52 protein-coding genes and 3 tRNA genes (2 of these 55 cut by a window edge) are annotated in these 57,671 nt (G+C 34.4%); 25 read left to right on the top strand and 30 right to left on the bottom strand.

The genetic code is table 11. The features are described 5' to 3' along the window. Both IC610_RS11610 and IC610_RS11605 read left to right on the top strand, forming a co-directional pair. Positions 1–59 carry the final stretch of a hypothetical protein gene (locus tag IC610_RS11610; RefSeq protein ID WP_191737006.1) on the top strand. 124 nt of this gene lie to the left of the window's left edge, so the window shows 59 of its 183 coding nt (coding positions 125–183); its start codon lies off the left edge, out of view; the stop codon is at positions 57–59. 17 nt (positions 60–76) lie between these two features. Further along, entirely contained in the window at positions 77–901 is an 825-nt protein-coding gene (locus IC610_RS11605; RefSeq protein ID WP_191737005.1) for a glycine zipper family protein, read from the top strand. A gap of 38 nt (positions 902–939) precedes the next feature. On the opposite strand, the gene IC610_RS11600 is transcribed toward IC610_RS11605, so the two are convergent. After that, complete coding sequence (locus IC610_RS11600) at positions 940–3,228, bottom strand: GH92 family glycosyl hydrolase (protein ID WP_191737004.1); 2,289 nt, start codon at positions 3,226–3,228, stop codon at positions 940–942. Between the two features lie 472 nt (positions 3,229–3,700). Here IC610_RS11600 and lepA point away from each other — a divergent pair, with 472 nt between their 5' ends. After that, positions 3,701–5,497 carry a translation elongation factor 4 gene (gene lepA / locus IC610_RS11595; RefSeq protein ID WP_056083030.1) on the top strand — a complete coding sequence of 599 codons (1,797 nt, stop codon included), beginning with the start codon at positions 3,701–3,703 and terminating at the stop codon, positions 5,495–5,497. An 87-nt stretch (positions 5,498–5,584) separates the two neighbouring features. On the opposite strand, the gene IC610_RS11590 is transcribed toward lepA, so the two are convergent. Together IC610_RS11590 and IC610_RS11585 are read right to left on the bottom strand one after the other, a co-directional pair. After that, a complete protein-coding gene (locus IC610_RS11590; RefSeq protein ID WP_191737003.1) occupies positions 5,585–6,370 on the bottom strand; it encodes a hypothetical protein in 786 nt (261 codons plus the stop codon). A gap of 62 nt (positions 6,371–6,432) precedes the next feature. Continuing rightward, complete coding sequence (locus IC610_RS11585) at positions 6,433–7,071, bottom strand: DUF1579 domain-containing protein (RefSeq protein ID WP_191737002.1); 639 nt, start codon at positions 7,069–7,071, stop codon at positions 6,433–6,435. A 122-nt stretch (positions 7,072–7,193) separates the two neighbouring features. Between IC610_RS11585 and IC610_RS11580 the strand changes: the two genes are divergently transcribed. The 10 genes from IC610_RS11580 to IC610_RS11535 all read left to right on the top strand — a co-directional run bounded on the left by IC610_RS11580 (position 7,194) and on the right by IC610_RS11535 (position 14,564). Next, entirely contained in the window at positions 7,194–7,889 is a 696-nt protein-coding gene (locus IC610_RS11580) for an NUDIX hydrolase (RefSeq protein ID WP_191737001.1), read from the top strand. Between the two features lie 384 nt (positions 7,890–8,273). Further along, positions 8,274–8,609 (top strand): hypothetical protein, encoded by a 336-nt coding sequence (locus IC610_RS11575; RefSeq protein ID WP_191737000.1) that lies wholly within the window; start codon positions 8,274–8,276, stop codon positions 8,607–8,609. 2 nt (positions 8,610–8,611) lie between these two features. Next, the gene (locus IC610_RS11570; protein WP_191736999.1) at positions 8,612–9,466 is read left to right on the top strand and encodes a hypothetical protein; all 855 of its coding nucleotides are present in this window, start codon (positions 8,612–8,614) and stop codon (positions 9,464–9,466) included. Positions 9,467–9,469: 3 nt separating this feature from the next. Then, positions 9,470–10,540: an adenylosuccinate synthetase gene (locus IC610_RS11565; RefSeq protein WP_191736998.1), complete on the top strand. Its 1,071-nt coding sequence runs from the start codon at positions 9,470–9,472 to the stop codon at positions 10,538–10,540. Further along, positions 10,533–10,724, top strand: a complete 192-nt coding sequence (locus IC610_RS11560) for a hypothetical protein (RefSeq protein WP_191736997.1) — start codon at positions 10,533–10,535, stop codon at positions 10,722–10,724. The genes IC610_RS11565 and IC610_RS11560 overlap by 8 nt, the downstream gene beginning before the upstream one ends. After that, the gene (locus IC610_RS11555; RefSeq protein WP_191736996.1) at positions 10,714–11,349 is read left to right on the top strand and encodes a DUF4291 domain-containing protein; all 636 of its coding nucleotides are present in this window, start codon (positions 10,714–10,716) and stop codon (positions 11,347–11,349) included. The genes IC610_RS11560 and IC610_RS11555 overlap by 11 nt, the downstream gene beginning before the upstream one ends. Before the next feature lie 10 nt (positions 11,350–11,359). Further along, positions 11,360–11,866: an O-acetyl-ADP-ribose deacetylase gene (locus tag IC610_RS11550; protein WP_191736995.1), complete on the top strand. Its 507-nt coding sequence runs from the start codon at positions 11,360–11,362 to the stop codon at positions 11,864–11,866. After that, complete coding sequence (locus IC610_RS11545; protein WP_191736994.1) at positions 11,866–12,450, top strand: hypothetical protein; 585 nt, start codon at positions 11,866–11,868, stop codon at positions 12,448–12,450. The genes IC610_RS11550 and IC610_RS11545 overlap by 1 nt, the downstream gene beginning before the upstream one ends. 165 nt (positions 12,451–12,615) lie before the next feature. Continuing rightward, positions 12,616–13,617 carry an AAA family ATPase gene (locus tag IC610_RS11540; protein WP_191736993.1) on the top strand — a complete coding sequence of 334 codons (1,002 nt, stop codon included), beginning with the start codon at positions 12,616–12,618 and terminating at the stop codon, positions 13,615–13,617. Further along, positions 13,614–14,564 (top strand): ADP-ribosylglycohydrolase family protein, encoded by a 951-nt coding sequence (locus IC610_RS11535; RefSeq protein WP_191736992.1) that lies wholly within the window; start codon positions 13,614–13,616, stop codon positions 14,562–14,564. The genes IC610_RS11540 and IC610_RS11535 overlap by 4 nt, the downstream gene beginning before the upstream one ends. Here the strand turns inward: IC610_RS11535 and IC610_RS11530 are convergent. From IC610_RS11530 to IC610_RS11495, 8 genes are all read right to left on the bottom strand, one after another. Continuing rightward, on the bottom strand, positions 14,555–16,543 hold the full coding sequence (locus IC610_RS11530; RefSeq protein WP_191736991.1) for a PAS domain-containing sensor histidine kinase: 1,989 nt from the start codon (positions 16,541–16,543) through the stop codon (positions 14,555–14,557). The genes IC610_RS11535 and IC610_RS11530 overlap by 10 nt on opposite strands. A gap of 116 nt (positions 16,544–16,659) precedes the next feature. Next, positions 16,660–18,039: a tetratricopeptide repeat protein gene (locus IC610_RS11525; protein ID WP_191736990.1), complete on the bottom strand. Its 1,380-nt coding sequence runs from the start codon at positions 18,037–18,039 to the stop codon at positions 16,660–16,662. A gap of 356 nt (positions 18,040–18,395) precedes the next feature. Next, the gene (locus IC610_RS11520; protein WP_191736989.1) at positions 18,396–18,614 is read right to left on the bottom strand and encodes a hypothetical protein; all 219 of its coding nucleotides are present in this window, start codon (positions 18,612–18,614) and stop codon (positions 18,396–18,398) included. A gap of 40 nt (positions 18,615–18,654) precedes the next feature. After that, positions 18,655–20,037 (bottom strand): phosphoglucosamine mutase, encoded by a 1,383-nt coding sequence (gene glmM / locus IC610_RS11515; RefSeq protein WP_191736988.1) that lies wholly within the window; start codon positions 20,035–20,037, stop codon positions 18,655–18,657. 131 nt (positions 20,038–20,168) lie between these two features. Continuing rightward, positions 20,169–21,194, bottom strand: a complete 1,026-nt coding sequence (locus IC610_RS11510; RefSeq protein WP_191736987.1) for a DUF4421 family protein — start codon at positions 21,192–21,194, stop codon at positions 20,169–20,171. A 318-nt stretch (positions 21,195–21,512) separates the two neighbouring features. Next, positions 21,513–23,528 (bottom strand): ferrous iron transport protein B, encoded by a 2,016-nt coding sequence (feoB, locus tag IC610_RS11505; RefSeq protein ID WP_191736986.1) that lies wholly within the window; start codon positions 23,526–23,528, stop codon positions 21,513–21,515. Beyond that, on the bottom strand, positions 23,529–23,783 hold the full coding sequence (locus IC610_RS11500; RefSeq protein WP_191737243.1) for a FeoA family protein: 255 nt from the start codon (positions 23,781–23,783) through the stop codon (positions 23,529–23,531). Between the two features lie 130 nt (positions 23,784–23,913). Further along, on the bottom strand, positions 23,914–24,849 hold the full coding sequence (locus IC610_RS11495) for a GLPGLI family protein (protein ID WP_191736985.1): 936 nt from the start codon (positions 24,847–24,849) through the stop codon (positions 23,914–23,916). A 170-nt stretch (positions 24,850–25,019) separates the two neighbouring features. Here IC610_RS11495 and IC610_RS11490 point away from each other — a divergent pair, with 170 nt between their 5' ends. Beyond that, positions 25,020–25,517 carry a DinB family protein gene (locus tag IC610_RS11490; RefSeq protein WP_191736984.1) on the top strand — a complete coding sequence of 166 codons (498 nt, stop codon included), beginning with the start codon at positions 25,020–25,022 and terminating at the stop codon, positions 25,515–25,517. Positions 25,518–25,571: 54 nt separating this feature from the next. Here IC610_RS11490 and IC610_RS11485 read toward each other — a convergent pair whose 3' ends face one another. Beyond that, positions 25,572–28,280: a peptidase associated domain and porin domain-containing protein gene (locus IC610_RS11485; RefSeq protein WP_191736983.1), complete on the bottom strand. Its 2,709-nt coding sequence runs from the start codon at positions 28,278–28,280 to the stop codon at positions 25,572–25,574. Positions 28,281–28,737: 457 nt separating this feature from the next. Here IC610_RS11485 and IC610_RS11480 point away from each other — a divergent pair, with 457 nt between their 5' ends. After that, positions 28,738–29,622, top strand: a complete 885-nt coding sequence (locus IC610_RS11480) for a cupin-like domain-containing protein (RefSeq protein WP_191736982.1) — start codon at positions 28,738–28,740, stop codon at positions 29,620–29,622. A gap of 34 nt (positions 29,623–29,656) precedes the next feature. Here the strand turns inward: IC610_RS11480 and IC610_RS11475 are convergent, their stop codons facing one another. The 7 genes from IC610_RS11475 to IC610_RS11445 all read right to left on the bottom strand — a co-directional run bounded on the left by IC610_RS11475 (position 29,657) and on the right by IC610_RS11445 (position 35,733). After that, positions 29,657–31,381, bottom strand: a complete 1,725-nt coding sequence (locus tag IC610_RS11475; RefSeq protein ID WP_191736981.1) for a M14 family metallopeptidase — start codon at positions 31,379–31,381, stop codon at positions 29,657–29,659. Between the two features lie 62 nt (positions 31,382–31,443). Then, positions 31,444–32,196: a metallophosphoesterase gene (locus IC610_RS11470; RefSeq protein WP_191736980.1), complete on the bottom strand. Its 753-nt coding sequence runs from the start codon at positions 32,194–32,196 to the stop codon at positions 31,444–31,446. Positions 32,197–32,229: 33 nt separating this feature from the next. Beyond that, entirely contained in the window at positions 32,230–32,778 is a 549-nt protein-coding gene (locus tag IC610_RS11465; protein WP_191736979.1) for an RNA 2'-phosphotransferase, read from the bottom strand. Continuing rightward, positions 32,771–33,919 (bottom strand): hypothetical protein, encoded by a 1,149-nt coding sequence (locus IC610_RS11460; protein ID WP_191736978.1) that lies wholly within the window; start codon positions 33,917–33,919, stop codon positions 32,771–32,773. The genes IC610_RS11465 and IC610_RS11460 overlap by 8 nt, the downstream gene beginning before the upstream one ends. Before the next feature lie 33 nt (positions 33,920–33,952). Beyond that, positions 33,953–34,636, bottom strand: coding sequence for an SIR2 family NAD-dependent protein deacylase (locus IC610_RS11455; RefSeq protein ID WP_191736977.1), 684 nt, complete (start codon positions 34,634–34,636; stop codon positions 33,953–33,955). Between the two features lie 5 nt (positions 34,637–34,641). After that, on the bottom strand, positions 34,642–35,292 hold the full coding sequence (gene aat / locus IC610_RS11450; protein ID WP_191736976.1) for a leucyl/phenylalanyl-tRNA--protein transferase: 651 nt from the start codon (positions 35,290–35,292) through the stop codon (positions 34,642–34,644). A 60-nt stretch (positions 35,293–35,352) separates the two neighbouring features. Continuing rightward, positions 35,353–35,733, bottom strand: a complete 381-nt coding sequence (locus tag IC610_RS11445) for a DUF3127 domain-containing protein (RefSeq protein ID WP_191736975.1) — start codon at positions 35,731–35,733, stop codon at positions 35,353–35,355. Between the two features lie 33 nt (positions 35,734–35,766). On the opposite strand from IC610_RS11445, the gene IC610_RS11440 reads away from it, so the two are divergent. The 9 genes from IC610_RS11440 to IC610_RS11400 all read left to right on the top strand — a co-directional run bounded on the left by IC610_RS11440 (position 35,767) and on the right by IC610_RS11400 (position 42,875). Then, a complete protein-coding gene (locus IC610_RS11440) occupies positions 35,767–35,922 on the top strand; it encodes a hypothetical protein (RefSeq protein WP_157844535.1) in 156 nt (51 codons plus the stop codon). Continuing rightward, a tRNA-Leu gene (locus tag IC610_RS11435) sits at positions 35,908–35,989 on the top strand. The genes IC610_RS11440 and IC610_RS11435 overlap by 15 nt, the downstream gene beginning before the upstream one ends. 6 nt (positions 35,990–35,995) lie before the next feature. After that, positions 35,996–36,068: transfer RNA gene (locus tag IC610_RS11430), tRNA-Gly, on the top strand. Between the two features lie 8 nt (positions 36,069–36,076). Continuing rightward, a tRNA-Leu gene (locus IC610_RS11425) sits at positions 36,077–36,160 on the top strand. 498 nt (positions 36,161–36,658) lie between these two features. Beyond that, a complete protein-coding gene (locus IC610_RS11420) occupies positions 36,659–37,516 on the top strand; it encodes a DUF4007 family protein (protein WP_191736974.1) in 858 nt (285 codons plus the stop codon). After that, positions 37,506–40,721 carry a hypothetical protein gene (locus tag IC610_RS11415; protein WP_191736973.1) on the top strand — a complete coding sequence of 1,072 codons (3,216 nt, stop codon included), beginning with the start codon at positions 37,506–37,508 and terminating at the stop codon, positions 40,719–40,721. The genes IC610_RS11420 and IC610_RS11415 overlap by 11 nt, the downstream gene beginning before the upstream one ends. Before the next feature lie 4 nt (positions 40,722–40,725). Then, positions 40,726–41,844, top strand: coding sequence for a phosphoadenosine phosphosulfate reductase family protein (locus IC610_RS11410; protein WP_191736972.1), 1,119 nt, complete (start codon positions 40,726–40,728; stop codon positions 41,842–41,844). Between the two features lie 9 nt (positions 41,845–41,853). After that, positions 41,854–42,492, top strand: a complete 639-nt coding sequence (locus IC610_RS11405; protein WP_191736971.1) for a hypothetical protein — start codon at positions 41,854–41,856, stop codon at positions 42,490–42,492. After that, positions 42,489–42,875, top strand: a complete 387-nt coding sequence (locus IC610_RS11400; RefSeq protein WP_191736970.1) for a nucleoside 2-deoxyribosyltransferase domain-containing protein — start codon at positions 42,489–42,491, stop codon at positions 42,873–42,875. Before IC610_RS11405 ends, IC610_RS11400 begins: the two co-directional genes overlap by 4 nt. Before the next feature lie 32 nt (positions 42,876–42,907). Here IC610_RS11400 and IC610_RS11395 read toward each other — a convergent pair whose 3' ends face one another. The 10 genes from IC610_RS11395 to IC610_RS11350 all read right to left on the bottom strand — a co-directional run bounded on the left by IC610_RS11395 (position 42,908) and on the right by IC610_RS11350 (position 56,653). After that, a complete protein-coding gene (locus tag IC610_RS11395; protein ID WP_191736969.1) occupies positions 42,908–43,780 on the bottom strand; it encodes a hypothetical protein in 873 nt (290 codons plus the stop codon). A gap of 17 nt (positions 43,781–43,797) precedes the next feature. Next, positions 43,798–44,484 carry a hypothetical protein gene (locus IC610_RS11390; protein WP_191736968.1) on the bottom strand — a complete coding sequence of 229 codons (687 nt, stop codon included), beginning with the start codon at positions 44,482–44,484 and terminating at the stop codon, positions 43,798–43,800. Then, on the bottom strand, positions 44,481–47,495 hold the full coding sequence (locus IC610_RS11385; RefSeq protein ID WP_191736967.1) for a hypothetical protein: 3,015 nt from the start codon (positions 47,493–47,495) through the stop codon (positions 44,481–44,483). Before IC610_RS11385 ends, IC610_RS11390 begins: the two co-directional genes overlap by 4 nt. Before the next feature lie 1,208 nt (positions 47,496–48,703). Then, on the bottom strand, positions 48,704–49,960 hold the full coding sequence (locus tag IC610_RS11380) for a DNA sulfur modification protein DndB (RefSeq protein ID WP_191736966.1): 1,257 nt from the start codon (positions 49,958–49,960) through the stop codon (positions 48,704–48,706). Positions 49,961–49,962: 2 nt separating this feature from the next. Beyond that, the gene (locus IC610_RS11375; protein ID WP_191736965.1) at positions 49,963–50,487 is read right to left on the bottom strand and encodes a GIY-YIG nuclease family protein; all 525 of its coding nucleotides are present in this window, start codon (positions 50,485–50,487) and stop codon (positions 49,963–49,965) included. A gap of 2 nt (positions 50,488–50,489) precedes the next feature. Beyond that, positions 50,490–50,948, bottom strand: coding sequence for a hypothetical protein (locus IC610_RS11370; protein WP_191736964.1), 459 nt, complete (start codon positions 50,946–50,948; stop codon positions 50,490–50,492). After that, positions 50,948–53,074: a hypothetical protein gene (locus IC610_RS11365; RefSeq protein WP_191736963.1), complete on the bottom strand. Its 2,127-nt coding sequence runs from the start codon at positions 53,072–53,074 to the stop codon at positions 50,948–50,950. The genes IC610_RS11370 and IC610_RS11365 overlap by 1 nt, the downstream gene beginning before the upstream one ends. 3 nt (positions 53,075–53,077) lie before the next feature. Next, positions 53,078–53,293 (bottom strand): hypothetical protein, encoded by a 216-nt coding sequence (locus IC610_RS11360; protein ID WP_191736962.1) that lies wholly within the window; start codon positions 53,291–53,293, stop codon positions 53,078–53,080. A gap of 1 nt (position 53,294) precedes the next feature. Next, positions 53,295–55,550, bottom strand: a complete 2,256-nt coding sequence (locus IC610_RS11355; protein ID WP_191736961.1) for a DEAD/DEAH box helicase family protein — start codon at positions 55,548–55,550, stop codon at positions 53,295–53,297. Continuing rightward, complete coding sequence (locus IC610_RS11350) at positions 55,544–56,653, bottom strand: cysteine desulfurase family protein (RefSeq protein WP_191736960.1); 1,110 nt, start codon at positions 56,651–56,653, stop codon at positions 55,544–55,546. The genes IC610_RS11355 and IC610_RS11350 overlap by 7 nt, the downstream gene beginning before the upstream one ends. A 451-nt stretch (positions 56,654–57,104) precedes the next feature. Here IC610_RS11350 and IC610_RS11345 point away from each other — a divergent pair, with 451 nt between their 5' ends. Next, positions 57,105–57,317: a superinfection immunity protein gene (locus IC610_RS11345; RefSeq protein WP_191736959.1), complete on the top strand. Its 213-nt coding sequence runs from the start codon at positions 57,105–57,107 to the stop codon at positions 57,315–57,317. Positions 57,318–57,346: 29 nt separating this feature from the next. Here IC610_RS11345 and IC610_RS11340 read toward each other — a convergent pair whose 3' ends face one another. Continuing rightward, on the bottom strand, positions 57,347–57,671 hold the end of the coding sequence (locus tag IC610_RS11340) for a MobA/MobL family protein (RefSeq protein WP_191736958.1). The gene runs 611 nt beyond the window's last position; 325 of the gene's 936 nt are visible here — the last part of the coding sequence; its start codon lies off the right edge, out of view — the gene reads right to left on this strand; its stop codon occupies positions 57,347–57,349.

Raw genomic sequence — 57,671 nt, 5'->3', positions numbered from 1 at the left:
ATAGAAGAAAAGATAAAAATACAGGAAGTATTACCAACAGAAAGGAAACTTTGATATAAAACTTGCTGATGAAAACATGAGTTCTGCTTTTGAAAAATGGTTCAATGAAGATAATAAAACGAAAGGTAATAACGATATTGTTCTATTGCTTGAAGATCTAAAATTTTATAACGAAAAAGCTCCGAACGATGTAACAGATTATGCAAAAGCAAGAATTAAAATATCTAGTTTTTTGAAAAGAAATGATAAATATTATTTCATTGACAGGTTTGATAATGTGATTGTTGATATAAACTCAAATGCTAAATCAGCCAACAACTTAGCAACTGTTGTTTCCGATGCTGTAACACAATTTATAAAATATTCTTACAGCGGCGTAGTTACTGCAGGCTATATTCCTGAAAACGAACTGGAAAATTACAACGCCTATCTGTCTAAAAATAATAAGTCTTTGAATGAGCCTTTGAAAGATGGAGTTTACTTACATTTTAAAAGTTTTTTTGATCAGACACCGAGCGGTCAACACAATCTTGTTAAAAACAAAGAGGGAGAAGTTAAAAGAATTACGAATGAGCAGGATTTAAAAATTCCAATGTCTGAAGTGTTTTGCTATGTAAATAATGGCGTTGCTTACAGATTCACGATTGGTGGCTTTAAAGAAATTAAAAAAAATGAAAATGGACAATACATCGAATCTTCAAGAGCCCAAATTTATGAAGATAAAGGGAATTCCGGAATGATGATTGGTGCCATGACAGGCGGAATGGTTGGTGCTTTGGTCGGCGCTGCAATTGATTCCGGATCAAACAAGGGAGCTGCTAAAGGATCAGGAATCAGAACTACAACGGTTACAAATGTCTACATAGATCCCATCACAGGAGCTTATAGGTTTACAGAATAAAAAAATGTGTCTCATTTTTGAGGCACATTTCATTTCTATTATTTATTCTCATTAGAATACGAATAAGGAAAATCCTTTTCATCAATTCCACGCTGTTTATTTGGCTGTGAACTCATCTCAAATTTCAGAGTGGCACCCTTCATCAGTTCTTCATGGCTGAGCCAGTTTTTTGAATATTTCTTTCCGTTATATTTCAGCGCATTGACGTAGCGGTTTTCTTCGCTGTTCTTGTCTGCTTTAATTTCAATGATGTTTCCGTTGTTCAGATGAATTTTTGCATTTTTAAAAAGTGGCGCTCCCAAAACATACTGATCCGTCGCCGGTGTAACGGGATAAAAACCCAATGCCGAGAAAATATACCATGCTGAAGTCTGTCCGTTATCCTCATCGCCGCAATATCCGTCCGGAGTTGGCTGGTAAAGACGGTTCATCGTTTCCCGAACCCAGTATTGCGTTTTCCAGGTTTCACCTGAATAGTTATAGAGGTAAATAATGTGCTGTGCAGGCTGATTTCCGTGGGCATACTGTCCCATATTCGCATTCACCATTTCCTGAATTTCATGAATGGTTGAGCCATAATAAGAATCATCAAAAACCGGAGGCAGTTCAAATATTTTATCTAAATTTTTCGAGAATTCTTTTCTTCCGCCCATCAGTTTTGCCAGTCCGTCAATATCCTGAAAGACCGACCATGTGTAATGCCACGAATTTCCTTCTGTAAACGCATCGCCCCATTTGAAGGGATTAAAAGGTGTCTGAAAACTTCCATCCTGATTTCTTCCGCGCGCTAATTTTGTTTCAGGATCGATCACTTTCTGAAAATTCTTTGAGCGTCTGTAATATTCTTTCCATTCAGATTCTGGTTTTCCCAATGCTTTTCCGAGCTGGGCAATGGCAAAATCATCGTAGGCGTATTCTAAAGTCCGTGCAGCATTTTCATTAATCTTTACATCATAGGGAACGTAGCCTAATTTCTTATAATATTCAATTCCAAGTCTTCCTGTTGCCTGCGGACCTTCATTATTGGCACCGTGAAGCAAAGCCTGATATAGTGTTTCAATATCATAACCTCTCAGACCTTTGAGATAAGCATCTGCCACCACAGAAGCGGAATTGTTTCCAATCATAATATCAGAATAGGAGGGACTCGACCATTCGGGTAGCCAGCCGCCTTCTCTGTAATCACTTATCAATCCTTTCTGCATTTCAATATTGATGTCGGGATAAACAAGATTCAAAAAAGGGTAGAGCGCTCTGAATGTGTCCCAGAAACCGGTTCCTGCGAAGCGATATCCGGCTTCTGTCTTTCCTGAATACGGACTGTAATGGACAATTTTTCCGTCTTTATCGACTTCATACATTTTGTGCGGAAAACAAAGCATCCGGTAGAGTGAAGAGTAGAAAGTCCGCATCTGATCAACCGTTCCACCGGCGACTTCCACTCTTTTTAATTTTTGATTCCACGCTGTTTTGGCTTTATTTAAAGTTTGGTCGAATGAATCTTTGCTGAGTTCTCTCTGTAAATTTAATTCAGCCTGTTCTAAACTGATAAACGAAGAAGCAATTCTCAGGTTCACTTTTTCACCCTTTTTTGTGGCAAAACCGACTACTGCGCCGCAGTGATCTCCGGTAATTTCAAGTGCATCTTTTACAAAATCTTTTTCTTTCCATGTTGAATATTTAGTGAAAGGTTTATTGGCGTAAATGACAAAATAATTTTTAAAGCCTACCAGTTTTCCACGGGAATACCGTGTGGAGTAGCCGACAATTTTATTTTGAGACGGAATAATGGTAATGCTGGATCCTTTATCAAAAGCATCTACAACAAACCACGAATCACCGGATTCGGGATAGGTAAGGCGCATCTGGGCGGCTCTTTCGGTCGGTGTCAGTTCGGCAGTCACGTTATGATCAGCGAGATAGACACTGTAATAATAAGGTTTTGAAACTTCAGATTTATGTGAATACCAGCTCGCTCTTTCTTCTTCATTAAAACGCATTTTCCCCGTCACTGGCATAATCGAAAACATTCCATAATCATTCATCCATGGGGAAGGTTGGTGCGTCTGTTTGATTCCTCTGATCTTGTCGGCGTCGTAGGTATATTGCCAACCGTTTCCGTTTTTTCCGGTTTGAGGTGTCCAGAGATTCATTCCGTGGGGAACGGCGACAGCGGGATAGGTATTTCCGTTGGAAAGGGAAGGTTTTGAAAGCGTTCCGATCAAAGGATTGACAAATTCTTCAGGATTTTCCGGAGCTTTCTCGATCCACTGAGATTTTATTTGAGTAAAAGGTATAATTAAAAGAAGTAGAAGCGCTTTTTTCATTTTAAAAATAAGTTTAAACTTAATGTGAAATTTTGGAATGAAAAGGTAAAGATTTTATGTTAAATGATTCTAAGAATATTTTGAAACTTTGTTCGGTTAAAACTAGTTTTTTTGTTGACCAATCTTTTTCTATACCATTTGTTGATTTACATTCTGCACTCCCTTTGTCATCCCGTAGGGATCTAAACGTAGTATAGTGATGTTATGTGGAGAGTTTCGGATTGATATCTTTTTTCTTCTAAAAATAATAGTGACAACAAAAAACAATACCCTAGCCCCGATGGAAACGGCATCCTTTTTTGTGGCGGACGGAACGAAGTGGAGACCGGTGCAAAAAAGATACAGTGGACAGCGGGAAACAGCTCCTGAAAAAATTCGTGTTTTATTGGCCCAATTTATTTTTCGCGGTACTTCATTAAGACTGAGGAATTATCCTGCATTTTGTTATCTTTGCAAATTACATAGTTCTTAAATGAAAAACATACGAAATTTTTGCATAATCGCCCATATTGACCACGGTAAATCTACTTTGGCAGACCGTCTTTTGGAGTACACCAACACGGTAACTCAGAGAGAACTACAATCTCAGACGCTTGATGATATGGATCTGGAAAAAGAACGTGGGATCACGATAAAATCTCACGCCATCCAGATGGATTATGAGCTTAATGGCGAAAAATATATTTTAAATCTTATTGATACTCCGGGACACGTGGATTTTTCTTACGAAGTTTCCCGTTCGATTGCGGCTTGTGAAGGTGCACTTCTAATCGTTGATGCTGCGCAAAGTATTCAAGCACAAACGATTAGTAATTTATATTTAGCTTTGGAAAATGATCTGGAAATTATTCCGATTCTGAATAAAATTGACCTTCCGTCTGCAAACCCTGAAGAAGTTACCGACGAAATTATGGGACTGATCGGCTGTAAATATGAAGATGTTCTTCGTGTTTCGGGAAAAACCGGTGAAGGAGTGCACGAATTGCTGGAACAGATCGTTGCAAGAATTCCTGCTCCTGTGGGAGATCCGAAAGCGCCGCTTCAGGCACTGATTTTTGATTCGGTTTACAATCCGTTCAGAGGAATTGAAGCGTATTTCAAAGTGGTGAACGGAAGTATTTCTAAAAACGAGAAGATCAAATTTTTCGCTACAGGAAAAGAATACGGTGCTGATGAGGTAGGAACCTTGAAACTGAAACAGGTTCCGAAGAAAACGATTGAATGTGGCGATGTAGGATATATTATTTCCGGAATTAAAGATGCCCGTGAGGTAAAAGTGGGAGATACGATCACTTCTTTTGTGAATCCTGCGGAAGCGCCGATTGACGGTTTCGAGGAAGTAAAACCAATGGTTTTTGCCGGAATTTACCCTATAGAATCTGAAGATTTTGAGGAATTGAGATTTTCACTGGAAAAATTAAGACTGAATGATGCTTCCCTGGTTTTCGAACCTGAAAGTTCTGCAGCACTTGGTTTTGGTTTCCGTTGCGGATTCTTAGGAATGCTTCACATGGAAATCGTTCAGGAAAGGCTTGAGAGAGAATTTGATATGAACGTGATCACGACGGTTCCCAACGTGTCTTACCACGGATATTCCAAGAAAGATCCTGAGACAACCATTTTAATTAATAACCCGTCTGAAATGATTGATCCCAATCTTTTAGACAGAGTGGAAGAGCCATACATTAAAGCTTCAATCATTACAAAATCTGATTTCGTTGGTCCTGTCATGACGCTTTGTATCGAAAAAAGAGGAGAGATCGTTAACCAAAGTTATCTGACGGCAGACCGAGTGGAACTGACCTTCAATATGCCTTTGGCTGAGGTGGTTTTCGACTTTTATGACCGTCTGAAATCTATTTCTAAAGGATATGCATCATTCGATTATTCTCCGATCGGAATGCGTTCTTCGAAGTTGGTAAAAATGGATATTCTGATCAACGGAGATATGGTAGATGCTTTATCTTCATTGATTCACGATTCCAATGCGTATTACATCGGTAAAAAAATGTGTGAGAAACTGCGCGAACTGATCCCTAGACAGCAGTTTGATATCGCTGTTCAGGCCGCTTTGGGAGCGAAAGTTATCGCAAGAGAAACCATTAAAGCTTTGAGAAAAGACGTTACCGCAAAATGTTACGGTGGTGATATTTCAAGAAAGAGAAAGCTACTTGAAAAGCAGAAAGAAGGGAAGAAGAAAATGAAGCAGATTGGTAGAGTAGAGGTGCCGCAATCAGCGTTTATGGCTGTTTTGAAGCTGAATGATTAGGAAGCAAAGAGTCAGGTAAAAAGTTAAAAGAGCCAAGTGGAATGGCTTGATATAAAGTAAATCCGCAGATTTTTTCTGCGGATTTTTTTATTCTTGATAGTGAATAGATCTTTGATTTTTGATTATTTGTTCGTCAATAGAAATATCAAATTCTTTAGATGAGGCTTTGAAAAATACAATTTTGGACTTTCTTTTAGTTCCTTTTTTGAGATGTGGAAAAGAATAAATCAAAATTTCATTAGGTTTTAATTTAAAATAGGGATTCTCTGGTAGTTCTAAACAATTCATTATTGTGTAATTGCTATTTCTGATAAATTGAAACTGAGAATTATTAGAAACATACAAAGCTACAGCAGGACCATCAATCGGAATTCTTAGAGTTTTAGTCGAAATATTTTTAATGAAAACAGGAAAGGCCTTATGTTTTTTTATTTCGTTTGTTGCGTAATCTCTTTTATAAAGCGGGATTGTATCTTTTTCTTTGACAATAATCTGAGCAGTTTCATTGTTTATAGAATCATATAAATCTTCTTTAGTTTCTAAAATTTCAATTTCTTCATTTCTGAAATATGGGCTTTGCACATTTTTTAAAGAATCCCTAAAAGTATTTATTCTATCAGATAATTTTTTTTCATTGATACCTGGCGGAGGCGGAGGTTCGGGCATAATATTTTTAAAATATTTGATCTCAACTTTCCCAGAATCGTAGCCTTTGTAAAACAGATTTGTACCCGCTTCGTTTCCATCTTCATTAAATTCCTGAATTGTCAACTTCTCATCCTTAGTAAAACTCAAAACAATATCATCTGCAAAAGTTTTTTCTTTTTTGCAGCCAATGAATAAGATGGTTAAAATCAAAAAAAATCTTTTCATTTAATATTATCTAAGAATTCTGAATGTACAAAAAAACCGCTTCAAGTGAAACGGTTTGCTGTTTATTTTTTAGTATATTTTATCTCCATGGTCTTATATTCTCTGCCGGTTTTAGAATCAGGGCCGTACATTTCTAAAGTCTGATGGTTGTCATCCACAAAAGTGTAGACTTCCCTCACGTCGCAGTCTTTGCCGGGTCTTGACGGATCGGTCATTTTGCCTTTAAATTCAATGGATTTTTTGGCAGCATTCCATTCGCCTTCCATGTTCATAAATCCTGTTCCCATGTTGTCGATCCAGGTGCTGATGAATTTCTTTTTAGAATTGTCATAGCCTGTGATGCTCATTCCTTCGAAGGGCATTCCCATAAAATCTCCCTTGTGTTCGCTGGTTTGGTAACGTCCGTCAAAGATCATTTTGTTAGTCGTTGTTGAGGTGCTGGTGGTGGGTTTTCTGCCGTCTTCCATCCACATGGTGTTTTCTCCGGACCATACGCCGTCAGATTTTGCGAGCATTTTATGCATTTCTCCCGGTGTTGCAAATTCCATCCAGGCTTTCGTAGCGGTTGCAGAATCTACAGGTTTCCATTCTTCTTTTTCTCTCGATGCAGTTGCGTCTGAATCTGTTTTGACATCCATCTTTACTTTATCGCAAGCGATAACTAGCAATGCAGCGCTGGCTGCGAATATTAATTTTCTCATAATTACTTAGTTTTAAAATGATTATAAATTTAGTTATTTATTAAATTCAAAAAAATATTTTTTAATCTTGAAATTCAGATTTCTAATTCATAATTTTGTGTATTCATAACGCAAATTAAATTATGGATTCTCCAAAAAAACTACAGGATATCAAAGTTGCCGTCGATGCCGTTATTTTCGGGTATTTTGATAAGAAAGATTTACAGATCCTTTTGATTAAACGAAATGTTGACCCGTTCAAAGGCGGCTGGGCTCTGCCTGGAGGTTTGGTTTTGGATGATGAAAACCTTGACGATGCCGTAAAAAGAGAACTGCAGGAAGAAGCGGGCATAAAGCCTGATTTTCTGGAACAACTCTATACTTTTGGGAACACAGGTCGTGATCCGAGAAATCGGGTAGTTTCAGTAGCTTATTTAGGTTTGGTTAATCCGTCTTACCACGAACTGTTTGCCGATTCGGATGCAGATGATGCACAGTGGTTCAGTATTAATCAGCTTCCGAAATTGGCATTTGAGCATCAGAAAATTATTGACATCGCGTTAAAGAGGCTTCGCACCAAAATCCAGTATCAGCCGGTCGGTTTTAATCTTCTGAATGACGAGTTTGTTTTTTCCGAACTTGAAAATCTTTACACCACCATCATCGGAAAAGAAATCGACAGAAGAAATTTCAGAAAAAAAATCATGAGTTATGGACTTCTCAACGAAACTTCCCAGTTTAAAAAAGAGGGCAGCGGAAGGCCTGGGAAACTGTTTACCTTCAATCAGGAAAAATATAAAGAGCTTGAGGAGGAAGGCTTTTATTTTGAGATTAAATGATGTTTTTAGACACAAATAACACAGATGCTTTCACAAATAACACAAAATTGAAACAGAATTTTCACATCAATAGGAACGGGCATTAGCCCGTTTTTTTAATAAACAAACAGTCCATTGGCTTTAGTCTATACTTAAGTGAGCAATAAATCAATTGTGGAATTTGTGAAAGATACTTGTTTGATCTATTTAATGTGAATTTTTTTTACTGAAAATCAATTACTTAAATTAATTAGCGTAAAATAAACACAAATAAATTTGTAAGAAAAGTTAAAGCTTCTTACATTTGTGTAACAATAACGCAATTTAAAGTGATTTTAATACTAGATATTGAGCTTGTTATGCATATTTAAATTAGCGTAAAAACAACACAAATAAAATTTAATTATGGAAAAAGACTTAAAACCCAGATTTATCGAGTCATTAAAAAGAAACAATGACCAGATCAGAGAAGACCGCGCCCAAACCATTGGAGAAGATTCGGAATTGATATACAGGCGTAGGGTGGAAGATATTAAACTGAAAATAAAAAGACTGGAACGCGAACAGGAAGGTTTGATCGACATCAGTCCGCTAGACAAAAACAGTCTGACATTTGTAGATTTTCAGCCGGAGGCATTCGTTCAGAAAGACATAGAATTATCATTATTAATCAGAAATTTAAATATTCAGCTTGAAGTTTCCAGAAAAAGATTTGAGTATTTATTTGGCAAAAAATTTTAGTTATGGGAAGTACACGATACGACATGGACGCTCGTTACGACAGAGCAAGAAGAGAAGGGTATGCATCAAAATCTGCCGGTGAAATTTTCACTCAGAATGCAAAGAGAATGGCTCACGAATCAATGAATCCAAAAGGCATTTCTTTCAGGGAATCCAGAGATTCTTCGGTTCACCCGAATTCGGTTCCTATTATTTTAGGTCTGGATGTGACCGGAAGCATGGGACATATTCCTCATGAATTAATTAAAGAGGGTCTTCCAAAATTAATGGGTGGCATTATCCAGGGTGGAGTTCCTGATCCAGCGCTTTTGTTTCTGGGAATCGGAGATCACGAATGTGACAGCTATCCGCTGCAGGTCGGTCAGTTTGAATCCGGTGATGAAGAACTGGATATGTGGCTGACAAGAACCTATATTGAATCCGGTGGTGGCGGAAATGCCGGCGAAAGTTATTTACTGGCTTGGTATTTTGCTGCTTTTCATACCAGAACCGATGCGTTTGAAAAGAGAGGTCAGAAAGGATTACTTTTCACGGTAGGCGACGAACCATGCCTAAAAACACTTCCTGCTTCAGCCATCAGAGAAATTATGGGAAGCGGCCAACAGAGTTTTAAACATACAGAATTGTTGGAAGAAGCTAAAAAGAGATATGAAGTTTTCCACATCAGTGTTCTGCATTCCGGACAGGCGGTGAATGCGGATCAGGGCTGGAGAGATTTACTTGGACAAAACTGTTTATCCATAGAGGATTATAGAGATGTTCCAAAGGTAATTAAAGAGATTGTCTGCAGCAGATTTGGTGAAAATCAGTTTAAAACTAAAGATTTAGGTGATATTAATAATATTCAAATGTTCTAAAAAATGAAAACAGCGCAAATAATTATAGGCTTAGGTTTTGGTGATGAAGGAAAAGGAATCACTACCGATTTTCTGGCTCAGCAGAATCCTGAGTCTGTGGTTATTCGTTTTTCTGGTGGACAGCAGGCGGCGCACACCGTGATGATGGATAATAAAAAGCATATTCACTCAAGTTTTGCAAGCGGTGCTTTAAGAGGATTACCATCCTATTTTACGGAACACTGCACGATTCATCCAACTTTTCTGTTCAACGAAATGGAAGAGTTAAAGAAGAAAAACGGAAATACCGAACTTCATATTCATCCGCTGGCAAAAGTGACCACGCCATTTGACGTTTTCAGCAACAGAAAGAATGTCAGAAACTTAGAACACGGAACCTGTGGGAAAGGTGTCGGAGCAACGATGAAGCGAAATGAAAGTCCGTTTAAATTATTTGCAGTTGATTTGATTGCTCCAAGATCAATGTTGATTGAAAAATTAAAAGGCATTGCCAATTATTATGGTTTTGAAGAAAGTCAGGAGATTCAAAATGCGTTACAGGATTTTTTGGAAGCCATTGATGCTATTGACTGGAAGATTGAAGGGTATTCTTATCTGAATTCTTTTAACCATCTTATTTTTGAAGGCAGTCAGGGAATTTTACTGGATATGGATCATGGTGTTTTTCCGAACGTCACTTTTGCCAACACGACATCAAAAAACGCATCTGAAATCTGTAAATTGTTGAAGATTGAAAATATCGAAATGTTTTACGTCACAAGATTGTATTCAACCCGCCACGGAAGCGGATGGATGAGCAATGAAAGGGAGTTGAAATTAAAAAACAATGAAGAGGAAACCTGTATTTTTAATCAATATCAAAAGGATCTCCGTTTTGGAGATTTGGATTATGATTTATTAAATTATGCTCTGAAATTGGATGAAGCTTATGTTACTGCGACCAAGAAAAATCTGTTAGTGACTTGTCTGGATCAATTGGATGAGGAATTTAAAATAGATAATCTTGATGTGAAATTTGATGAGGTTTATGGATCATATTCTCCATATTCAAACGATTTTAAAAGAATTGATTGATGAGAAATATTGGTTAATTTTAAAAGAGACTAAATTTAGATATCCATCAGAAGAATTAGACACATTTAATCAGGCAATTATTGGAAGTATTGAAGTTACAAATGTATTTATTGGGAATGATTTCAGGAAATCTGAAAACACTGAAATTGAGAGTTTAATTTTAAAATTAAAAAATGAAACTTAAACTGAAAAGTTATAAACAACAACTACAGGACTGGCCTCAAAAAGGATATCATATCATGGCACAATATGATGATGAAAAAATAATTGTTTACCAGTCTTATCGTAAAGAAATCGGTGAATTTGCACTTAAAAATCAATATTTTGGCGGAGCTTTCAGTTTAGAAAGAATGACCTGGATAAAACCCAATTTTCTTTGGATGATGTACCGAAATGGATGGGGAAGAAAGGATGGGCAGGAATATGTTTTGGCAATTCATTTAAAAATTGATGCTTTTAAAAAGTACTTAGAAAATGCAGTTTATTCTTCCTACAACGAAAGGTTAGAATTATCGAAAGAAGAATGGCAAGAGCAGGTGAAAGAATCTTCCGTGAGATTGCAGTGGGATCCGGATCATGATCCTTTTGGAAATAAATTAGAGAGAAAAGCAATCCAGATTGGATTAAGAAATGATTTCATCCGGTCTTTTGCTCACGAAGATATTATTTTAATTGAAAATATTTCAGATTTTGTGAAAGAGCAATATCAATTTGTTCTTGAGGATGATTTAGGTAAGTTAGTTCTTCCCGAAGAGAAACAGTTGCTGTTTGATGATGAAAATTTAAATAAGAAATTAAGGTTAAACTAAAACTAAAATTATGAAAATTGAATTATTAAAAGGTGATATCACCCAAATAAATGCAGATGCTGTCGTTAACGCAGCCAACTCATCATTACTTGGTGGCGGTGGAGTTGACGGAGCCATTCATCGTGCCGGCGGGCAACAGATTTTGGAGGAATGCAAAAAAATCAGAAACAAACAGGGAAAATGCAAAACAGGAGAAGTCGTGGTAACAACAGCCGGAAATCTTCCTGCAAAATACGTAATCCATACGGTTGGGCCGATCTGGAATAACAATGAAGAAGAATGTTCCGAACTTTTGGCAAATTGCTATAAAAACTCTTTAAAGTTGGCAGAGAGTCTTGGTGTGAAAACGATTTCCTTTCCCAATATCAGCACTGGCGTTTATGGATTTCCAAAAGAACAGGCTGCAAAAATTGCTGTGAGGGAAGTAAATAATTTTGAATCTGAAATTATAGAGAAAGTTATTTTTGTGTGTTTTGATGAGGAGAATGAAGAGATTTATAAAAAGTTTTTAAAGTAATGAAAAAGTATAATTTCAGATTTGTAAATGATCCTAAAAATCGAAATGTAGGATTAACAGTTGAGGAAATTGATTTTCTCCAAAAAGAATCGAATCTGAAATTCCCCCAAGTTTTTGTTTCTTATCTTCAAAATGCAGGGAAAAATTCCAATGTTTTTCACGTAGAAACAAATAGTGAAAAGCTGAGAAAAATTCAAAATGAACTAAGATCAGAACTGGACAAACTTAATATCTTACAAAATGAAAATATTCTTTGTATAAAAAAGTATGATGTGTATGAAAAATATTTCAATTCAAATTTTGAAACGTATTATTTTTTTAATATTTCCGAAAATAAATGGAATCCTACACTTTATATTTTCGAGGAAGTCTGTATTAATGAAGGATGGCTTGCTTTCAAAAAACAAATAAGAGAAACGAAAGAAAATGATTTTATAGCCTTCATTAATTGTGGGACAGAGAGAAAATATGGTTTAACACTAAAACAACACATAAAAAATATCCCTCTGTACATAATTTCAATACCATTATCTCTTATTTTACTAATCATATTAGGATTCCAAATTTTAAAAGAAAAATTTTAAACAAATGAAAAAGCTAACCATACTTTCCAGTGCCGGAATCTGTGCAGATTTTATGAGGGCGCAAAATTAATTTAATATTCACTTTGAAAATTTAATTTTTCCTCCGGGTTACTGTTACTCGATAATTAGAATCGGAATTTTTTTTAGATCTTTAGAACATTTTAAATGAAAGGTTTCATATTCGGAAAGTTTTATCCATTTCACAAAGGTCATCAAAAGATGATCGAGTTTGCCCTTGAAAAGGGAAGTGTAACCGTTTTGGTATGCGCAGAAGAAAAGGAAAAAATCGATGGAAATATCAGAAAAAACTGGATCAGGGAAACTTTTAAAGACAATCAGAATCTGAAAGTCCAGGTCTTTAAGTACAGTGAAAATAATTTCCCAAACAGCTCCGTGTCAGACTGGGACATTTCGAAAAAATGGAGCGAGGTTTTCAGAGAATATTTCAAAGATGAAGACTTCCTCGTGACATCAGAAGAATATGGTGAAATGCTGTCTGTAATTTTAGACATTGACCATTGTATGTTTGATGAAAACCGGGAAAAAATTCAGATTTCAGCTTCGGAAATCAGGGAAGATGTTTTCCAGCACTGGAATTTTCTTCCGCTGTCAGTTCAGAAATATTTCGCTTTAAAGGTTGTTTTTCTGGGTACAGAATCCACCGGAAAATCGGTGATGACGGATTATTTGTCTGAATATTTTAATTGTAATAAAGTTTCCGAAGCAGAGAGAGATCTTATTTCAGATTCAAAAGAATTTTATTTTAATGATCTTGAAAAAGTGTATAGAGAACATGCCGACAGAATTGAAAATGTTGATCACAGCAAAAGCTTTTTAACGTTGATTGATACCGATGTTCACATTACAAAATCGTATGCAGAATTTATTTTTGGTGAAAAACTATCAGTCCCTCAGGAAATTACTGATAAAAATAAAGCTGATCTCTATCTTTACTCGACGAAAGATGTAGAATTTATACAGGATGGAAGTCGGCTAGAAATTGATAGGAGAAATGCCTTAGACAAAAGTCACCGGAACGTTTTAAAAGAAAATGGAATTGCTTTTATCGAAATCTCAGGCAGCTGGGATGAAAGGTTAGATGAGGCAAAACAATATATTAAAAAACTGATTTCTGAGAGATCAGGAATATTAAAATTAAAAAAATGAAAAACAGTATAAAAGCAGGAATTTTCGGAGTTTGCGTTGGCGACGCTTTGGGCGTGCCGGTGGAATTTAATAAAAGAGAAACTTTAAAAACCTTTCCTGTTGAAGATATGCGGGAATTCGGATCATGGAATCAGCCGAAGGGCACTTGGAGCGACGATAGTTCTTTAACACTTTGTCTTGCAGAAGTATTGATAAAAGGTTACGACTTAGAAAAAATCGGAGAAAGTTTTGTAAAATGGAATAAATATGGACATTGGACCGCTCACGGAAGACTTTTCGACATTGGCGGAACAACAAGACATTCAATTGCGAGATTGATTAAGGGAGAAAGTGCAAAATTTTCAGGAAATATTTTTGAAGAAGATAATGGGAATGGTTCTTTAATGAGAATTCTTCCTTTAGCTTTTTATCTTAAAGACGAAGAAAATATTGAAGAGCTATATCAAACCGTAAAAGAAGTCTCATCAATTACTCACGGGCATTTTCGTTCCGTTTTTGCGTGCTTCATCTATGTGATCTTTGCTATTGAATTAATTAAAGGAAAAAATAAAACAGAAGCTTATGCTGATACTCAAAAAACAGCTTTAAAATTTGCGGAAGAGCAAGGTTTCAACCCAAAAGAGATTCAACTTTTTGACAGAGTTTTAAAAAATGATATTTCAAAATATGATGAGGAAACTATTAGCTCTTCAGGTTATGTACTTTCAAGTTTGGAAGCTTCTCTTTGGTGTTTTCTCACTACTGAAAGTTATTTTGAGGCAGTATTGAAAGCCGTAAATCTGGGAGATGATACCGATACCACCGGAGCCATCACCGGCGGAATTTCAGGGATTTATTATGGTTTTGAAAATATTCCTCAAGAATGGGTATCTCATCTGGTGAGGAGGGAAGATATTGAAAACATGTGTATTAAATTAGAAAATAAGCTATTTCCAAATCATGAATGATCACCAACAGGTATAATAACCGAGAACGTTGTACCATAGTCTTTAAAACTCTGAACCTGAATCTGCCCGTTATGTAGTTCAATGATTTCTTTACAGAGATAAAGTCCTATACCAAATCCTGCAATCGATCTGCTGCTTTCATCCTTTACGCGGTAGTAACGGTCAAATATTCGGTGCTGATCTGCTTCAGGGATTCCTATACCATGATCAGTCACAGTAATTTTTAATCTGTTAGCACCTAAATCTGAATATTCTATAATAATTGGGCTTCCAGCAGGTGAGTATTTAACAGAGTTTCCGATGAGATTATGAAGTACCTGTGATATTTTTCCGCGGTCGGCAAGGATTAGTTTCTGGCCCGAAGATTTAAAAATAAAATTACGGTTTTGCGTAGTTGAAAGCACTTCATCTTCAATTTCGGCAAACAATAATTCGAAATCAAAAACTGTTTTTTCAATGTGCATCTGTGCAGAATCCAGTCTGGAAACATTCAGGAAGCCATTGATCATACCGTTCATATAATCTACCTGCTTTAGGGACTTTTCGAGCATATTCTGCTGTTTGGAGCTGTCTTCATTTGCTCCAATACGTTGGATCATCTGGAGGTATGCTTTTAATGAAGTAAGAGGTGTTTTAAGTTCATGACTTACCATTCCCATAAAATCATCTTTTCGCTGATCTTCCTTTTTTTGTTCTGTAATATCTCTTAAAGTACCGTTAAGACTCAAAGGATTACCATCTTTATCAAAGAAAACTCTGCCATTAGCCTGCAAGAGCCTTACTTTTTGATCTGTTTTATTCTGGATTTTATATTCGATAAAGTAATGACCGTCGGAATCTTTACCAAGCGAATTGGTAATTGCTTCAGTTACGCGGTCACGATCTTCAGAAATGATAACATCTAACGCCACAGACAGATCTATATTTTCTTCGGAAGACAGACCGAACCATGTTTTAAGTAGATTATTTCCGGAAAAAAGGTTTGTCGCCGGCTGATAGTAGAAAGTCGCAAGTTCACCAGCATCAATAGCAAGTGCCAGCATCTGCTGATCGTTTTCATTTTTGCGCCGCTCCAAAACCTGTTGGGTGATCTCTTCAAGAATTACAAGAACACCTGAAACTTCACCCCGATCAGAAAAAATAGGTTGATATATAGAGTTTACAATTGCATCTCTTAGTCCATCATCTTTTTGGTATAATTTAACTGAAAATTCTGTATTAATTCTGGGTTTTCCACTATGGAAGACTTCGCTAAGCCAGTGATTTACAAACTGGTCGCGTATTTCGGGACGGGCTTTCTCATGCTGACGGCCGATTACTTCCGATTCTGTACGGCCCCAAATCTGAAGAATAGCTGGATTTGCGATTTCGATAACGTGATCAGGGCCTTTAAGCATAGCAATTCCAACAGGAGCCTGCTCAATAATCGTGCGGATGTACTCTCTGCTTTCTGCAAGCTGACTCAGTGAAAGGTTGAGTTCTTCATTGGTGGATGTAAGCTCTTCAAGTGTTGCCGCCATTTCCTCATTAAGAGCATGCTCTCTTTCTTCTTTTTCTTTGATTTGCTGTAAAAATTCACGACGGGAAGTTACTTTAAGCGCCGTGTTGAGTATGCACCAGGTTTTGCCGTCCTGATCTACAAGTGCTTTATATTCGTAATCGAAGTAATCAAGTTTTTCTACTCCGTTTTTAATCAGTTTTGCCGGAGCCTCATAAACAGAATATGTTTCTCCGGAACGCCAGACCTCCTGTAAAAGTTCTAGAAAAGGCTGTCCCTCAAGTTCAGGAATTGCCTCCATCAACGTCTTACCAATTACGGAAGAATCTTTTCCCCACAGATCAAGCATACCTGAATTTGCAAAACGGATCACAATATTTTCACCTGAATAAATAGCTGTTGGAGCAGGCGAAGAAGTCAATGCCTGAATAATTAAATTCTGGCTGAAGCTTTTGTCTGATAAGGATTCCTGATTAAACATAAATGTAACAAATATAAGTAAAGTCTTTTTATTGCCACCAAATTATGGTATGGATTTAAAATAAAACGGATTTATTTAAAGCTAAATAAATCCGTTTTATTGTATTGAAAATTGTTTTAATTTTTCTTTTTGACTTTAGATTTTACCTTTTTAACTTCCTCTTTGATGAACGGATATTTTTTCTGCATATCTGAAGCCAGAGTGGGATCAAGTTCCAAAGCATTTTTTAGCGCCTGTTCTCCTTTTTCCTGATTTCTGAGATTAAACCAGCAATTACTCAGTTGATAATACAATTCGGCTCTATTGTGCGATTTCAATGCGTTTTCGAGTACGGTCACTGCTTCGTCATATTCTCCCAACAACATCAGAACTTCACTATAGGCATACCAGTTGTAAAAACGTGATGGCTCAGCGTCTACCAATTTTTTCAGACATGCTAAACTTTCTTCAAACCTTCCGGATTCTATGTAGAGAAATGCGAGTCTTTTCTGATATTCCAGATTGTTTTCGTTCAGATGAGTCGCTTCTTTTGCAAAATGCAGAGATTCCGGCATTGCTCCCATTTCTTCATACAGGTACGACTGCTCCATCATCGAAAGATAAAACTGAGGATCTTCTCTCAACGATTTCTGGAAATAGGTAAGTGCCACAAAAAGCTGTTTCTGCGCTTTAAAGCAAAGTCCGATTTTGTAAAAAGTAAATGCTTTGGTGTACTCAAGTTCCAGCATTTCTTCATAAACTTCAATCGCTTTGTCAAACTGTTTCAACGCTTCATAACAGGCTGCTTTACTTGCATAGACACCAACAGCGCTGGAGTTGATGGCCAAAAGGTAATCAAATCCACGGATTGCTTCTTCATAATTTTTTCTGTTGAAATAAAACTGTCCGTACTCGCTCCATGCCACTTCAGAGAAGGCAAAATCATCCAGATATGAATTCAGGAAGGCAATTGCTTCGTCGGTTCTGTTGAGTTCGTTGAAGCAGATCATGATATTTTCCAGCGAATATTCATCTGTAGGATCATCTTTAAGTGCTTTCTGATAATGTTTCAGAGCATTGAAAGGATCGCCGAGATTGATGTATTCGTCTGCAATAAAATTGTTGAGGAAATTTTCTTCTTCACCAAGCTCCAGAGCCTGTTTGCAAATAGCAATGGACTTTTTAGGGTTTCCCAGGTTTGAATAATACTTTGCGTAGCACACCATGAAATCAGTATTTTCCATGGATGCTCCTTTCAGCTCATCAATAAGTTCTTTTGCAGAAGTATAATCTTCCCACTCGAGTAAAACTTCAAGTCTTTTTATTTTTATTTCCAAAGAATTTGGATGAAGCTTCAGACCGTAATTTACTGCAATATCAGCATAATTGAAGTCCCCAAGCTCAAGGTAATAAACAATAATGTCTTCCAGCTCTTCAGTATCGAAGTAGAATTCATCATTGCTCTCCACCATTTCTTCGAACTTTTTTACAAGTTCATTTTCAAAATATTCTTCCAATATAGTATCTCGCCGTTATTTTCAAAGCTCAAAAATTGATTTATAAACTTCGAAAAAACTTTTTTAATTAAATTTATTTTTTTTCGGGTTCTGTCTGTTATCAAAAAAAGAAATTATTTTAATTTCTGATGTTAAAATTTGATAGGTTAAAGAAAAATTCTTTAAAAATTAAAACCCGTCTTAAATTTTTACGGTTGCTCTTCAGCCCGATCTTATTCTGATCCCATACAATATTAATAATTCTTAAAGTTTCATCTAAAACTTTTCTGAATATATGTTTGAATGATTGTGCTCAACCCAATATTGATAAACATTATCAAAATCATTTCTTGCACGTTTTGTCCAAACTATTTTAATCATTTCCCATAAGACTTTAAGAAGTCTTCATGAGATACAACCAAACCGTCTTTGGCATCTTTTAATCCCAACTCAATAGATTCTCTTTCAGCATCTGAGATTTCATTCCACCAATCTTCATCGTTGATTTCTTCAACAAAATCAATTTCCTCCGCTTTAAGAATCGATTTTATTTTGGCCAGTTCCTTATCGTTTTTAGGATTAATGGTAATTGTCACTGCACTGTTATTTCTCTATTAAAAGTACAAAAATTCTGAATTAAATCAAACTTTTTATCTTTTCAATCATTTTGTCTCCCAGATCGTCAGCTTCTTCCTGTGAAAACGCTTCAGTATAAATCCTGATAATAGGTTCCGTATTTGATTTTCTAAGGTGAACCCAGTTGTTCTCAAAGTCAATTTTCACGCCGTCAACGGTAGAGACCTCTTCATTTTGATACTCTTTTTCCATTTTAGTTAAAATTGCATCTACGTCAATTTCCGGAGTAAGCTCAATTTTTTTCTTACCCATGAAGTAAGCTGGATATCCGGCTCTCAGTTCAGAAACTGTTTTGTTTTCTTTTGCCAAATGGGTCAAAAATAAAGCTACACCTACCAAAGAATCTCTTCCGTAGTGAAGTTCAGGATAGATAATTCCGCCGTTTCCTTCACCACCAATAACCGCTTCTTTTTCTTTCATCAGATTCACTACGTTCACTTCTCCTACCGCACTTGCAAAGTATTTAGAACTGTGCGTTTTCGCCACATCTCTTAATGCGCGGCTTGATGAAAGGTTTGAAACAGCCACACCGTTTTTATTTTTCAGAAGATAATCTGCTACAGCCACCAAAGTATATTCTTCACCAAACATCTCGCCTTTTTCATCAATTAAAGCCAGCCTGTCAACATCAGGATCAACAACGATTCCTACATCTGCTTTTTCTTTAATCACCAATTCACAAATATCTCCCAAATGCTCTTTTAAAGGCTCGGGATTATGAGGAAAATGGCCTGTCGGATCACAGTACAATTTTACTGTTTCGCAGCCTAATTTATCCAAAAGCATCGGAATTGCGATTCCTCCTGTAGAATTTACGGCATCAAGAACGACCTTATATTTTTTCGCTTTAATGGCATCTACATCTACCATTGGCAAATCTAAAATCTGCTGAATGTGAATGTCGAAAGCATCATCTCTTGTTTCATATTTCCCTAAATCATCTACTTCTGCATAGTTGAAATCTTCGTTTTCTGCAAGTTCTAAAACTTCAGCCCCATTTTCACCGCTGATGAATTCTCCCTTTTCGTTTAAAAGTTTTAAAGCATTCCACTGTTTTGGGTTGTGAGAAGCTGTCAGTATAATTCCACCATCTGCTTTCAATTCAGGAACCATGATTTCAACGGTTGGAGTCGTTGAAAGTCCAAGGTCAATCACATTGATTCCTAAGCCTTGTAACGTTGCGGTAACCAATGAATTAACCATCAGTCCGGAGATTCTGGCATCACGGCCGATGATCAGGGTTAAATCTTTCTTATTTTTATTATTCTGAAGCCAGGTTCCGAAGGCAGAAGCAAATTTTACAACGTCCAGTGGGGTAAGATTATCGTTTACTTTTCCGCCAATGGTGCCACGGATTCCTGAGATTGATTTTATTAATGACATTATATTTTAAATTTTTAGTTTTCAGGATTTAAATTAAATGCAAGCTGCTAATTTATTTTTAAACCATCTGAAAAAAGAGATTATCTATATTTTAATTTTCCGGTTGCAAAGATACTCAAAAGAAGACGAACTTATAGAACAGGAATCTTTTTCTCGATTATATGATAATTCCTTTTTAAGACCTTTGGTGGAGGAAATCTGTAACCAAAGTACAGCAGACCAAAAACGTTACTGTTGATAACTTCTGAGCTGGAATCTTCTTTATAATACGATGAGGTTACATTAAGCTTGGCACCAAACAGAAATTTTCGCGAATTGTATCCAAGATGAATTCCTGTCCCGAATTTACTTGTCAGATATCTGTCTTTTTCCGGATCGGATTTTGTTCCGTCCGCAAAATCAGTTCGGTAAGACGACCATTTTCCTCCAATTCCCGCAAATATGTAGGGTGCGAAATTTATTTTCTCTGCAATCACCCAATTGTAATGATATCCAAGGTTTAAACCGAGATTGTACTGTCTTTCCCTGCTTTTCAAACCATCATTTCTGTTACTGAAATAAGACAGATCATATTCAAGAACAGGAATCAAACTTCCACTGCTTTCTTTTTGCCATTCCCGCTGATAATAGATGCTTTTCAAAGAAAAATCTTTATTAAATACATAAGAAGTGCTGCCACCAAAAGTCTGAATTCTCAAATCCGGAAATTGAAGATAGGGATCTGTACCCCTTTGCCAGTCGGGGAAAAAATCTGCCATGTTGTCGACATAAAAACCTTTGATATTGCGGTAATTAAATGACTGAATAAACTGGTCGGGGAAAAATCTAAATACAAAATCTGTGTAAGAGCTTTCACCTTTCAGGTTATTGTCATTATTTCCCGGAAGAATATCCGGTGCGAAAGACAACGCCGCACTGATCATTTTGTAATCCACAGAAAAGGAAGTTCTTGTTTTGTTGTTGATGGTCAGTCTGGTTTGGAGATTTCCTGCATCTGAATTATAGCTTGCTACAAAGTCTTCGATATTGGTGTCGAAATTAATTCTCAGCATCACCAGTTCTTCATAAGAAATAATTTTTGCAGAATCTATTTTGCTCTGTGCATTTGCCGGCACAAAAGATATTGTTAATCCTAAAAGAATGAAGAATTTTATCAAGTATAAAAGTTTAATTTCGAATATGAAATTACTACAATTTATCTAAAATCTAAGAACATCCGCAATCATTGTCACAGCCTGTTCTTTTTGAATCAAATTTTTTCGGGGCGAAGTTTTTCTTTAAAATTCTAAACAGGGCATAGCATGCAAATCCGAAAACCAACGCGAGAATAATGTATTGAATGATAAGAGAAGTTTCCATTGTTGAAATGATTTGATTTTAAAACTTTGTCAAAGTTATAAGCGCCATGTAAAAACTTTGACAAAGTTGGCTTTTTCCCACTCAGGAAATACAAGCAACCGATTTCCTTTTTTTGATTATTTTAATATCTGATAAGCAATAAGCGACACAAAATATGCCAAACCGGTCATCATGGCCAGCTGAAAACCAGTCCATTTCCAACTTTTTGTTTCTTTGTAGACAATAGCAACGGTCGAAGCGCACTGCATGGCGAACGCGTAAAAAAGCAATACTGAAATTCCGGTAGCAAAACTGAAAACTTTGCTGCCGTCAGGTTTAACATCGCTTCTCATTTTGTCGATCACTTTTCCTTCGGGAGCGTCATCGTCCAGACTGTATAAAGTCGACATGGTTCCTACAAACACTTCTCTTGCAACAAAGCTCGTCAGAATTCCGACGCCCATTTTCCAGTCGTAACCGAGTGGTGCGATGGCAGGTTCGATGGCTCTTCCCATTCTTGCGAGATACGAGTGATCGAGTTCAACATCAGTTGCTACAATTTCGTTTTCATTTAATTTCGGACCGAAATAACTTAAAACCCAGATAATAATACTGACTACAAAAATAATCTTTCCGGCTCCGGTGATGAATTCCCAGACTTTACCTAACACAAGTTTAAAATCATACCAGAAAAGCGGTTTTTTATAGGTTGGAAGATCCATGACAAGATAGGATTTTCCTTTTTCTTTAATAAAATATTTCAGGATGAAAGCAGACAGAAGTGCAACAAAAAATCCTAAAAGATACATTGCCAAAAGAACCAAAGCTTTGTAGGAAATGCCGAAGAAATTGCCGTCAGAGATAATCAAGCCGATCATAATGCTGTACACCGGAAGCCTTGCTGAACATGTCATAAAAGGTGTTACCAGAATTGTAAGCAGTCTTTCTCTGAGATTCTCAATATTTCTGGTAGACATCACTGCCGGAATCGCACAGGCAGTTCCTGAAACCAGTGGAACGATACTTTTTCCGTTGAGACCGAAAGGCCGCAGAAATCTGTCCATTAAAAAAACAACTCTCGCCATATATCCCGAATCCTCCAGAATGTAAAGGAAGAACAGTAAAATTCCGATTTGCGGAGTAAAAATAACGATGCCGCCAACGCCCGGAATTATCCCGTTCGAGATTAATGAATTTAAAGGTCCTTCCGGCAAATGTTCGCCAGAAAAACCGGACATCCATGCAAAAAGCCCGTCAATCCAGTTCATCGGATATTCTGCGAGGAAGAAAACCGACTGGAAAATTATCAGAAGCACCAAAAGAAAAATAATATAGCCCCAGAATTTATGAACAAGAACTTTATCTAATTTCTCGGTCAGAAGTTCCTTGGCATTTTGCTTTTTTGAAATAATTCCCTGAAGCATTTTATCTGCAAGCTGGTATCTTCTCACCGTCTCCTGAACCTGTATTCTTTTTGGGTTTACTGATTTTAAACCTGAATTTTCATCGGCAGGATTTTTTTTATCCGAGTCGAGGGAAATGCTCAGCCAGGCTTTGTAAGCGTTTTCTGAATTTTGCCGGGCAACAATTTTTTCAACCAAATTTTTATGTTCAGTTGGAATATCAAAATAGGGAACAGAAGTATTTTTAAATTCATTTTTCAGAATTGACTCTTTTAATTCCTCAATTCCGGTCTGTTCTTTAGCGTTGGTCTGAATGATTTTTAAACCTAACGTTTCCTCAAGTTTTCGTACATCGATGTCAACACCGCGTCTTTTTGCCTGATCGACCTGGTTCAGAACTATAATCATTGGCAAACCTGCATCCAGTATCTGTTGCAGCAAAAGCATTCCACGTTTGATGCTTAGTGCTTCAAGAATGTAGATTACTCCGGCATAGTTTTTTTTGTCAAGTAAAACTTTAGAGAATACAGCTTCATCCTCAGAACTTGGATAGATGCTGTATGATCCCGGAAGATCGGTGATTTTTACTTCTTCATTTTTATAGGAATAGTTTCCGGAATGGCTTGAAACGGTTACTCCGGCGTAGTTTCCGGTTTTCTGTGTTGTATTGCAGAGTGCATTGAAGAGGGTAGACTTTCCCACATTGGGATTCCCAACCAAAAGCACCTGTTTTTCGTGATTTTCCTGCATTTAGATCAATTCTTCAACAATAATAAAATCTCCTTCTTCTTCTCGGAGAGCAATCCGGCTTTTCTCTTCCCCAAATTCTACGTAAATAGGCCCGTTAAAAGGTGCCTGGTACAATATTTTAAAGGAAGTTTCAGGAAGCAGACCCATTTCAATGATCTTTGTAGGCATGCGGAGATGCTCATTGTCATAACCTTTTATTATTCCCTTTTTGTTTTTCGGGAACTGACTCAGTTTCTGTGGATCTTTCTGTTTCAAAGCTGAAAATTTGTCGTGCAAATATACGTTATTTAAAGTAAATCTAAATTAGAACAAAAAAAACAGACCCAAACACATTGCTGTATCTGGGTTTGCTTCTAATATAGTTAAGTTAAATATGAATGTGCGTTTATTTTGCTTTTTCAGTACCTGTTCTTTCTACTTCGCCTACTGTTAAGGCTCCGTAAGCAGGTTCTATTTCGTTATCTACAGCTTTGAAGAAATCTTTGTACTGTTTCTCCTGTTTTTTAATCATATCCCCTACCGTTCCGTCCATTCCCGGGATAGACTGCGACATGATTTCTTTTGTCAGCATCGGTCTCATGGTAGCGAAAGGATCTTTCTTAAATTCGTTGAATTTTTTCTCAAATTTATCTCGTGGCATTTCGTTCACTTTACCTCCTTTAGCCTGCATCATATTTTCGATGTAAGAATATTCTGTGTAGTCCTGTATTTTTTTATTTCCCTGCAAAACCCATGAGTAATCTTTAGCTTCGTCTTCGATCTTTACAATTAAACCCGGAAGTCCTGAAAATTTGTACGGCCCATCCTGAAAAGGAATATCTGAACTGAACCAAGCCGTCCATTTTCTACCTCCAAACTCTGTAGTAGCTTTCTGGGTATTGTATTCCCCGATTTTCTGTTTGTCTGAAAGAATCTTCCAGGCAAATTTCGGTTCTTCAACATAACCGATGTTGGCTGGTGTAAATCCGCTTGTGATTTTTTCCACAAACTGAATTTTCATTGTAGGATAGGTTTTGTAAACTCTTGCAGAAAGTTTCGGCATCTTGATCAGTTTAGAAAGATCTTTCATCTGACCCGATTTCTGCATCGCTTCAATTTCTAATTTCATAATAGAATCCTGAGCAATGATGGTGTAATCCTGATAGACAGATCTGTTCTTATCTGTGATATCCAGAATAGTGATTACCTTATCAGTTTTTATGGAATCTTTTTTAGGCTTAAAGTTAAGTTCGTAAAAAAACCTGTTTGCGGTTTCTTTGGCATCCTGAGCATTGGCAAATACCGCCGTTGCGATTAAAAATATTGAAAACAGTTTTTTCATATTAAAAGTAAATGTTTCTCTATTAGTTTGAAGTAGAGGCAAAATGTTACAGAATTTTTAAACTTAATTTTAAACAGGATTAAAATTTAAGTATTTATTATGCTGGAAATCAATGAATCCGATAGCATAATTTTTGATGTCAAAAAGAGATCAACACAAAATAAATTATTATGGACACGCTGAAACAATTAAAAGATGAGCTCACACAGGAGTACAAAACCACAAAACAGTTTTTTGATATTTTTCCCGAAGACAAAGGTGAATACAAGCCTCACGAAAAAAGTATGGCAATGAATCATCTCGTGACGCATATTGCAGAAATTTTTGGCTGGGCAGGTTTTATGCTGAATTCTTCAGAGCTGGATTTTGCTGACAGTTCAATGCAACCGAAATTACTTACTACCAGACAGGAAATTTTAGAAACTTTTGAAAACAATTTCCAGCAAAGTATTAAGGCTCTTGAAAATGCCACAGAAGATGATTTGACACCGTACTGGGCTTTGAAAAATGCCGGGCAGGAATTGGCCAAATGGACAAAATACGGAGCGATCCGCCACAGTTTGGATCAGATTACACACCACAGGGCTCAGCTGGGGGTTTATTACCGGCTGAATGATATCGAGCTTCCCGGAAGTTATGGCCCGACTGCCGACAACGAAAATTTTTAAAATTAAAATGAAAGCAAAAAAATATCCCTCTCAAATCTGAAAGGGATATTTTTATTATTTAAAGTTAAATTTCACTGTAAACATAACCTGGCTCGGTCTGAGCTGAATTCTGGTGTAAGTAAGAGAGTTCAGCGTTCCGTTAAGATCATATGTTTCAAAAACTTTTCTGTTACTGATGTTCATCCACTTCAGTTCAAAATCAATTTTCTTTTTAGACCATGTAAACTGGTAAGAAAGATCAAAGAATGGGTTTCTGTAGGTAGTGTCGTTGTTTGTAGTGTTCAACTGATCCCATGAAAAACCTATATTGTGATCTTCGAGAGGATAGAAGAATACAGCTAAATTATGATTGTATCCTCTGTTGATACCCAAAGTTCCTGTACGGCCTTCCTGTTTTGTACGCGAGAGATTCATGTTGAAATCCACACTCATCCAGCTGAAATACGTGTTGTTTAACTTAAAACCGTAAGACTGGTTGTTGTTTTTGTTTTTAAATCTAACTTCGTCAAGGAAAGCATCAGAAAGTGAAGTCGTATTCCTGTAGTTTACAGATGCATTCGTTTTAAATGAAGGGAAATATTTTCCAACTTCTGCGCTCAGCCTGTTGCTTTTAGCATGATTTTCAATATCCAGATACTGCATCAATGTAAATCCTGTATTGGGATCAAGCAAAGGTGCAGAAAGTAGATTTCTTTTGCTGTCGGAATAAGAATAGTTTACATTAAAAAACAAATTGTTCAGTGGATTTCTGTATTCAAGTCTTGAGCCCAAAGCAGAAGTTGTTGTCTGCGGAATTGGATTGTTTGCGTCCATCACGTTAAACCCGTTTGGTGAAAGCAGCATATAACCTGCATAGGCTGTCTGAATATCACCGAAATTATTGCTCACATTGGCATTAACACTGGCTTTCCAGAATGATGCAAAAGTGTACTGCGCAAATAAATTCGGGGTAAATGTGGTTCTGTTTAAATCTTTTGAAACTCCTCTCACGTCATCTTCAGCTTTGATGCTGGTGAAATTTACCGGTAAATTGGCAAACACATTCCATACATCTGTTTTGTAGTTTATACCTAATGAAGCGTTAGGATTGATTTCTGTGAATTTCAGATTGTTTTCGTATGCCGGACCGTTAAAATTTGGTATTCCTGAAAGGGCAATTGCATTGAAATCGGTATCCAATCTGTCATTTGAAAAGTCAAACCCAACTGATGGCGTAAACGTCCAGCCTTTTTTGGTAAAACTGATATTCGCTGAATGTGAAGTATCTAAAGTTTTAAGTCTGAAATTCTGCTGTGCAACGGTATTGGGAAGAAATGCGATCGTTCCTATCGGTGCATCCTCGTTTTCTCTGAATGGAAAACGGAGGTAATCTGCCGGTGATACTTTCAACATTTGCTGATCATCCTGATAACTGATATATGATCTGAGGTTTACCATCTTTTCTTTCCAGGGTATGATAGTGCTCAAAGAGTTCTGGAAATTTGAGGTAGGAGATTCTACTGCCTGTCCTGCAGATCTTCCTTCTCTTACCGCAAATGCACGGTCTGCATTCCAAAACTGGCTGAAGCTGGTTGAGTTTTTAAAGAAACCTTTCTTGGCATTTTTTGTGAAAAGCAATTCTCCTCTTACCTTGTCGGTATAGAAATCGTTTCTGGTGCTGTTGATGACCTTGCTTCCTGCCAAATCTCCTGTCTGATAAGTCGTTTCTCTGTAATCTTCTCTCTCAACCGCATTATTGGTATAGTTGGCAATAGCTTTCAGTTCCCACTGTTTTGCCTTGTCAATATTGGTTAAATAGTTTGCAGAGGCGTAGTGTACATTGTTAAACAAGTATCTCTTAACCGGCGTGCTTGGTGTACCGGAAGTTTCCACGTTCAACCAGTCATTTTGGGAAACATTTCCACGTCTGCCTTCCCAGGGGTTGTAGCTTCCCAGGATATTTCCCTCATTTTCTACCTGATCTCCTACATTATTGGTTTTATAATTAACTACCCACTGGCTGGTTTTGCTGAAAAACATTGGGGTCAGTTTTACATTCCACAAAAGAGGATCTGCACCAATTCCCACTTCGCCACGACCTGTCATGGTCACAGATTTTTTAAGCTTAATATTGATGGCAGCTGCATCTGAAGGTATTTTGCCCTGAAGCATTTTTACCGGCTGGTGGTTTTCCAAAACCTCAAGTTTTGCGATGGCATCTTTAGGCAATGAGTTGGTTATTGTTCCGTAACCGCCTTCCATAAGGTCTTTTCCTTCTACATAAAATTTGTTGATGGCATTTCCCTGATAAAGAACCGTTCCGTCTGCATTCACTTCAATTCCCGGTATTTTTTTCATGACGTCGGCCAAAGTACGGTCACTTTTGCTGTCGAATGCTTTCAGATCGTATGCAATGGTGTCGCCTCGGGCGGTAATCAGTTTGGTTTTGAGCTGTACTTCTTTAATTTCTGTAGCTTCAGACTGCATTTTGAAATTCAGATTCTGATCTGAATTGCTGATCTGTTTTGTGATAGGTTTTTGGTTAAACCCTTTCACTTTAAGGTCTACATTGCTCTCGGATGAGGTAAATGTAATTTTGTATTCCCCCTTGGCATTGGTAATTCCATACGCAAGAATGGCGTCTTTGCCGGGTTCTTCAATCGTCACACTGGCACTTGGGATGCCCACTCCGTCTTCATCGGTGATTTTTCCTGAAACAGTTTTCTGCGAAAATACCATCACAGAAAAAAACATCAGAACAAAGAGGAAAAAATTTTGTTTCATATCAAGTTATTTATTTTTTTAATTTCTTAAAACCGTTTTTTAATCCTGAAAATTCAGGACAAAATGATTTCGGAATTTATTATTTGAACTATTAGTTTAAAAGAATCAGGATTTGTTACTACTCATAGAGATATAATTTTTTTGAAATAGTTAAAACACAGTTCACAAGTGAAAAGAAAAGCGATCAGGAACGGTATTAAAATTCACTTTCTGTTGACTGGAATCTGTGATGCGGAAAGTTTTTAAGACAAAGGAAAATCAGAACTGCTAAAAGCAGTACAGAATTTTTGAGAATATTCCGAATTAACTGAATTACACATTTCAGTTTTGAAAACAAAAAAAAGATATTTTTACCGATTCTAAATTAAATGTGATGAACATCATAGATTAAAAAAATCTTTATTTCGTCTGCATATGCATTTATTTAATAATTTTGTAACATTAATTTTTTTAAAAAATGGGAGTTATCTTAAAGCCGATTGATGTTGTAGACGATATTACTCAGGAAGATTTTATTGAAAAATACTTAAAGCCAAGAAAACCGGTTGTCATAAAGAATATGGCAAGAAAATGGCCGGCTTACCAAAAATGGACAATGGAGTATGTGAAGGAAGCGGTAGGCGATGTGGAAGTTCCGTTATACGATTCGAAAAAGGCTGATCCTGCTGCACCAATCAATACGCCGACGACCAAAATGAAGTTTGCAGATTATATTGATCTTATACAAAGGGAACCTACAGATTTGAGGATTTTCTTTTTTGATCCTATCAAGCAGGCAAAAAAGTTGCTGGACGATTATATTCCACCAAAAGAATTGATGGGTGGATTTCTGGATAAATATCCCGGGATGTTTTTCGGAGGGAAAGGTTCGGTAACGTTTTTACATTACGATATAGATTTAGCCCATATTTTTCATACCCATTTTAACGGAAGAAAACACGTTCTTCTTTTTGAAAACAAATGGAAACAGAGATTGTATAAACTTCCTTATGCTACCTACGCACTGGAAGACTACGATATTGCCAATCCTGATTTTGCTAAATTTCCCGCTTTGGATGGAGTGGAAGGAATCGAATGCTTCCTCGAGCACGGCGATACCTTGTTTATGCCGACGGGATGGTGGCACTGGATGAAATACCTCGACGGAAGCTTCTCAATCTCGCTCAGAGCGTGGGACAAATCGTGGGCGGTAAAAGCGCAGTCGCTTTGGAATCTTACTGTTCAAAGGAAGTTTGATGATGTGATGAAGAAGAATTTTAAAAAGAAATATATGGACTGGAAGGAGCGTAAAGCCGTAGCCAGAGCCGAATTAGCTTTAAAAAAAGGGTTACCTAAAAGATAGAAAAAAGACGTTTCAGCTGAAGCGTCTTTTTTGTTTACAGAATTCTGTAGATAGGATATTGCCTGAAAGTTTTTTCCTCGAAATACGGAGAGTTCCGGTAAATCCAGTCGATCTGTGCCGCTCCGTCGGTGGAAAATTCTTTGTCTGAGGCTTTTTTAGCTTCAAATTTCTGTTTTAAATCTTTCTCTTTTTTCAACAGTTCTGCAGCGGTATCTTCAAAAATGTAAGCTGAAAAATATTCTTTCTGAGATAGAATTCCGTCGAAGAAATTCCAGTTGAAGAATGAATCTTTGGCTTCCGGTTCCAGTGTTTCAATAATATACTTTACACCAAACTGTTGGGTTGAAACGAGATAATCTCCCGCTTGAAACGTTATTTTTTTATCTGAACGAGAAACTTTGGTGTCGTAATGCAGATAATGGCCTTCTGCTGGATTTTTAACGGTTTTAAAATCATCAATTTTATAAGATTCTACGGCGATTGCACTGTCTTTTCGGATCAGTTTCATGTGGATCTGATTTCTCTTTAATTCTTCAATCACCCGGTATTGCGACTGTGGAATTACATAATACTCCGGAATGGTAATGTAGCCGGTAGGAATCGCTGTTGTAAAAAGTTTTATCTCTTTTGTGAAAGGTTTGTTTCTGTCATAATACAACCTAGGCTTCCCCGAAATTTCGCTTGGTTTATATTTTCCTTCAAAACCTTTAAAATTCATGGTTGAATATTGTGTGGAATCTATTTTCCAGCGGATGCCATACTGTTGCCCGGCTTTGTAATGTTTCAGATTTTCAAGTCTCAGTCGCTTGATTTTAAGATAATCTTTGTCTAAATTCTGAAGATTCACAAGCATGTATTTGTAAGTCGCATCCACGCGTTTGTCATAAGGTTTCAGCATATGCGTTTCAGGCATCGTGGCCAAAGTGTTGAAAAGCGAAGCATAGCCAGTCGAATATCTTGGAGTATCTTCAAAAGCAGCAAATCCAATATCGGGAACATCACCGTGGATATTGACGTATGGTGTGCTTTCGTAACCAAGCTTTTTTAAATCCAGTAAATTTTTAGCCTGAAAATCATTGTAAAAATATTCACCTAAAACTTTCCCCAAACGCTCTTTGAAAGTAGAAATATAAGTAAAAGTATACTGATAATCTGCCCCGTTGCTCACGTGATTGTCAATAAAAACATCCGGTTTCAGCCACTGGAAAAGTTCCTGAAAGCTTTTTGCGTTTTTAGAATCAGCCTTGACGAAATCTCTGTTGAGGTCTAAATTTCGTGCATTTCCTCTGAAACCATATTTCTCTGGACCGTTTTGGTTGGCTCTTGAAAACGCTCCACGGTTCAGCATCCCGCTGATGTTGTAGGCAGAAATTGCGGCGATGACAAAATTTTCAGGAGTTTTAATTTTTTTTAATGCTAAATCCCGCATCAGTATCATGGTCGCATCGATTCCGTCGGGCTCGCCTGGATGAATTCCGTTGTTGATAAAGAGAACGGCTTTTTCCTTTCGCAATTTTTCAAAATCTTTCTCATTAAAAGGATTGTAAACTACGACATAGATTGGTTTTCCATTATCGTCTACACCTTTTTGAAGATATTGAATAGTGTTGAAATTTTTTGCAAGGTTCTCATAGAAATTATTCATTTCCTCATAGGTTGCCGTTTTATTTCCGTTACCCTTTTCGAAAGGAGTCTGATACTGATTCTGAGAGAAAATGAAAGAGGAAATCAGTAAAAAGAGGAGATGTGTAGGTTTCATAAATTCATTGGTTTGGAATTGCCAGTCATTTAAAGAAGATTAAAATTGATTAAACTTATACTTTAAATTTTTAGTTTAACCTTTTGACGGTTTCTACCTCTTTCTTCTGGATATAAAATGGTAAGCGGTTCGCTCTGCCAAAATTCTTTTGTGTCAACATCCATGATCGAGAGCGCTCCTGTAAAAGCTGCGCCTGTATCAAGATTCCACACATTGCTTTTTTTTACAGGTTCTGTAATTCCTAAATGTAAAGTATGCGTGTGACCGATAAAAATTTCTTTAAAAAGCAGTAATTTTTTAGGGAATAAATCAGGATTTTCCTTCAGCTTTTTGTCCATTGTGATGGCTGCTTCCCAAAGTGTTCTGTCCCAACGGCTGTCTGCAGTATACATTTCAGCCTCCGGACCATCAATTGAAGTGTAACCTGCATGAATAAAGAGTCTGTTGTCTTCGTCTACATAATAGTTTTTCATATTCTGAAAAAACTCAAGATGTGATTCAATCTTATCTAAAGAATAATCCACATAACTGTCGACTGTACTCTGTCCTCCATTGTTTAGCCAAACAGCGGGCTCAGAGCCAAACGAAAGCCATTCTTCAGCCCACGCATCGTGATTTCCTTTAATGAAAACACATTCCTGTTTTTGCGAAAGTTCCATCAGAAAATGAATAATCTGAGCAGACTCGCTCCAGCCGTCGACGTAATCTCCAAGAAAAATCAGTTTATCATTTTCTGTAACTTCTGCTCTTTCCAAAACCTGTTTTAAGGCCTTAAATCCTCCGTGAATGTCGCCAATGGCTAAAGTTCTTTTCATTTAAATATTTTGTAGTAAGTCGGATGGGAAATTTTATATATCCTTTGAAATATATTTCACATCCACAAAATCCGTCAGCCAGACTCCGTTTTCTGAGAGATAAAAAGGAATGCCGTCTTCAGACATTTCTTTTGTTTTAATGGTTAAAATTACAGGTTTTCCGTGACGCATTCCGACTTTTGTTGCGGTTTCTCTGTCTAAACTTAAGTGAACGTGCTGGCGGCTCCTCTTTTCAATGCCGTTTTCTAAAATTGAATTAACATTTGACTGAGCCGTTCCGTGATAAAGAAATTCAGCAGGCAGCTGAGGTTTTAAATTTAAATCAATCCCGACCGAATGCCCTTGATTGGCTCTGATTCTGGTGTGATCTTCATTAAAAACAAAGCGTTTTTTGTCATTGGTTTCCACGATGTCACTGAGTTCTTCGAAAGTAAAACCATGACTGCCATTGGTTGATTTTACAATGAATTCCTCCACATTTGCCCAGCCGTTTTCATCTAAATGTAAACCAATCAATTCAGGATGATGCCGGAGAACATAGCTGAGGAATTTGCTTGTTTTTTTCTTGTGTTGTTCATTCATGTTTTGTGTTTAATTTGTTGAAAATGTTTTGAATGCTAAAATAATTCTGTTTTAATTTTTCAAATATTTTTCTTTCTTCTTCATTCAGTCTTGCCAATAACGCTTTTTGTTGATAGTACGATTCTTCAAAATTTTCATCATCGTCTTCCATTTTGCTATTCAACTCCAAATATTTTTTAATTTCTTCTGCAGTAAAGTTATAAGATAGAAGTTTTAATTTATCATAAAAAATGTGGAAAGATTCAGTTTTAGAATCATCCTGAAATTGTTTCTCAATGTCTTTTATTTTTTTAATATTTTCACATGTTGTTTCACAATTGTTTAGTTTCCGCCATAATAAATCATAAATAATTCCTTCACCTAATTCACCTTCATCAACAAAGTGATGAGCGTTTTTTATGTCATTTAAAAATTTATGATTATTGTTTTTATAAAAGAAAAGGTTACGAAGATACATTCCGTAGCCAAAATGAAAATCTATATCACCTCCAAAATATCCCAATCGTGAAGCGAGTGATTTATTTTTAAGATTTTTAATACTCTCATCATCCAAATCTTCAGTGATTAAAAAATCTATTGCTTCCTTAATTGTCTCTATATGAACTGTTTTCTCTTTCTTTCTCTCTAAAATGCCAGCTGATTCTTCGATCTCATTCTTAATCTTTTCAAATTCTTCTTCCGAATCTGAAACCTGATCAGGATTATAAGCAAAGTTTTCACTCTCCAGATCATTAAAATAATCATCATAAGAAATGATATTTCTGTCATTGGTATTTAGAAATTCCTCAAGCCGTTCTTTTAGAAAACTACCCTGACGCCCTACACAATTTTTTAAATTATCATCTGCATCGTCTATCTTTTCTGTGAGTACATCAATGATTTTAATTCTGTCAAAAAGTTGATTAAAAGTTGGCAGATTTTCAGAATCGATAAAAAAATGGTCTTTTTTTTCAATTATTTCATTAAAAACGTTATTTTCAGGAATTTCACAAGTCACCAGAAAAACTAAATTCTTATCACTAATCTGATTCTTTGTAGTGTTTAAATAAAAACAGAGAGAAAAGTCAGGAGAAAATTCTTTGAAATTTTTATCTCCCAGTTCCAGCAGTTCTTTTGCAGAAACAAATTTGTATAAATTCATATTTTCTTTCTGAAAATTTAATTTTAAAAGTTTTCAAGCCAAATCCACAAGTTTGTCAAACAACAGCTTCATTCCCTGAGTCGCAGTCTCTTTCATCATAACAGCTCTTTGCCCGTAACCGAAATTGGTTTCGTTGGGATTCACAACAATCAGTAAACAGTCATCTTTAATCTCATGAACCAATCCTGCGGCTGGATAGACTTGAAGAGATGTTCCAATAACAAGGAAAATATCGGCCTCACGGGCGAGCTTGTTTGCTTTTTCCATCATAGGAACTTCTTCGCCAAACCAAACGATAAAAGGTCTGAGCTGAGCTCCGTCTTCCGCTTTGTCGCCAATGTTGATGTCCTTTTTCTGCTCGTAAATCAGATTTTTGTTGTTGCACGAGCAGGATTTAAATAGTTCGCCATGAAGATGAGTGATATTTGTAGAACCTGATCTTTCGTGGAGGTCGTCTATGTTTTGAGTGATAATTTGTAATTCAAAATACTTTTCCAGTTCTGCAAGCAATTTATGAGCCTCGTTGGGTTCTACTTCATGCAGCTGACGGCGTCTCTGGTTGTAAAAATCAAGAACTAATGCTCTGTTTTTCCGCCATCCTTCCGGACTTGCAACGTCTGTGATGCTGTGGTTTTCCCAAAGCCCGTCGCCGTCTCTAAAGGTTTTAATTCCGCTCTCAGCGCTGATTCCGGCTCCGCTTAAAATGGTGAGTTTCATCGGTTTTAAATCTGATAATTATCCTTTAAAATATGTAAAAAATCTTTTTTGGCAATCATCCGTGCTCCAAGACTTTCAAGGTGAGGTGTGTGAGACTGACAGTCGATAAGCGTGAGAGAATCTTTATTTTTCTCTACAAACGTTATAAAACCTGCTTTTGAAGCATTACTCACTTTGCTGAACATGCTTTCGCCACAGAAAACATTTCCGATTTTCAAACCATAGAATCCTCCAACCAATTCGTCATTTTGCCAAACTTCAATACTTTTTGCCAAACCATACCTGTGAAATTGCAGAAAAACCTGAATAAGTTCTTCTGAAAGCCACGTTCCGTCCTGATCTTTTCTCGCTGTCTGCTGACAGTTCCGGATAACTTCTTCAAAACATTGATTTTCGGTGAATGTGAAAATGTTCCTGTCTAAAATTTTCTTCATCGACTTTGAAATTTTTACTTCTTCGGGAAAAAGTACAAATCTCGGATCGGGACACCACCAGAGAATCTCTTCATCCGGATTAAACCACGGAAAAATACCGTTTTGATAGGCAAACCACACACGGTCTGCCGACAGGTCGCCGCCGTAAGCGATAATACCTTCGTGGCCATCGTAAAATTCCGGGTCAGGAAAAGTTATTTCTTTGGGATCAAGTTTTACCATAAGACAAAAAATCCCACTTTTTTTCGGAAAGCAGGATTGTATTTTGATTTTAGATTTCGATTAGAAAGGAAGATCGTCGTCTTCTTCCTCAAAAGGGTTTGCATTAGAAGCAGCTGGCGATGCAGACTGGCTTGGTGTTGCATGCGTAGGCTCTGCGCTGTTGTTATCCATTACCTTTTCAACTCTCCATCCTGTAATAGAGTTGAAATATTTAGTTTCGCCTTGTGGAGAGACCCATTCTCTACCTCTGATGTTGATTCCCACTTTCACATTTTCACCTTCAGAAACATTATCAAGCAAATTGATCTTATCCTGCAAAAATTCGATGTTGATTGGCTGCGGATACTGCTCCTGCGTCAAAATCACCATTTCTCTTTTCTGAAAACCACTTGCAAAAGACTGAACTTCAGAGATTTTCTTTACCGTACCTTGTAATTCCATATCATTAAATGTTAAAGATGTAAAAGTAATAAAATGAAACGTAAAAATAAAGGAAGAAATAAAATTTTAAAAAAAATGAAAAAAAAGTTGCAAAAGACTTGCAGTTATGATTTTTTGCCCTATATTTGCACTCACAAAAACGAAGGAAGTTCTTTAAAATATTTCAATAATCATGCGGATGTGGTGTAATTGGTAGCCACGCCAGACTTAGGATCTGGTGCCGTGAGGCGTGGGGGTTCGAGTCCCTTCATCCGCACTTATTGCGAAAATAGCTCAGCTGGTAGAGCACAACCTTGCCAAGGTTGGGGTCGCGGGTTCGAGTCCCGTTTTTCGCTCTCATCACGCCCTGGTGGTGGAATTGGTAGACACGCAGGACTTAAAATCCTGTATCCGCAAGGATGTACGGGTTCAAGTCCCGTCTGGGGTACTTAAAAAGACTGTTAATCATTGATTATCAGTCTTTTTTGTTTTTAGGGGTGGCTAAAAGGGTGGCTGTTTCTTAATTCTGTATTTATGTTCATGATCAAATTATAGGAAGCTGGATTAATTCAATAAAAAAACTATTAGAGTAAATTCTTCTAAAAATTCTATAGTTTAGCAGATCACTTATTTTAGAATCGCCTAATGCTTCTAAATAACAATTGCAAATGCTTCGCATTCAAAATATTCTTTCTTATTTTAACATATTGCTTATTAATTATTTATATCTATTTGTATTCCCTTCAGTGTGATAATAAAAATTTTTGAAACAGAGATTGTCATAGTTTTCATTCAGCAAAAATCATAATATCATTTTTTGTAAAATGATATTATAAGAATTGTATTGTAAATGGAGAAACTCATCCAATATTTTTATATCTTAGCATTTTGATATCATTGGAGAGATTTCTCCATTTGTAAATAATTTAACAATTTTCTTTACGATATGAGGTTTTCCGGACACGACACTTTCCACTGTAAGCAACAGTGGTTGTTAAAAGGCGTTAGATTTATAGAAGAATGTGAAAATGTAGCATTTAATGATACTTCTAAAGCAATTAAATTCTTAGGTGTTGGAAAAAATATGGTTTCATCTGTTAAATATTGGTTAGAATCATTTTATATTACATCATCTCATAAAATTACACCGATAGGAGATTTTTTGTTAGGACTAAACGGACTTGATCCTTATTTGGAAGATGAAGGAACTCTTTGGTTATTGCAGTTCTACTTATGTCATACAGGATATGCAAGTATTTTTAATATTTTATTTACGGATTATTTTAAAGATAAAGTTTCATACGAATTCACGGAGGAAAAAGTCATTAATTTTTTAAGAAAAATGATTGAGGACAGTGATTTAAAAGCAGTAAGTCCAAATACGTTGTCTACTGATTTTAAAGTATTTATAAGATCCTATTTGTCTATTTCTAAAGACAGTAAAACTTTAGAGGATGATTTTAATTCGCCGCTTCTTGAACTTAATTTAATTGAATCGTCAGAAAAAGATGTTTTTAGGATAAATAAAACATTTAGACACATACCACCTTATATTTTCGCTTTCGCTGTTATGGAAATTGCTGATGGATTAAATAAAAATACTTTAAGTTATAAATTACTACAAGAAACGATTGGTAATTATTTCTGTATGACAAATGACAGTTTAGAAGAACAGCTTCAGAAGCTTAAAGAAACATCTGACAATTTTGTTTATAATGAAGATGGAGGTATGGCGAATATCCAGATAAAAAATAACAATAAAGTAGAAAGAGATAATATTCTTAGTCGACACTATGCACAATAACATTTCAACAAATATTATAAGAGATGAAAGTAAATCTCTAAATTACATAGTAACAAAAAATGCTGTGGAAATATTTGCGAATATTTTTAGTAATAGAAATAAAGCAGTAAACTCATATACGATTGTTGGTAATTATGGCACAGGAAAGTCAACTTTTTTGTGGGCTTCTGAGCAAAATTTGAAAAAAAATGTTACGTATTTTTCATCTGACATATCAAATAAAAATGGATATGACTTCTTGAAAATCATCGGTGAAAATATCTCAATTAGCAAAGCTTTCTCTACTGCTTTAAAGTGTGAGAATAACGATCATAAAGCTATTTTAAATAATCTAAACGCAAAATATAAAATTACAGAAAATAAAGGGAAGGATCTTGTTATCGTAGTTGATGAATTTGGGAAATTTCTAGAATATATTAATAAGACAGGTAATTCTGATGATTTATATTTAATTCAACAGATCTCCGAATGGGCAAATGATGAGCTTAAAAATGTAAAATTTATTATTACGCTTCATCAGGATTTTTCTGAATATAGCAGTAATCTTAGTAATTTAGAAAGGCGTGAATGGGAAAAGGTAAAAGGTAGATTCAAAGAGCTTTTGTTTAATGAGCCGATAGAACAACTTATCTTTTTTGCTAGTAAAACATTAAAGAATTTGAGTCCCGCAAAGATTAATAGACAAAATTGTGAGAAACTCAATAATTTTATTGCTTCGACAGAGTTTTTTAACTTAAATATTGAGACTTACGCTGATTTGGCGGAATCTATTTATCCACTTGATTGGCTATCTATAAATGTTTTAGTTAATAGTTTTCAAAGATATGGACAGAACGAAAGATCCTTGTTCTCTTTTTTTAATGATCTGGAAAATAATGGCTTACAATATGAGCAACAATATTCTGTTGATCAAGTATTTGATTACATAGTCAGAAATCTTTCTAGTGAAGTTAATAATTATAAAAATCCTCACCGTGTTCAGTGGCAAATAGCATTTAGGGCATTTGACAGAGCCGAATTAATATTTGAAGAGAAGGTCGATTATACAATTGCAAATCAAATCATAAAATGTGTTTGTTTGCTTAATATATTTGCTAAAACGGATTCTCTGTTAGATCAAAATATATTGAGTCAATACTTAGGACTAGTTTATCATTATCCAACAAAGAAAGTTTCAGATGTTGTAAATCAACTTTTGAATGCTGGGATTATCCGTTTTTTTAGACATAGTAAAAAACTTAATTTTCTTGAAGGAACGGATCTGGACATTGATCAGGAATTAGCAAATGTTTCTAAGGAAATTAATGTAGATTTCAAACTTGAGGAAGAAATTAACTCGTTACTAAAATTCCCCATTTTATCGGCAAAAAGATATTCCTATGAAAAAGGGACGCCAAGATATTTCGAATTTAAAATACTAGAAAATGTAGATGGAATTACATCTCCGAAAGGTGCTATTGACGGTTATATCAATTTGATTTTTGATGAAAAACTAACGGCAAAAAAAATAAAAAATCTATCAAAAAATTCAGGTGCAAATTTATTTGTATTATATAAAAACACGAGCAATATTCACGAAACAATATTCAATATTCATAAATTAAACTATGTATTAAAATCTCGGAATGAAGATATTGTTGCGAAGAAAATACTTACAAAAGAAATTGAATATTATATAAAACAATTAGAAAAAATAATTTTAAATGATTTATTTGTCCCTGAAAATGATAATAAATGGTTTTTTGACGGTGAGGATAAGCAAATTAGCAGCAAAAAAGAATTAAATATACAGCTTTCAATAGTTTGTGAAAAAGTCTATTATAGTGAACCTATTTACAAAAATGAATTAATTAATAGAGAATTTATAAGTTCTCAAATTTCAACCGCTCGTAAAAAATTGTTTATTCAACTTCTAAATCACGGCTCAGAAGAAGGTCTTGGATTTGAAAAAGACAAATTTCCTCCTGAAAAATCAATTTACGTTTCATTATTTGAAGATAAAGGAATTCATTACAAAAATGAAAAGCTCGGATACTTTGAATTTAGAGCACCACAGGACCTGTCGTGGAAACCTCTATGGGATGAATGTGAATCATTTCTCAATAGTTCGGTATCTTCGAGAAGAAATCTAGGTGAACTATTTAATATCTTAAATGAAGCTCCATATAAATTAAAAAAAGGAATTCTTGATTTATGGATTCTTTCATTTTTGATTATAAAGAAAGAAGACTATGCACTATTTCATGATCAAAATGGATTTATACCATACATCGATGAAGGTATTTTAGATCTAATATATAAAAATCCAACGTTGTATTCAATAAAAAGCTACAAGGTTGAAGGCCTAAAACTTAATTTGTTAGAAAGTTATAAAGAATTAGTGCAATCTCAAATTGAGTCAAATGGTGCCAAATCGTCATTCCTCACTGTTTATGGAAATTTTCTTCGATTTTACAATTCACTTAATGATTATAGTAAGAAAACTAGGTCAATTAGTGCTAAGTCATTTAACTTCAGAGAAGCAATTCAAAATGCTAAAGATCCGGAAGAAGCCTTGTTTATTCTATTTCCTCAAGCTTTAGGATTTAATAATATAAATTTTGAAGATAATGAAGAGGACTTCAATACATATATTTTTCATATCAAGGATGCGATTTTGGAAATTAGGACCGCTTATGATCAGCTACTAAACCGTATTGAAGAACAGATTTTAAAAAGTTTGGAATGCGAAAATTCAGAATTTAACCGTTATAAAGTAGAATTGATTGAACGTTTAAGTTCTATTAAGCCTGAATTATTAGCAAAAGAAAATAGTGTATTTTATAGAAGGCTAGTTTCTCATATTGACGATCGAGAATCTTGGTTAAAATCGGTTGCAGACGTCGCATTAGGAAAACCGATTGATAAAATGTTAGATAGTGAGGAAATCATTTTGATGAATAACGTAGCTAACTATTCAAGAAAACTTTTTGAAGTTTCTACTTTACATGAATTTAGATCCGAACGAAACAGAAGAATGATTTCTTTAACATTTTTAAATGTAGATGGGAATCAAATGGAAAATAAGCTTATTTTAGATGAAGACTTTGAGGAAGAAATTGCCAACCCCAGAACACAAGTTTTAAATATCATTGGAGGATTGGGTGAAAAACAGCGTAAACAGTTGTTATTTCAATTATTAAATGAGGAACTAATAAACAACTAGAGGTATGTCGGAAGTTAGACACGTATTAGGTATTTCTGGAGGTAAAGATAGTGCAGCACTTGCTATTTATATGAGCCAGAAGCATCCCGAAATAGATGTAGATTATTACACATGCGATACAGGAAAGGAATTAACGGAAACTTATGATTTAATAAGCAAGTTGAATTCAGTCCTAGGTAAAGAAATAAGCCTGTATAAATCCATTGATGAATCAAATTCACCAATGAGAAATCCTTTTGATCATTTCTTAGCAATCTATGGCGGATATCTTCCTTCAGCGACTGCGAGATGGTGTACCAATAAAATGAAGTTAGAGCCCTTTGAGCAACATATAGGAAACGAACCGACTATATCATATGTTGGAATTAGAGGAGACGAGAACAGAGATGGATATATATCCAAAAGAGAAAACATACAAACCATATTTCCTTTTCGTAAAAATATTTGGAGCGAAGATGTAATAAGAAAATTTTTAAATAACTCCAATATTTCTTTTATAACCGAGCACTATAAGTTATTACAACCGGATAATATTGATTTAATAATAAAGTATGTTGAACAACCAATTTCAATGCGTTTTACTCAAAAACAGAAATTAAATGCTCTTTTAGACACCAATGTGAAACTTTTTAACCGTGTAGTTTTTGAATGGCTGAAAGGAACAGATTATCCTGTAGGAAAATTGGATTCATTTTCATTAATTGATAATGATGAAAATCTTATTATTGATGATATTTTTCAAATATTAGAAGATTCCGGAGTTGGCATTCCCGGTTATTATAAACCTATTGATTATCATGTAGAAATTGATGGAGAAATTAAAACAGGAACTTATGCTCGTAGTAGATCGGGTTGTTTTTTCTGTTTCTACCAACAAAAAATTGAATGGGTTTGGTTGTTAGAGCAACACCCAAAATTATTTGAAGAAGCTATTTCTTATGAAAAAGAAGGCTATTCATGGATGGAAGAAAAGCTTGAGGACTTAAAAATCCCTGAACGTGTCAACGCAATAAAGAAAGATCACTATTTGAAGACCCACAGAAGAAATGAAAGGGCTGGTTTGTCTTGGCAAGATCAGATCTTGCAAGCTGAGGGCGAGGGTTGCGCTAGCTGTTTTATATAATTTGTTGTTATGGAAAATATTTTTAGTTCTGTTAAAGAATTTATTTGGGATATAATTGGGTATTTAATTCCCGGCTCATTGGTTCTTTTACTATTAAATGTAATATTCGATTTGACTATCCCTTCAGATACAGGTCATTTTTTATTTATTATCATTTCTTACATTATAGGATATGTTATTTACGGTATTAATATTTTCATTTATGAAGTATGTTGTAAAATTTCTTTTAGGGATAAAATTGAGCGAGAGATTAAAGGAAGGCTTGAATACACAAACGCAATTGACAAAATAAATTTAAAGTTGAGTGAGAGTTTTGATGGCGATAGCAAAGTTAGAACGATAAGGAGTATTGTTATGTCGTATATTCCCGAATCAGACACGAAAATTTATACATTTACTTTTCGTTCTGAGTTGTCAAGTAGTTGTTCGACGGTATGCATGATTTTTGGGATAATTGGATTGGCAAGTTCAACATTAGATTATCTCATAGGAGACAAGTTTGATTATTTTCTTGAAAGTGACTACAAAAAAATAATTTTTTATATTTTGTTGATTATATCAGCAATATTTTTAAGAAATACAAGGAATAAATTTTATAAAATGTCTATGTCATTACCTTTTTCAATTTTTATAACCAAAGATTTATGAAACCAAAGATTTATTTAGCAGGAGGATTTAAAGGCGGTTGGCACGATGATGTTGTAAAAAAATTAGGTGATAGCTTTCAAATTTTTAATCCACAACAACATAACTTAGATGAAGCTGAAAAGTATACATATTGGGATTTATATCATGTGAAAAAATGTGATATATTATTTTGCTATATGTCTAAAGATAACCCATCAGGATATGGTCTCGCTTTAGAGATAGGTTATGCGCGTGCATTGAATAAATTGATAGTTTTGGTTGATGATAGATCAAAAGATGATGAGCAATTCAAAAGATATTTTTCGATATGCCAAGCTTCGTCTAATGTCATTTTAGAAACATTGGATGAAGCAATAGATTATGTAAGAACTTTTAAGATTTAAGACGTTATGGTTCTCCTTGTCAATCTCTAATATTATAGTTTTTTGAATGTCTCATCAAATTCTTTACCCTTTATACCCGCGTGTCTAACTATAAGTATTTGATATACTTTACTTGATGCTTTAAATCGTTTTGTGACTTCTTTCTTAAACGTGAAGGAGATGTTTGCTGTCAAACCTTCCTTTGCAAATTCTGCATCAAGTTCTGTAGCTAATTGATCAAGGCTGTTCTGTTCAAATGTGATTTCAAAATAGACGATTCCTACAGCCAATAAAATTCTTTGATTATTATTTTCAATCCATTTTCTACATTCTTGGTAGCCATCTCCTTTCTTTAGTTTTTCTCGTGCATCTTTCGATAATTGCCATTCTGAATATTTGCCTATGACTGTTAATTCTTTTCCGTTTATTTTTTGATAAGCTGCTTGAATTTTTGCTCTTAGTTTTTCAATTTTTGCTACATCTGTTGTCTGTTTCATTAACTCTTTTACATTAACTTCCGTTGCAGCTTTAATATTCATTTCAAGTTTTTCAGTTCTTTTATAATCAATCGATCGTCCATCCGGAAACTTAATGTTTTCAATATCGGCAGTGCTGAATGGATTTTTGCTTAGCTCTGAACAAGTGCTAAAATCTTGGGAGGTCAACATCTTATCTGCGGGTAAGGTTTGTCCTAATACTTGGATTGCAACTTCTTCAACAGACGTGGCTTTGTTTACTGCTGGAGAAAAAGGTGTTTTTGTATAATGTAAAAGATTGCCGACTGAGCCGGGATCACAAATTTTCTTACCACATATCTGACTTGCTGTTAATGTAGCATCTGGCAATTTATATTTTAATTGGGAAAGTTGGGCAAATGTTACGGATGTAACGATCATAGTAAAAATTAAAGTTAGGAGCTTATTCATAATATTTAGTTTTTAGATTATGTTTTTTTAAAGTCAATAATTTTAGGAGACTGACAATTCTTGGAAATATAATTCTCAATTTCTTCTTTTAGTTTTAGTAATGCTTTTTGATTTTTACTGATTTTTTCGACTTCGGTATTGTATTTTTTGATTTCCTTATCCAGATTATTAAATTGATTTTTCATATCCTTTATAAACTGTTGCAATTCATCTTCTTTCTCAATGGTTTCCGTAACATAGTTATTAATGAATTCCATAACAGTAACGACAGGTTTATATTCATCGGCAAGATTTTCTAAAGAATCAAATATTACATCTTTAGTTTCCACAGCTTTGAATCCGTCATTTTCAATTTCCTCAACAGCATCATAGGCAATTTCTTGTAATTTGCTTATTGATTGAGCTTGAGGAACTAAATCCAAAACCAGCTTTGATACATGTTTTACCATTATCATTAGGTGTAAAGAAGCCTGTCCCCAATTCGAGATCATAAATTTGGTGCTGTCTGACAATTCTTTTTTTAATTTTTCTACATCAGCGAGTCCCTCTTTTTTAACTTCAAGCCTGGCTGTTAGAAGTTGTAGTTTTCTTTCAAATTTGGAATAATCATATTCCTTTAAGAAATTACAAAAATTTGAGCCATCATTTAAATCTGAAGGATAGCTTAAATTTTTATTATTTGGGTAACCTAATATGGTTCTCACGGTAGATATTTTATTACCTTATTTTTATAGATGATTTCAAGTTCTTTCTCTAATCTGTCAACACTTGGCATACTCAAACTCCAATCAAAAGTAAGATGGTACTTATCTTTCCCGAGCTTTACTCTGCAATCACGGATAAGATCATTATCCACATAAACTTTAAAGTGTTTTGAGCAGGAACAGAAAATGGGCAGAAAACAAGTGCATTTAATTTTTGAAGAAAGATGAGCTATACTTCTTTTCTCATCATTTTCATTAGAAATTTTTGTAATATATGGCAATTCTTTTTGCAATAACTGATTTTTAATTTTTTGTTCGTTATTTTTCCCTGCCACTTTTTCTTTCTCAAGATCTCTCATATCATCAGAATATTTTTCAGTTGCCGGATTAATGCCAACTAAAGAATCAATATAAAATGCACCTGAATTTACAGTAAAATAAGATTCTTGTTTAAATTCCTCATCTTCAAATAGATTTTTATTGATTAGTGATTTGGTATTTAGATTATCGCAATATTCTTTTGTATTCGAATTATAGATTTCTTTAACTTTATCTGTAATTATTTCTTTTTTGAGCAACTCATTTATTTTCAATTCTTTTTGATATTCTTCTAAATTGTAGGAATTACTTTTTTTATTTCTAAATTTTTGAAGAATTCTTTTCTTTTTAAATACGTTTTCTATTTCATTCGAATTATGAATATCTTTTAATTCTTTATTATCTATTGATTCAAGTTTTAATACATTCCCTTCTTTTGCATAATCTTCATAAACAGTATTATTAATTTTTTCGGCAAGTTTTTTAGCGATTACTGATTTTTCGCAACAACAGATTTCCTCAACAAGCAGAGGATTAATATTATCAATGATGCTTTCAACATATATATCCAAATTATGGAAATTATAGTATTTAAATTCATATAATCCCGAATTAGGAATCAGTTCTGTTTTTTTTGTAATCGACATTTGAAGCTCATCTAAAAACAGTCCACTTTTGTAACGATTATTGATTTGGTAAATCATCAAATTAAGAGTAGAACCCTGATTGATATTGGAGATGCTTGATGTTCTGCTAGAAGACTCGTTAACAGTTATAGATTGGGAAGAAGATTCGTTGACTTCGGATACCAGTCTTCTATTAATAGAGGCACTAGTTTTTCTGGCAAGCTTACTCATGTCGCGTGTAAATGTTTTTACACTTGAAGTAGTGCTTCCACTGGCCCCACCAGATACTATACCTCCATAGCTGCCACTAACATTCGCACTAAAAGAATCCGTTTTAGAAATTTCCTTTGTAGCTTCATTTTGTAATTCTGTTGATAAGTCAAAAGAATTTGTAGTATTTAGATCGGATGTGTTTTTTAGCGAACTTGATTTGGTCGTATTTTGTGTAAATGATGTGCTTAGTGAAATTTGACGGGATTCGCCCGGAGCTAAATTAATAGAATTAACAAGCTGACCTAACTCAGCTCCTTCCCAAGCAATTCTGTAAGCCAAAGTTTCTCTTATGCTCAATTCAGGTATATCTTGGGAAAACATGGTAGGAAGAGGCGCAAAGAATATTTTTGCATCAACAGGATATTTTTTTTCAGTAAGAATAAAATCATATTCATATGTTATAATAACACAAGTTTTTCTGAATTCCTCATCTTCTTCACATCGTTTTAGAATTTGAGCAAGAGGCTTACCATCATTTTCAGAAATATACCCTTCAAATGTTTTTATAAAAGTATAATATTGATATTGAAAATCTATATTTTCTTTTTGTTTGCCATCCTTAAAAACTTCCAACGGATCTGTTAAATCAATTCTAAATGGTGTGGGAATATCTTCTAGCTTATATCCAATTTCATCATAATAGTGATAACCGCAATTTTCTTTAAAGAGACCTGTACAGTATCTTTCCTCTCTCCTGTATGAGTATGGAACCGTATATATTTTATTTACATATTGAAATATATCACCACGTTTAGGCTTTGGATTGTAAACTGAAGTAACTTCGAGTTTTGTAGTAGGACTTATTATTTTGAAATTTTCATCCAAACAAATTTTATAAATACCATTGCTTTCGATTCCTCTTATGATATTTAGCCTCCTTTCCTCTACGTCAAAATATCTATTACAAATATCAAAGTAGCTTTGCTTTGCAATATTTAGTTGTTGTTGATCTAGAGTCGTAGAATAGTTTGCAGCAATATCATACAACTTAGATGTATTTGGAAGTTCTTTTGTAATGTCATTAGGATCTACTTTATTTTTGTCATATACATCTTTTAGCCTCTTTAAAAACTCTAATTCGTTATCTAATCTGAAAAACTCCTCTCGTAGAAAAATTAAACTTCTGTCAATTGATGAATTTTTGGAAAAGAAGTGTTTTTCATTTAATATATTAACTGTATTGTCTGTCAATTTTTCAAAACAAATGTTCACATTTAATTTAAGATCCTGCATATCTAATTTATTCCAAAACTCTTGTATGCTTAAATCTTTTATGTTTGTTGTTTTGAGTTCAGTTTCAAGATCGGATTTTGTGAAATAAGGGTATTTTTTGTTTGAAAAATAATAAAGTCTCTCTGATTCATGATGTATAATACAGAAGATATTATTCGTAGTTGAATATTCAACACTTTGTTTTTTATCCGACCAAAAGCCTATTTCTGCTAATTTCCAATAATTATCTGCTATTTCAGGATCAGATAATAGTAGATCATTGAACACTTTTTCAAAACCCTTACTATCTACATTAAATAACAGATATGAGGATTTATTATCCCAATATTTAAAAAAATATTCCTGAATTAATTGAATAGTAGTTTTAAAATTACTTGAAATAACTTCTTCATCGTTTTTATCAATATTTAATAATTCCAGCCAGTCAATATCAACCTTTTTGAACCTTTCAAAATCCAAAATGGAATTGGAGTTTAAAAATTTACTCGGAGCTAACAGGCTGAGTTTACTTTCTAATTCTTCCTTATTTTTTGCCGAACCTTGAATTACTTGAGCATCCATATTATTTGACTTTTTATTCAGATCTCTGATTATTAGTTAAGTAAATTTAGTAAATTTTCTTATTTGTATTAAATATTTCAAAGATATTTAATTAATAATTAATAAAAATCACCCATTTGTATAATTTTGAAAAAAGGTGATTGATAAAAACACTCGTTTTTTTGACACAAATAATCCGTAAAATTTGGTTGTTAATTAGAAAAGGAAATAAGTGGGGCTAAGCATTAATTTACAACAAAACAATCTGTACTGTAAACAATGGGGATAGTTTTACCATCCTGAGATTTTTTGAACAGATCTGAAAAAAACCTTTTACACCAGTGTTTTTTTGTAAAAGAGCTACCATTAAATAAACTTATTTTCTCCGGCTTTTGGTGATTTATCTCTGAATATTGCGATTACCTCTCAGATGAACGATAAAATATTCTGTATTGTTGGATGTTTTCGGGATTTTATGCTTCGCATGAAGGTTAAAATATTAGTCCAAACCCCTCTCACAAACAAAAAAACTTACTTCTCAACATCTTGTGGTGTAATAATATCTTCCGGTTACATGTGGTATGATTTTTCACCCTAAAAATCCGTATGCTATTCATGCCAGTCCATAATTCTTTGATCTAGTATTATTTACTTCACGATCAATAGAATAAATATGATTTTGCGAAACTCAAAATTCGCTACAGACTTTGGGTTGGTGGAAAGCCATATTTTGCACATCCTTCGAATATGAAACAGACGTATATTAAAAGGAACTTTCGGACAAACTTTACCGATTGCTTAAATAAAGATTTGTTGACATCACAGATTGTGCTGCCAATTTTTATTACCAGATTAAAAATGTTTTCCAAATCCTTTTTAGTTCTTCATCATGCTCCCCTTCTGTAATTCTGTAAATTTGGGTTTGTTTAAAATATTATCCCTGTAGAACACAGGCAAACCTCATTGGACTTAGACTTGCCGTAAATGGTTTTCCCAAGAAATCACTTCCGTACTTTTACAAATCCACCAACAATCTTTTTGATTTTCAGCCATATAAAAAGTTTATTGAAAACAAAGTTCAATAAACTTTTTTTGTATCATATGTAGCAATCGGTATTACAAAAAATTTCACAAAACTTTTTTGACTGTAAAACCTAAATATTATAAGACCAAAGAATTATTTAGCTTTAGAAGACGCTAATCATTTATTGCGATTATATAGATTCTATTTAAATGTGTTCTAAAACTTCGTTAGTTTCCTGTCCTTCAAGATTCAGAACAGTTATATATTTATTCTTAATTTTCTGAATTTCACTAACCTTTAGTAAATCAATATCATATTTAAGTAATAAAACGAGCTCTATAATTGTTTTATTAGCCATTATCATCGTTTTACTAGTGTCATCCCAAATAAGTCTTTTCCAAGGTTTGGCATTCAAAATTAGATTTTGACTTTCGAAATCTTTAATTATCTCTGCGATTGATTTCTCTGATGTTTGCTTAACTCGATAAACAGCTTTGACAAAAGGTAACAAGCCTATTGGTCGGAACAATAAATTACCGCCCGTATCGGAGTTTCTATATTGAATAGCAGATTGATCATCTGAAATTTCTTTCATTAAATAGTCAGAAATACTACTATTGTTTTCTGTTAAGGCATTCCAAAAATCAAAACAAAATTTTCTGTAAGAGTTTAACTCTTCATCGGAAGGTCTGTATTTTAGATAATCTTGAAATTTCACAGCATCTCTTTCCGGATCCGGATCAGTGGTTTTTTGGTGTAATCTGAAAAACCTGAGAAGCTCTCTATTGCATTCATAAAGAGTTATAATAGATGTGAAAGCTTGTTTGTCATCGTTTGGAATTGCTTTATTATGTGTTTTACTTATGCGATCTCCAGCAAACAAAAGATGATTTTCAATTAAGTCCCGAGTTATGATAGCAATTGAGTCATCTTCATCTAATGCAATAATATCGTCCATTAAAACTGGCTTTGCATACCTATTTAATGTCGAAAAAAGTCTTCGAGTTCGCTTTAATCCCTCTTCATCATTTTTGTGTCCTACAAAAATGGCTGGAATCTGCATGTTTCTTAATTCTGGATTTTCTTGTAAGGCTGCCTTAATACCTTCTACACGGTGCTGTCCATCTATCGGAAAAATTTTATGTTTGTCTGGAAAATCTAACAATCCAACTTTAAAAGTTTCCTCATTGTCATATTTTAGCTCTACCTCAATCCAATCTGGATAGGAATCGTACGCTGCGAGTACTAAAGCATTAAAAAAAACTTCTGGTTGATTAAGTATATAATCACGAATTCCTTTATAGTTATTTGTAATGCTTCGTTGAATTAATTCGTTTAAGGATTTTGCTTTATGAAGTTCATCATCAATTCGTGAGACATTTGTGCTTATTTGTTCAAATGTCAAATTTGTTGTATAATAAACCCAATCGCCTACAAATCCTCTTATAGCAGGTATTTTCATAATTAAAAAGCTTTTATTGCTTGTCTAGTTTCTTGATCAGGGATCTCGTCATTCATTGGTAGTAATAGGGAATTAATTAGTTTTTTTTCAATACTTACCACATCTTCATTTTGATTTAAAACGTAATAGGCTAAATATAGGTCAGCAGACCAATATTTAAACATTTTTGTTATTTTGGGACGTTCATCATTTCTCGAATATTTTAAAAAATATTCTTTAACTCTTTTTTTCAAATTTTGATGCTCAGAAAATTGGGCTCTCCCAATATATAAAGGCATTTCAGTTATACCAATAATTGTCTTACAGTTTAAATAAAACAAATATAATCCACCACGATCTGAAGGGATTGTACTGATGTTAATATTTAGGCCATCGTTTGTATCATTCAGATATTTAGTTTTTTGCCAATTTCCAAAGCTTAAATCAAACTCATTAATATCCCATTTGCTCCATAAAACGTTTGATAAATTATATGATAACTTACGTAATTCTAAATGCTCTCCTAAATCAAATGCTGAATCTAACATAATTATCTCCTAACAATTTCAATTAAATAATCATCTGGGCTATCAAATTTACGTTCCCATCCTGGTGTTTGTCTAATTTCCAAAATATGCTTTGCTCCTCCTTCTGCAAACTCACTAATAGTTGTTAGTAATTTTCTTGAATTCAAAAAATCACTAGATTCTTTAGCGTCTATTTTTCCAATTGCCATTAAAAGTAATGCATGGGCAATCGACTCTGAGCCGTTAGTTATCATTTGATATTGAAATGACGATTGATTAGGTAAATCAGCTCCAATTTCTCTCTTATCATTAACAAAGCCAATGATTGCAGACCAAGCGTAGACCTGCCAGTATTTTGAGAAAAATTTATCATCCTTTTTCACGATAGATTCTTGTTTTCGAGCGAACATATCTCTAATCTGTTCGACGTATGTTCCATAATGGACATTTCGTTTATTAATTTCTGTAAATAATTTTTCCATTATTTAATTGTGTTTATGAAGGTTTTTTTATTTGTTCTTGATTCGGGTCCTTCCTTATCAATTAAATCATTTTTAAGCTCGTAGTATCTGCTAATATTTGCTTTCTTAATAAAATCAAGTCGTTCATTACCCTTTAATTTATTATAATCTTTCGACATGATAATTATTTGATTAAATGATCCCGATAAATTTTCAGTAAGAAAAAGAGTGTTATCATCATCAAATTGAGAAGTAGGAGCATCAGCTAATAAAGGGAAAGATCTATTCATTTTCTTTTCACTCAACGACAAAAAGGCATTAGTTACTGCCAATTTCTGAGCAGTCAACTCTGCTGTATTAAGGTTTGACAATTGTCTTTTTGTAAGTTTATCTACAATCTTAACTCCCTTATCAATTTCTATCTCTCCCTGTGTTTTCCCACCCAAATATTTCGAATAAAGGGTATTGCTTTCTGCTACTATCTCATTTATTAAGCTTTCGTAAGCTTCACTTTTGAGACCTATTAAAGCTTTGTTTATTACATCAATATACTTTTTTGCTTTTAACTCAGTGATTTCAAACTCATCATCTATTTGAATTATTTTAGCTTTTCTATCAAGCAGATTCTGTAGATTCTGCTCTTCGTTATTTTTGTCATTCTCATAACTATCCCTCCTTCTTTCGGCGCTTGTTCTACTATTATTTAGACTTCTAATTTTATTAATTATCTGTTCAGCGGTGGAAGAGCCAATCGTAATTTCTGCAGCCTTTTCAACACCGGATTCAGAAAATAAATTATCACGTTGGGTTGTGCTCTTTTTTCTGGTTGCAATAAGTTTTTGAATTTCTGCTTCATTTTTAGTGACCTCGTCAGAAATTTCTGGTAACTCAGAAAGTAAATTTCGTTTAAATCGATTAAGTTCAGTTAAATTATCTGCCAAAATTTTCTGAATCTGATTATTTCTAAAATCTTCCATTCTAGACTGAAGAGCTTTGTATGCAGCGCTATCATCTTCAACGGGTCGTTCACATATATAACAGATATGATCCTCTAACATCTTTTGTACGTATTCAGGTCCAGGTAATGTGATTGGAACTGGATTCTCTGATTTTTGAAAGTCTTTCACTTCTTTACTGAGAAGATTTAGATTTTTTGAGGATTCTTTAATTATATCATCACATTTATTAAGCATCCATTTAGAAATAAATTTTTCTTTTCCTTGTGCAGAAAGGAGATCAATTTTATCGTTTGCGCTTTTGATTTCGTATTCAAACTTGTTCAGTTTTGTTTTTAATTCTGAATATTTATCAAAACCTTTTAGTTTATCTTCTTCTTTCAGTATACTATCTTCGAGATTATGAATTTCATTTGTTGCGTCAATAATTTTTCCATCCATTCCCAATAGCCTGTTTTTTGAATGGTCTATATCTGCAATTATTTTTTCTTGTTCAGCGGAAAATTTCTTGACTTTCTTCAATTCGGTATCAATTTTCCTGCTAATACTTGTTTCAGACGCTTTAGTAATAGCAACTAAATTTTCGTAAATTGGAAAATAAGATATTTCGTTAATTGCATTCTTTAAAGTAGCTGGCCTCCCAAAATCATACAATTCATCAACAGTTTCTCCTTGAAACCACATGAACTTGCGTATGCTAACAGGAAAAAGCTTATCCAAAAACCATCTATATTCTCCTTTGTCCAAATATTTTGTCTCGCCATCCTTTACATACCAAATTTGTAATTCTGGATATCCTGTCGGAATTGTATCATATCCCGATTTACGATATATCATTTCTTTTTCAAAATGATACTCAACTAAATCATCTTTTATTTCTTCGTTGTCATGATATTCAGCTGTAAGTGTTATCATGACCGATGTTTTTAAAATACTACCATCTTCAGAATTAGAAATGACACTATCTGGTAAGGTAACAACTTTGTTGGCGTTTTTCCATTCCTTTTTGGATGTATCATCCTCTTTATCAACATATATGTTGTTAAAAAAAGTCCAATGAAATGCATTGAATAAATGAGATTTTCCTCCAGAGTTTTTAGCGGAGACTATATTTAGACCTTCCTCAAAAACAAACTCATTTTTATCTACGTAACAAAAGAAGTTCTCAATTTCAACTTTATTAATAATCATGTTTTAGTTTTTAATTGTTTTAAGATAATTGATTAAAAAATTCTCAAACTCCCCACGACCCTTATCCGTTAAATCTGAATCAAGTTTAAATCTAAGCAGAACATCAAAAGCCTTCTTTAAAACTTCGATATCTAATGAGTCTTCTTCAATTTTATTTTGGAAATCATTATTTAGTATTTCCAAAAATTCATCTCTCAATGAATCGTTTAGTGTCTTCATGTTATTTGTAGTTATTTAATTCTTTATTCGCTAATTCATATATATCAATATCCAAATCATAGCATAGTGTTTCCAATTCTGCTAAACAATTATCTTTATTTTCACTAAGAACTGCAAAGTTTACTAATCTTCGAAGTTCTGACAGAAATATATTTTTTTCAATAGATGATAATTTTTCATTTGTATCAGTATGATCGATTGTAGGTTTAACAATTAAGTCATAAATAATTGCAAAATCCTTTTCCTTGTGTTTTCTTAAAACCCTTCCTCTACGCTGGACATATTGTCTTGGGTTGCCGGTGGAAGAACAAAAAATAGCATATTTTGTCTGAGGTACATCAACACCTTCGTCAAGACATTTCATTGCTAATAAAGCATCCAGTTTTCCCTCTTTAAATTGCTCAAGAATTTGGTCTCTATTCATTGTTTCACCAGTGAATTTTGCCATTCGAAGAGAATAATTATCAAACAATCTATTTATATAAATGTCAATTAATTTTTCGTTTTCATTTTCTTGAGACGCATCGAAATTATCATTCTCAGCATAATCTACAGTAATTCCTTCCGGTACATAAATAAATGCCTTCTTGAAATTTTCTGCTCCAATTTCTGCAACTATATTTATTATTGCTATAATCTTTCGGTTTGCTTTATGAATAACATTTTTTCTTTTGATTAAAAGCATATTAACGTAGTCGGATTCTTTATATCTTCCCGTTTCATGATCAAAATGCTTTAAAAGCTCATTTGTTATTTTTAAATACTCATCCTGTTCATCCTGTTCCAAATTAACAATAATTGGATGGTAATAATATCTACATAGAACATTATTCTCAATTGCAGTTTTCATATTATACACATAAGTATATCCTTCCGAAGTAGTGTCAAAAAATTCTGTCAACTTTGCATTGCCATCATCATCGAATTGGCGTTCTGGAGTTGCTGATAGACCTATTCTTCTATCTATATAACTAGGTAGTACTTTGAGAAAACCTGACGAACCCAAAGTGTGAGCTTCATCTGCAATTATGGTAATTTTGTTAAATTCCGTTTGAAAAAGATCTCTGAAAATTCCTTGAAAGTTTTTGCCCTTGAAAGTCGCATATGTAGTAATGATGCCATAGTTTGTTTCTCTTCCGAATACTATATTTTTTCCTAACTCGTTTAGCTCTTCTCGCCAAGATAAATTCAGGCTACAGCATACATGGGTATTTTGAAAATTAAACTTTACGTTTACTTCGTCTTGCCACTGTTTTACTAAAGCAGTTGTTGGAACTAAAACTATAAATTTATAGTACTTAAAAATATTGTAATCATTCAGGATACAGTTAAGGGAAGTAATAGTTTTACCAGTTCCTGTAGCCATCGCAAACAACCCCCTTCTATTATTATCCAACCAAGAATCGTATGCCTCAACTTGATATTTATGAGGAGCTCCTCCGTACGGAAATTTTGGAGTGGATGCTAAAATATCTATTTGTTCATTTAAATAATTTAATGCATCTTCAAAATAAGGTTTTTCAAAATAGCTCTTTTGTTTCTCAAATAATTTCTTTTCTTCGATTAAAAGCTCATCTATCTCTTTATTTCCAAATTTCTGTGAAATTTCAGTTTTTATGTTTTCGATATTTAGATAGGTAATTTTGTCTTCTTCTTTGTACTCAATAATACTACTTATCCTTCTGATTTTATCTTCAACTTTATCAGAATTGCCATTTATCCAGTTCGGAAAGCAATCTATGGTTTCTAAGTTTTCCGTAAGTCCATAGGCAGTAAAATTGAGAGATCCTGAAAAGGCAATGGCATTTTCATTATCGTAATATACACCCTCCTTGTAATGCGCAATACCCTTTCCTCTTTTGGGTGTAATTACGACGAATTCTAGCTTGTCGTAGGCAATTAACCAAGCTAGGCATTCAAAAAAATGTTTGTTATATTCAGAAAGAGAATTGTAAATTTGAGAAAGATTATTAATATCAATCAGATCACTGATAACATTGCTATTAATTCCATTTTCGATTGCTTCTTTATCTTTTTCTGAGAGTATGTTATTGATAGCAAGCCGAATTTTTCCTCCACGGTGAATAAAAGAAGCAAATCCGACAGAAAGAAGATTTATTGCACTTGAACTAAAATATCCTAATAGTAAATCTACTCTATTTGAGTTCATAAGGCATTCCAGATGAAATTTCATTGGATCAAATTCATCACCTGAGGAGTAAGACAATGATTTAGGTAATTGTAAATCTTCTAGCATACATTTTTTAATTGTTGATATAAAATGTTCAACTCTTCTTCAGTTGTGTTCTTATCAAAAGATATTCTAAGGCATTCACTCGCCTCTATATCGGAAAATCCCATAGCTTTTAAAACATGGGATCCTTCAATAATTCTAGATGTGCAGGCTGATCCATTACTTACATTGATCTCTTTATTAGATTCAACAAAAAAGGATGCATCTAAACCGGTAACCCTCATATTTATAATATTGAATACTCTGTTTGTATTTAAGGCTATAATTTCTATGCTTTTAAGAGTAGCTAATTTTTCAATTATACTTTCAAACAATTTCTTTGAATGTTTTTGATTAATTTGCAAATTGGAAGATGCTAAATCACATGCTTTTCCGAGACCAACGATTAGAGGTGTGTTGTAAGTTCCGCTTCTCATATTATTTTCTTGTGAACCTCCATGTAGTAGTGGTGAAAGTTTAATATGCTTTTTGAAATACAAAAAGCCAATTCCTTTTGGACCATTAATTTTATGTGCACTCATACATAACATATCTATTCCTAATTCTTGCACATCGACAGTTATTTTTCCAAGTGCTTGAGTTGCATCACAAAAAACCGTAATGTTATATTTTTGAGCTATTTCAGAAATTTTTTTAAGATCGTGAATTACACCGGTCTCATTATTAACTAACATTATAGAAATTAGTGCGGTATTTGAATTGATTGAGCTTTCTAGTTCAGCTAAATCGATAGCACCATCTTTATTTACATCTAAATATGTGACATCAATACCCTTCGTTTCTAAATATTCACAAGTTTTTAAGACAGCTTTATGTTCGGTTTTGCAGGTTATTATATGATTGCCTTTATCGAAGTTTTCTTCCATATAACCTTTCAGAGCCATATTTATAGACTCTGTTGCTCCTGAGGTAAAAACTATTTCTGAAGCATCACAATTAATTATTTTAGCACAGATTTCCCTACTTTCCTCAATTTTTAATTTGACAGCTTTTGCATTCAAATAATTGCTTGAAGCATTATGATACATCAATGTAAAATATGGTGTCATCTCGTTGAAAACAGTAGGGTCAACATTTGTTGTTGATGCATTATCTAAGTAAATCATTCAGAAAAATAAAATAATTCCTAAAGATAATAAAACCCATATTAAGAAAAAGACGTGATCCCGTAAATTCGCAAACAATTTCGTCAAACATTCAAAAAAGTTCTTTTATTAAGGTTATTGTCAAATAAAATCTGTAAATATCTTTGAGTAATTGGCTCAGACCAAGCATGAACCCTTGTAAGGATTATTTTATCAACAATATTTTTTTAGCTTCTGATTATCCGAAAATTTTAAATGTTTATCACCAATTAGTATTTGCAGTTGTAAAATCAACAACAAGCATAAGCTATTGTTTTGGTACATAAAGCCGCGAACTTTAATATGATAGCCAAAAATGATAGACTTAATGCCCATGCTTACTGCGTGGACTAAAGTCTTTCTGGTTATCGGGTACTTCGCGGCACCTATGTACGGATTGGCATTAGTTCCACGCTTTTAATTTTATATAAGCATGATACAAGTTCTAGCAATTTCTACACAGGAAGAAGGTGGTGCATTCTTTTTGAAAATAATTCTCTTTCTTTACTTCATTCCGACCATGATTTCAATACTGCGAAGTCCAATTCTGAAATTTAAAATCTTTACTGTATTATTTATTAATCTATTTTTTGGATGGACAGTCTATGGATGGTGGCTTGCCTTTGGAAAAGCATTTTCTTCTTAGCTATATCGCAATAGGTATAGAGAGCAAGACTATGAATAATCATGCAATGATAAATCAGAAGAATATATCTGGTGTTGATAGTCTAAAGTTTCAAATAAAAACCCTTTTTCAGGATCAAAATTTATAATAATATCGTTAGCGTCTAATTCTGCAGCAAAAGTTCTCAGATCCAATACGTGATCTCTGGACAGTAGTTCGGAGATATATTGAGCAAACTTATATTTTTTCTCTTTTTCTTTCTCTTCTAAAAGATTATTTTGGAGATGTGTATTTTGGTGTGCTGGCTGAATATTTTCAGCCGGAATAAATATTGATTTTTGATCTGAGTGTTTTTTATTTCTAATAATTCTTCTG

The sequence above is a fragment of the Chryseobacterium caseinilyticum genome, assembly GCF_014837145.1.
GTDB lineage: Bacteria > Bacteroidota > Bacteroidia > Flavobacteriales > Weeksellaceae > Chryseobacterium > Chryseobacterium caseinilyticum.
Note: the sequence above shows the minus strand (reverse complement) of the source record. Positions and strands in the feature narration are given on the sequence as shown.

What these genes read in the sequence shown, in the direction of transcription:
- IC610_RS11605 (WP_191737005.1), top strand. Translation starts at nt 77, where the DNA reads ATGAGTTCTGCTTTTGAAAAATGGTTCAATGAAGATAATAAAACGAAA.
- IC610_RS11600 (WP_191737004.1), bottom strand. Translation starts at nt 3,228, where the DNA reads ATGAAAAAAGCGCTTCTACTTCTTTTAATTATACCTTTTACTCAAATA.
- lepA (WP_056083030.1), top strand. Translation starts at nt 3,701, where the DNA reads ATGAAAAACATACGAAATTTTTGCATAATCGCCCATATTGACCACGGT.
- IC610_RS11590 (WP_191737003.1), bottom strand. Translation starts at nt 6,370, where the DNA reads ATGAAAAGATTTTTTTTGATTTTAACCATCTTATTCATTGGCTGCAAA.
- IC610_RS11585 (WP_191737002.1), bottom strand. Translation starts at nt 7,071, where the DNA reads ATGAGAAAATTAATATTCGCAGCCAGCGCTGCATTGCTAGTTATCGCT.
- IC610_RS11580 (WP_191737001.1), top strand. Translation starts at nt 7,194, where the DNA reads ATGGATTCTCCAAAAAAACTACAGGATATCAAAGTTGCCGTCGATGCC.
- IC610_RS11575 (WP_191737000.1), top strand. Translation starts at nt 8,274, where the DNA reads ATGGAAAAAGACTTAAAACCCAGATTTATCGAGTCATTAAAAAGAAAC.
- IC610_RS11570 (WP_191736999.1), top strand. Translation starts at nt 8,612, where the DNA reads ATGGGAAGTACACGATACGACATGGACGCTCGTTACGACAGAGCAAGA.
- IC610_RS11565 (WP_191736998.1), top strand. Translation starts at nt 9,470, where the DNA reads ATGAAAACAGCGCAAATAATTATAGGCTTAGGTTTTGGTGATGAAGGA.
- IC610_RS11555 (WP_191736996.1), top strand. Translation starts at nt 10,714, where the DNA reads ATGAAACTTAAACTGAAAAGTTATAAACAACAACTACAGGACTGGCCT.
- IC610_RS11550 (WP_191736995.1), top strand. Translation starts at nt 11,360, where the DNA reads ATGAAAATTGAATTATTAAAAGGTGATATCACCCAAATAAATGCAGAT.
- IC610_RS11545 (WP_191736994.1), top strand. Translation starts at nt 11,866, where the DNA reads ATGAAAAAGTATAATTTCAGATTTGTAAATGATCCTAAAAATCGAAAT.
- IC610_RS11540 (WP_191736993.1), top strand. Translation starts at nt 12,616, where the DNA reads ATGAAAGGTTTCATATTCGGAAAGTTTTATCCATTTCACAAAGGTCAT.
- IC610_RS11535 (WP_191736992.1), top strand. Translation starts at nt 13,614, where the DNA reads ATGAAAAACAGTATAAAAGCAGGAATTTTCGGAGTTTGCGTTGGCGAC.
- IC610_RS11530 (WP_191736991.1), bottom strand. Translation starts at nt 16,543, where the DNA reads ATGTTTAATCAGGAATCCTTATCAGACAAAAGCTTCAGCCAGAATTTA.
- glmM (WP_191736988.1), bottom strand. Translation starts at nt 20,037, where the DNA reads ATGTCATTAATAAAATCAATCTCAGGAATCCGTGGCACCATTGGCGGA.
- feoB (WP_191736986.1), bottom strand. Translation starts at nt 23,528, where the DNA reads ATGCAGGAAAATCACGAAAAACAGGTGCTTTTGGTTGGGAATCCCAAT.
- IC610_RS11495 (WP_191736985.1), bottom strand. Translation starts at nt 24,849, where the DNA reads ATGAAAAAACTGTTTTCAATATTTTTAATCGCAACGGCGGTATTTGCC.
- IC610_RS11490 (WP_191736984.1), top strand. Translation starts at nt 25,020, where the DNA reads ATGGACACGCTGAAACAATTAAAAGATGAGCTCACACAGGAGTACAAA.
- IC610_RS11485 (WP_191736983.1), bottom strand. Translation starts at nt 28,280, where the DNA reads ATGAAACAAAATTTTTTCCTCTTTGTTCTGATGTTTTTTTCTGTGATG.
- IC610_RS11480 (WP_191736982.1), top strand. Translation starts at nt 28,738, where the DNA reads ATGGGAGTTATCTTAAAGCCGATTGATGTTGTAGACGATATTACTCAG.
- IC610_RS11475 (WP_191736981.1), bottom strand. Translation starts at nt 31,381, where the DNA reads ATGAAACCTACACATCTCCTCTTTTTACTGATTTCCTCTTTCATTTTC.
- IC610_RS11470 (WP_191736980.1), bottom strand. Translation starts at nt 32,196, where the DNA reads ATGAAAAGAACTTTAGCCATTGGCGACATTCACGGAGGATTTAAGGCC.
- IC610_RS11465 (WP_191736979.1), bottom strand. Translation starts at nt 32,778, where the DNA reads ATGAATGAACAACACAAGAAAAAAACAAGCAAATTCCTCAGCTATGTT.
- IC610_RS11460 (WP_191736978.1), bottom strand. Translation starts at nt 33,919, where the DNA reads ATGAATTTATACAAATTTGTTTCTGCAAAAGAACTGCTGGAACTGGGA.
- IC610_RS11455 (WP_191736977.1), bottom strand. Translation starts at nt 34,636, where the DNA reads ATGAAACTCACCATTTTAAGCGGAGCCGGAATCAGCGCTGAGAGCGGA.
- aat (WP_191736976.1), bottom strand. Translation starts at nt 35,292, where the DNA reads ATGGTAAAACTTGATCCCAAAGAAATAACTTTTCCTGACCCGGAATTT.
- IC610_RS11445 (WP_191736975.1), bottom strand. Translation starts at nt 35,733, where the DNA reads ATGGAATTACAAGGTACGGTAAAGAAAATCTCTGAAGTTCAGTCTTTT.
- IC610_RS11440 (WP_157844535.1), top strand. Translation starts at nt 35,767, where the DNA reads ATGAAACGTAAAAATAAAGGAAGAAATAAAATTTTAAAAAAAATGAAA.
- IC610_RS11420 (WP_191736974.1), top strand. Translation starts at nt 36,659, where the DNA reads ATGAGGTTTTCCGGACACGACACTTTCCACTGTAAGCAACAGTGGTTG.
- IC610_RS11415 (WP_191736973.1), top strand. Translation starts at nt 37,506, where the DNA reads ATGCACAATAACATTTCAACAAATATTATAAGAGATGAAAGTAAATCT.
- IC610_RS11410 (WP_191736972.1), top strand. Translation starts at nt 40,726, where the DNA reads ATGTCGGAAGTTAGACACGTATTAGGTATTTCTGGAGGTAAAGATAGT.
- IC610_RS11405 (WP_191736971.1), top strand. Translation starts at nt 41,854, where the DNA reads ATGGAAAATATTTTTAGTTCTGTTAAAGAATTTATTTGGGATATAATT.
- IC610_RS11400 (WP_191736970.1), top strand. Translation starts at nt 42,489, where the DNA reads ATGAAACCAAAGATTTATTTAGCAGGAGGATTTAAAGGCGGTTGGCAC.
- IC610_RS11395 (WP_191736969.1), bottom strand. Translation starts at nt 43,780, where the DNA reads ATGAATAAGCTCCTAACTTTAATTTTTACTATGATCGTTACATCCGTA.
- IC610_RS11385 (WP_191736967.1), bottom strand. Translation starts at nt 47,495, where the DNA reads ATGGATGCTCAAGTAATTCAAGGTTCGGCAAAAAATAAGGAAGAATTA.
- IC610_RS11380 (WP_191736966.1), bottom strand. Translation starts at nt 49,960, where the DNA reads ATGAAAATACCTGCTATAAGAGGATTTGTAGGCGATTGGGTTTATTAT.
- IC610_RS11375 (WP_191736965.1), bottom strand. Translation starts at nt 50,487, where the DNA reads ATGTTAGATTCAGCATTTGATTTAGGAGAGCATTTAGAATTACGTAAG.
- IC610_RS11370 (WP_191736964.1), bottom strand. Translation starts at nt 50,948, where the DNA reads ATGGAAAAATTATTTACAGAAATTAATAAACGAAATGTCCATTATGGA.
- IC610_RS11365 (WP_191736963.1), bottom strand. Translation starts at nt 53,074, where the DNA reads ATGATTATTAATAAAGTTGAAATTGAGAACTTCTTTTGTTACGTAGAT.
- IC610_RS11360 (WP_191736962.1), bottom strand. Translation starts at nt 53,293, where the DNA reads ATGAAGACACTAAACGATTCATTGAGAGATGAATTTTTGGAAATACTA.
- IC610_RS11355 (WP_191736961.1), bottom strand. Translation starts at nt 55,550, where the DNA reads ATGCTAGAAGATTTACAATTACCTAAATCATTGTCTTACTCCTCAGGT.
- IC610_RS11350 (WP_191736960.1), bottom strand. Translation starts at nt 56,653, where the DNA reads ATGATTTACTTAGATAATGCATCAACAACAAATGTTGACCCTACTGTT.
- IC610_RS11345 (WP_191736959.1), top strand. Translation starts at nt 57,105, where the DNA reads ATGATACAAGTTCTAGCAATTTCTACACAGGAAGAAGGTGGTGCATTC.